Origin of the sequence: Mesorhizobium sp. WSM4307, from assembly GCF_007003945.1 — a bacterium.
Lineage (GTDB): Bacteria > Pseudomonadota > Alphaproteobacteria > Rhizobiales > Rhizobiaceae > Mesorhizobium.
In genome coordinates this window covers 168,168-225,316 of sequence record NZ_VFTB01000006.1, presented here as the reverse complement: position 1 = coordinate 225,316, position 57,149 = coordinate 168,168, and the positions used below count along the sequence as shown (strand labels likewise).

Here is a 57,149-nt window from a genome sequence, read left to right as displayed (position 1 = left end):
CCCGCCACGCAGCAGAAGCTGGCGCAGGGCGCGGTGCTGGCCGTCAGCCTGGAACCGGCCGGCGGCTCGCCGACGGGACAACCGACCGGACCGGTGGTTGCCGCTGGCGACCTGAAGGGCATCTGACCTGCTGCATATCGCAGCGAAGCCGTCTCCGGAATGTTCCCAATATATCTTATGTAACACATGCCTAGAACAGGTGTGCGTGCCGGCAAGAAGGTACGCCAGCAGATCTCTTTGCCCGAGCGAAAAAATCAAAAATCTGAGAATATTCTGAAACTCGTGCGTTTGTGTTCCGTATCTCCTCGCGTTCCCACAAATGGGAAGAGAAACCCGAGGAGTTTGAACATCATGCGTAGATACGCCACCCTTTTGCTTGCCGGTACGATCGCTATTTCCGCTCTTGCCACCGCGGCCTATGCCGAAAACCCGATGGTTGGCGGCGCCGCCATGTATGCCCAGAAGAACATCGTCGAGAACGCCGTGAAGTCGAAGGATCACACGACGTTGGTCGCCGCCGTCAAGGCCGCTGGCCTGGTCGAGACGCTGCAGGGCGCCGGTCCGTTCACCGTCTTCGCGCCGACCAACGAGGCCTTCGCGTCACTGCCGGCCGGCACGGTCGACACGCTGCTCAAGCCCGAGAACAAGGACAAGCTGACCAAGGTCCTGACCTGCCATGTCATCGGCGCCAAGGCGATGGCGGCGGATGTGGCGTCAATGGCCAAGGCTGACGGCGGCACGCACAAGGTCAAGACGGTCGGCGGCTGCGAGCTGTCGCTGAAGGCCGAGGGCGGCAAGGTCACCGTCACCGACGAGAACGGCAATGTCGCCAATGTGACGATCGCCGATGTCGAGCAGTCCAACGGCGTCATCCACGTCATCGACAAGGTTCTTTTGCCGAAGATGTAACAAGGGGCTTGCCGCGGACGAACCTGCGGCAAGAGCTCTCCGCCGATTGCGTCATCCCGCTCCCGTGATCCGCAATCGACGCGCACGCTCCGCGCCGCGCATGGTCAACCATGGAACGGCGCGGAGTGTCGTTTGGGGCAACCGTCACCGGTTTTTGATTTTGGCGTGGCGGTATAGTTTGGCAAAAGGACAACCGGAGGAACTGGTCATGAACCGTCGCGACTTTCTTTTGAGCGGGGCCGCCGCCATTGGCGTCGTCGGAGCCGCCGCGACCATGCTGCGCATGGGCACTCCGCAGCCCGCGCTGGCGGCCGAGAAGTTCGAGATCACCAAGACGGACGACGAGTGGAAAGCCATATTGTCGCCCGCCGCTTTCGACGTGCTGCGCAAGCAAGGCACGGAATATCCGGGCACTAGCCCGCTGCTCAACGAGCACCGCAAGGGCATTTTCGCCTGCGCAGGCTGCGACCTGCCGGTCTACCCCTCTGAGACGAAATTCGATTCCGGCACCGGCTGGCCGAGCTTCTGGCAGGAGATCGCCAACGGCATCGGCAAGACCGAGGACAGGTCGCTCGGCATGACCCGCACCGAGGTGCATTGCCGCCGCTGCGGCGGTCATCTCGGCCATGTCTTCGACGACGGTCCGGCGCCGACCGGCCTGCGCCACTGCATCAACGGCGTGGCACTGACCTTCAAGCCGGCCACGGCCTGACGAGTTAGACCGGAAACGAAAAACTCCGGGTCTTGCGGCCCGGAGTTTTTTTGCGCGGTCAGAGCTTTTCGGGCGTGGACTGGAGGAACTTCCCGAAACCGCTGCCCACGTGTTGGTTATTCTGTTTTGGCGCAATTCCTGACGGAAAACCGCTTCACACTTTTCCTGGAATTGCTTAGTGCCCGCCGCCCCCACCTCCACTGGGCGCGGCCGGCTTGTTGATCAGCATGGTGAACAGGCCGAGCGTCGCGAACAGCACCGTCAGCATGTAGAACACGTCCATGAAGGACAGCAGCGCCGCCTGCTGATGGACCATGCCCGACAGCTTGGAGATCGCCGCACCGGCCGCGTCGAGGCCTGATGTCTGCTCGAAGTTCAGCGTCATGTTCTGCAGCTTGGTCTGCGCGGCGGCACTGCCCCACTGCACATGCTCGGCCAGCCTCGCATAGTGGAAGGCGTTGCGGTCGATCAGCACGGTGTTGATGAGGGCAAGGCCGACGGCACCGCCGAGGTTGCGGGTGAGGTTGAACAGGCCGGACGCGTTCTTCAGCCGGTCGGGCGGCAAGGTGCCGAGCGCGATGTTGTTGATCGGCACCATGCACAGCATCATCGAACAGCCGCGCAGGATCTGCGGGATGAGCAACTCGTAGAAATCCCAGTCGGCGGTCAGATGCGTCATCCACCAGGTGCCGGTGGCGAAGCCGAAGAAGCCGATCATCATCATCAGCCGCAAATCCATCTTGCTCGACAGGATGCCGGAGATCGGCGCGGTGACGAACATCGCCAGGCCGCTGACGAACAGCGCCTCGCCGATCATCATCGAATCATAGCCGCGGATACGGCCGAGGAAGACCGGATAGAGATAGGTCAGGCCGTAGAGGCCGATGCCGATGACGAAGGAAAACAGCGAGCCGAAGGCAAAGTTGACGTTGCTGAAGGCCCTGAGATCGACGATCGGCTCCTCGGCGGTGAAGACACGCCAGAAGAAGATCACCGCGCCGATGCTCATGACGATGGCGCAGATCAACACGCCCTGGTCCTGCAGCCAGTCATTGTTCGGACCCTCTTCCAGCACATATTCCATGCAGCCGAGGAAGGCCGCCATGCCGGCGAGGCCCCACCAGTCGAACTTGTTGAACAGCTTGAGATTGGGCTTGTCGAAATCGATCAGCGACCAGGCGGCGGTCGCCACCAGGATGCCGGGCACGACATTGACCAGGAACAGCCAGTGCCATGAAAAGGCGTGACTGATATAGCCGCCGACGGTCGGGCCGATGGTCGGCGCCAGCGTCGCCACCAGACCGATCATCGGCGAGACGACGGCGCGCTTGGAGGGCGGAAAGATGGTAAAGGCCGCGGCAAAGACGCTCGGGATCATGCCGCCGCCGATGAAGCCTTGCACGGCGCGGTAGACGATCATCTGGTCGATGTTGGTGGCGGTCGCGGCAAGCGCGCTGGCCGCGGTGAAGCCGGCAGCGGCGATGGTGAACAGCACGCGCGTCGACAGCATCCGGCTGAGGAAGCCCGACAGCGGGATCATGACCACCTCGGCGATCAGATAGGCCGTCTGCACCCACGGAATTTCGTCGGAGCTGGCGCTGAGGCCCGCCTGGATTTCGGCCAGCGAAGCCGACACGATCTGGATGTCCAGGATCGCCATGAACATGCCGAACACCATCGCCAGGAAGGCGATGACGCGGCGTGTGGAAATGGTGTCAGGGACCGCCGGCCTTGCCGGCGGCGCTCCTGCGGTGATGGTTGCGGTTGCCATTTCATGGGCCTCCTTGAGGCAGGCCGGGCGGCCCAGCGCTTCATCAGCCGCCGAGCCGCCCTCCGAAAGCGCTTAGTTGGTCGTCGCGGCAGGTGCGGTGCGGCTGTCGACGTTGACGACAACGCTCAAGCCAGCACGCAGCTTGCCGGCCTTCAGGGCATCGGCCGGCACGTCGATGCGGACCGGGACGCGCTGCACAACCTTGGTGAAGTTGCCGGTGGCGTTTTCCGGCGGCAGCAGCGAGAAGACCGCGCCCGAGGCAGGAGCGAGCGACGAGACGGTTCCCTGGATGGGATGGCCGTCTATGGCGTCGACCGAGATGTTGACCTTTTCGCCGGGAACCAGGCGGGCAAGCTGCGTCTCCTTGAAGTTGGCGACGATGTAGAGCTTGTCCAACGGCACGACGACGGCGAGCTTCTGGCCAGGGCTGACGAGGTCGCCCTGCTCGACGGAACGGTTGCCGACGACGCCGTCATAAGGCGCCTTGAGCACGGTGAAGGACAGGTCGCGCGCGGCCTTGTCGCGGCTGAGCTGCAGCGAAGCGAGCGTGCTCGCGGACTCGGCGCGCTGCGCCTCGAACACGCCGATATTGGCCTGCGCGGCGGCGATCTGCGCATCGGCGCCAACCAGCGCTGCATTGGCCTGGTCGAGCGCGGTCTGCGCGTCGTCCAGTTGCGCCTGCGTACCGACATGGGTCTTGACCAGCTGTGCGGCGCGCTGCTGGGCACGGGCGGCGTTGTCGGCAGCGGCCCGGTCGGCGACCTTCTGCGCCTGGGCCTGTTGCAGGGACGCCTGTGCTGCCTTGGTCTGCGCGTCGATGCGGTCGAGCGTCTTGGCCAGCGTGGCGATCTGCGCCTCGGTCTGGGCGACGGCGATCTTGTAGTCGCCATCGTCGATCGTCAGCAGCGGGTCGCCGGCCTTGACCAGCTGGTTCTCGCTGACCTTGACCTGGTCGACATAGCCGGAGATCTTGGGCGAAACGAACGCCATGTCGGCCTGGACATAGGCATCGTCGGTCGAGATCATGAAACGGCCCGTGGTCCAGTAGTCATAGCCGTACCATGCGCCGCCGCTCAGGAGGGCAAGGCCGATGATCGGCAGCAGGAAGGAGCGCACCGAGCGCTTCTTCTTGGCCGGAGCTTCAGCCGCCGGCGGCGGTGCCACCGGCAGGACGGGAATTTCCGGTGCTTCCGTCGCCGGAGCGACCTTGGCGTTGGGGAAAGGGCGGACTTCGGCAGTGCTGGGCGCGTTCGAGGACATGACATCTCTCTAAAGTAATAATACTGAACCGTTCGGTTCGATCCGGCCGTTGACATAGCGTGAAAAGAGGACCATATCAAGAGGCAATCGAACCGGTTGGTTCGAATTATTTTCGAGGTGTGACTTTTATGGCCGAGACAACGCCCGACGTCGAAAACGACAAATGCGGCGATCTGCTGGAGAGCCTGCGCCGTGGCAGGCCGGCGGCCGGACAGGACCCGGTCAAGCGCAGCCAGATCATCGATGGCGCCCGCCGTGTCTTCATAGACAAGGGCTTCGAGGCCGCCTCGATGAACGACATCACGCGCGAAGCGGGCGTGTCGAAGGGCACCATCTATGTCTACTTCGCCAACAAGGAAGAGCTGTTCGAGGCGCTGATCGAAGAAGAGCGCGGTACTATCTTCAAGAACATGTACGACATGCTCGACCGCGCCGACGATCTGCGCCAGACGCTGGTGAAGTTCGGCACGGTGCTGTCGATGAAGATCACCTCGGCCAAGGTCATCCAGGCGCAGCGCACGGTGATCGGCGCCTCCGACAGGATCCCCGACATGGGCGCGCGGTTCTACGAACGCGGCCCCAAACGCGGCCATGACAAGGTGGTGGAGTTTCTCAATGCCGCCATCGAACGCGGCCTGCTCAAGATCGACGATGTCGATCTTGCCGCCTACCAGTTCACCGAACTGTGCCTGGCCGGCCTCTTCCGGCAGTGCATCTTCGCCTACCGCACCAAGGCTCCGAGCGACGAAGAGATCGACCACATCGTCAGGTCGGGCGTCGGCATGTTCCTGAAGAACTACGGCACCGAACGGCTCGCCGAGGAAGAAAGCCACCAGATGATAGCGCTGGAGGCAAAGGCCTAGAGCGTTTCACCGTTTCATGGAAACGGCGAACCGCTCTAACTCACTGTTTTGACGCAATTCCCAAGGGAAAACCGCTCGCACTTTTCCTGGAATTGCCCTAGCCGCCATTGGCGGCAAGCACGATCGCGGCCTGCAATTCCTCCAGCCCCTCGCCCTTTTCCGATGACGTCGCCAGGACGAACGGAAACGCCGCCGGCCGTTTCTTGATCTTTTGCAGCGTCTCCTCGATCAGCCGCGGTACGCCGGCGACCTTGATCTTGTCGGTCTTGGTCAGCACGATCTGGTAGGACACCGCCGCCTTGTCGAGCAGCGACAGCACCTCGTCGTCCTTGGCCTTGATGCCGTGGCGGGCATCGATCAGCACATAGACCCGCTTCAGCGTCACCCGGCCCTTGAGATAGTCGAAGACCAACTTGGTCCACTCGTCGACCTTCTCCTTGGGCGCGGTGGCGTAGCCGTAGCCCGGCATGTCGACCAGTGCCATCGGCGGCAGGTCGGCGCCCTCGCCCGAAAATCCGTCCGGCACGAAATAATTCAATTCCTGCGTGCGCCCCGGCGTGTTGGAGGTGCGCGCCAGCCCTTTCTGGTTGACCAGCGCGTTGATCAGCGACGATTTGCCGACATTGGAGCGGCCGGCAAAGGCGATTTCCGGCGGCCCTTCCGGCGGCAGGAACTTCATGGCCGGCACGCCGCGGATGAATATCCACCCGCGCGTGAACAGGTCGGTGGTGATCACAGTGCTATTCAGAGCGTTCAAGCTGCTGCCTCCAGAAGAGAGATGTTGGCGCCCCTGATGGCATCGAGGTTGCGGCCGATCTTGTCCACCGGCCAATGCCACCATGCCAGTGCCAGCAAACGCCTGATCGTCCTGTCGTCGAAACGCATCTTCACCACCTTGGCGGCATTGCCGGCGACAATGGCATAGGGCGGCACATCGTGCGTCACAACCGATTTGGCGGCGATGATGGCGCCATGGCCGATTTCCACGCCGGGCAGGATCACCGCCTCCATGCCGATCCAGACATCGCTGCCGACCACCGTGTCGCCGCGCACCTCCTTCGACCATGTCGCCGGGTCAAAACCCTGTTCCCAGCCATGGCCGAAAATGTTGAACGGATAGGTGGAAAAGCCGGACATTGCGTGGTTGGCGCCGTTCATGATGAAGCGCGCGCCTTCGGCGATGGCGCAGAACTTGCCGATGATGAGCTTGTCGCCGATGAAGGGATAGTGGTGCAGCACGCATTTCTGCGCGAATTTGTCCGGTCCCTCCGGGTCGTCATAATAGGTGAAGTCGCCGATCTCGATGTTCGGCTCCGTCACCAGCGGCTTCAGGAAGCCGACGCGCGTGTGCATCGGGATCGGGTGCTTGATGTTGGGGTTGGGTCCGTCCATGTCGGTTCGTCCGGGAATTGGCAGACAGGCGCATCCGCTGCCGGAGGCGCCTGGTCAAAATAACGTGATCCGCCCTATAGCACCAATCGGCCGGGGAGCGAGTCTTCCGTGCGTGCCAGGCTCATGTGTTGCCGCTCTTGCTGCGCAAGCCAGGCACGCCGGCCAAGCTCGACCATCGTGCCGTGATGGAATGATGCGCCGGAAACGGTTGATGTTCGATCGCTGAAGCCCAGCGTCTTCACGGTACACAAAAAGAAACCGGGGCCCTGTGAGTGACTACAGGACCCCGGCCTCGCCGATAACGACTTCCCCAAGAAACTTGGCACCTCGTCACGAGGCGGGGATGGCAGGCCAAGAAAGCCCCAACGACCTGCCACTGCCCCTTTCGCCGGAAGACGCTATTTCGGCAACAGCACCTTGCTGACGACATGGATGACGCCGTTCGACTGGTTGACGTCGGCGATGGTCACCTTCGCCTCGCCGCCGGACTCGTCCACGATGTAGAGCTTGCCCTTCTTGACCTCGGCGGTCAGCGTGTCGCCGGAGACGGTCTTCATCTCGTATTTGCCGCCCATCGCCTTGGCCTGCTTCATCATCTCGCCGCCTGAAATCTTGCCGGCCACGACATGCGCGGTCAGTACCTTGGTGAGCTTGTCCTTGTTCTCGGGCTTGAGCAGCGTGTCGACCGTGCCGGCCGGAAGCGCCGCGAAGGCCTCATTGGTCGGGGCGAAGACGGTGAACGGGCCGGCGCCCTGCAGCGTGTCGACCAGGCCGGCGGCCTTGACGGCGGCGACCAGCGTCGTGTGATCCTTCGAATTGACGGCGTTCTCGACGATGTTCTTGGTGGTGTACATCGGCGCCCCGCCGACAACAGGGTTCTTGGCGTAGGCGGGGGCGGCAATCGCCAGGCCGGCGACGAGAGCGGAAACGGCGATGATCCTGAACGACGGCAAGCGCATGTGGTCTTCCTCCGGGTGAGGGCTGATCGGAATTGATAGCCTTTGGAAATGCACACGCAGTCACGCTCCGCGACCGCTTGCAGTTTCGCCGATCACGGGAACGTGAACGAATGTCCGCCCAAAGAAAAAGCCCGGACGAACCGGGCTTTTAGAGAGAGGGGAGCTTTTATTCCGCCGGCGACGGTTTCTTTTTGAACAGTGCCATCAGATTGTCCCATAGCTCGATCTTGGCGCCCTGGCGCTTCATGATCACACCCTGCTGGAGGATCGACAGCGTGTTGTTCCAGGCCCAGTAGATGACGAGGCCGGCCGGGAAGCCCGCCATCATGAAGGTGAAGATAACAGGCATCCAGGTGAAGATCGCGGCCTGCGTCGGATCCGGCGGCGTCGGGTTCATGCGCATCTGCAGGAACATGGTGACGCCCATGATCAGCGGCCAGACACCGATCATCAGCATGTGCGGCAACGTGATCGGAACCAGGCCGAACAGGTTGAAGATCGAGGTCGGATCGGGCGCCGCCAGATCCTGGATCCAGCCGAAGAACGGCGCATGGCGCATCTCGATGGTGATGTAGAGCACCTTGTAGAGCGAGAAGAAGACCGGGATCTGCAGCGCCACCGGCCAGCAGCCGGCAAGCGGATTGATCTTCTCGGTCTTGTACAGCTCCATCATCGCCTGCTGCTGCTTCATCTTGTCGTCCGCGTATTTCTCGCGGATCTCCAGCATCTTGGGCTGCACCTTCTTCATGTTCGCCATCGACGCGTAGGACTTGTTGGCGAGCGGAAAGAAGATGGCCTTGACGATGACGGTGGTGGCGAGGATCGCCAGGCCGAAATTGCCGAGGAATTTGTAGAGCGTGTCGATCAGCCAGAACATCGGCTTGGTGATGAAGTGGAACCAACCCCAGTCGATCAGAAGGTCGAACCGCTTGATGTGGCGCTCTTCGGCATAGGCGTTGATCTTGGCGACTTCCTTGGCGCCGGCGAAGACCTCGGTCTCGACGGTCGCCGACTGGCCGGCCTCGACATTGATCGCGTCGGTCAGGAAGTCGGACTGATAGCGGTGGCGGCCATCCTCGAAATAGGCATAGCGCGGCTGGAACGGCTGCTTCTCTGTCGGCACAAGCGTGACGGCCCAATATTTGTCGGTGATGCCGAGCCAGCCGTCGCTCGACTTGCCCGGCTGGGATTGCTTGTCCTTCTCGATGGACGCGTATTTGTGTTCCTGCAGGCCTTCGGTGCCGGTGAAGCCGATCAGGCCTTCATGCAGCACATAGGTGCTGGCGACGGCCGGTTTGTCGTAGCGGGTAACGCGGCCGTAGTTGAACAGCGAAACCGCGCTGGTGCCGGAATTCTGCACCGTGTCGGTGACCGTGAACATGTAGTTGGCGTCGACGGAGAAGGTGCGCTTGAAGGTCAGGCCCTTGTCATTGGTGTAGGTGAGCGTCACCGGCGTCGACGGGCTCAGCGTCGGATTGCCGTCGACATTCCACACCGTTTCGGCACCCGGCACCGTGCCGGTCTTGTCGTTGCCGACGAAGCCGATCTCGGCGAAATAGCCGGTAGGCAGCGCCTGCGGGTTGAGCAGTTCGATCTCGGGCGAATTCTTGTCGACGGTCTCGGTGTAGTGCTTGAGCTTGAGGTCGTCGAGGCGGGCGCCGGTCAGGTTGATCGAGCCCTCGAGGCTCGGCGTGTCGATCTTGACGCGCTTGGAAGCGGCCAGCGCCTGATCGCGGCCGGCCGCGGTGACGGTGTCACCGCCGGGCGCGTTGGGAATGGTGCCCGGCGCCGGAGCCGGCGTTCCAGCACCCGGATTGGCGGCCTCGGCCGCCTTCTTCTGCTCTTCCACCCGCTGCTGCTCGATCTTGGCGGCCTCGCGCTGCTGCTCGACGCGCGGGTTCATGTAGAAAACCTGCCACAAAGTCAGGATCAGCACCGACAGCGCGATGGTGATGAAGAAGTTCCGGTTGTTTTCCATCGAGAGCCCTTGGCCTATCGTGTTCCGCGAAGTCGGCGGGAGAGTTCGGCCTTCAACTGGCCGAAGGGGGCGCGCAGCGCATCATCGCGCCCGACGATGACATAATCATTGCCGGGCACCATGTCATCTGCGGCATGGACGCGGACGGCCTCTTTAAGCCGCCGCCTGACGCGGTTGCGCACAACAGCGTTGCCGACCTTCTTGGTGACGGTGTAGCCGACGCGCGGCACCCCGCCATCGCCGCGGTCGAGGACCTCGACGAGGAAAAACCGTCCGCGTCGCTTTTCACCACGACGGACGGCCAGGAATTCCGCGCGTTTCAGAAGCCGCTTGGGATTTTGCCCCACTGGCTTGCCGGTTGCGGGCAACGATATCGTCTCGCTTAGGCGCTGAGCCGCTTGCGGCCGCGGTTGCGGCGAGCTGCGACGACGCCACGACCACCCTTGGTGGCCATGCGGGCACGGAAACCGTGCCGGCGTTTGCGGACGAGTTTGGACGGTTGGTAGGTACGCTTCATTTGTTTTAATACCGCGGGGTGCGGCCCTTCTTGATTCTGTCACTCTGTAACAGGAGCTTTGCCGGGCCGGCTTTGGCGCGATCGAAACCGCGCCGGGACGAATGGCCCGAGCGTGAGCGGGCTTATAGAAAGAAGGGTTTTGGAAGTCAATCCGGCGTCGGCGCGGCGTGGACGCAGGCTTCATGACGGTAATTTAATGTTCCGGCCAAAGGATGAAATTGGCAAAAATGCCGTAATCGCCTAATCTTGGCCGATCAAGTGATTGTGAAGACAGGATCGCATGAGCGAAACCAGCCAGGCGGGGGAAGTGAACGGAACGGCGCCCGCCGCCGTCCGCACGGTACCCCTGTCGCGCGGCCTGTCGACGAAACTGCTGCTGCTGACGATCGTTTTCGTGCTTCTGGCCGAAGTGCTCATCTTCCTGCCCTGGATCGCCAGCTACCGGCTGAGCTGGCTCAAGGAACGGCTGAGCACAGCGGCGGCCGTGTCGATCGTGCTGGTGCAGGGCGAGTCGACTTCGCTGTCGCGCACGGCGCAGAATGACGTGCTGATGGCGATCGGCGCCAAGGCGATCGCGGTGCGCGACGGCGGCGTCTCGCGGCTTCTGGTGGTGGCGGACATGCCGCCTCAGGTCGACGAGCATATCGACCTCGCCAGCGTCGGCATGATCAAGGGCATGACCGGCGCGCTCGATACGCTGTTCTTCGGCGGCGACCGGATGCTGCGCGTCTTCGGTCCGGTCGGCGACAGCGACAAGGAATTCGAGCTGATCATGCCGGACTACTCGCTGCGCAAGGCCATGCTCATCTATTCGCGCAACGTCGCCTTCGTCTCGCTGCTGATCTCGCTGTTCACCGCCATGCTGGTCTATGCCGCGATCGACCTGATCATGATCGGGCCGATCCGCACCATGACGCGCTCGATGCTGTCCTTCTCCGAAGCGCCCGACGATCCCGGCCGCATCATCCGTCCCGCCGCCCGCTCCGATGAGATCGGCGTCGCCGAACGCGAGCTGTCGCAGATGCAGGAGCGGCTGCAGAAGATGCTTTCGGAGCAGAAACACCTTGCCGATCTCGGCCTGGCGGTGTCGAAGATCAACCACGACATGCGCAACATCCTGGCCTCGGCGCAGCTGATATCGGACCGCCTGCGCCAGGTCAGGGACCCAACCGTGCAGGCCTTCGCGCCGAAGCTCTTGCGCGCGCTGGACCGGGCCGTCTCCTATTCGGAAGGCGTGCTGCACTATGGCCGCACGCAGGAGCCGCCGCCTTCGCGCCGCCGGGTGCGGCTGCGCCAGCTGGTCGAGGACGTGCACGGCCTGCTCGACATCGAGGAAGGCATCGAGTTCATCAACGCCGTCGAGGCGGCTTTCGAGGTGGACGCCGATTCCGACCAGCTGTTCAGGGTGCTCACCAATCTGTGCCGCAACTCGGTGCAGGCGATGGCGGCCGACACGGAGAGCGCCGTGGTGCGGCGGCTCGCCGTATCGGCCGAGCGCATGGGCAGCGTCAGCCGCATCGCCGTCACCGATACCGGCCCCGGCCTGCCGCCGAAGGCGCGCGAAAACCTGTTCGCGGCGTTCCGCGGCTCGGCGCGCAGCGGCGGCACCGGCCTTGGCCTGGCGATCGCTCACGAACTGATCCGGGCGCATGGCGGTACTGTGGAACTGGTCGAATCGATCGGCGGGCGCACCACTTTCGCCGTCACCATTCCCGACCAGCCGGTGCGGCTCGATCAGGCCCGCGGCAGCCTGCGCCGCCCGGCGTGACGGCCTCGGCGCTGTTTTCCCGAGGCTTCTGCCCTTCGAGCCTGACGCTTTCGATGAGCTTCGCCCGAGACTTTTCCCCTCTCTGCCTGAGCGAGACCGGCTTCGCGGCAGCTTCAAAGCCCTGGGATCGGGGCCGTCGTCACCGGATGACACGCCCACGACAAAACTTTTGCCGGATCGGCTTGCTTTTCCCAAATTCAGTCGTTAGGGAACTGCACACATTCGCGGCCGGTCCTTCGGATCGGATCGCGGGGCCGTTGAAAACATGGCCTGATGCGCGCCCGTAGCTCAGCTGGATAGAGCACCAGACTACGAATCTGGGGGTCAGGAGTTCGAATCTCTTCGGGCGCGCCATTTCATCCACTGCCACCGCGCGACGCCACAATTTCCCGCCGATAGCCGCCGGAACCTCGCCCGAGCCGAGATCGGGAAATGGCGGAAGGCGAAAAGCGCAGCAGCACGCTACTCCGGGAGCCCGGCGGTCCGCAGCGCATCGCCAAGAGTTGCCGCAAGCGCCGGGGCACAATTCACCCCGGCGAACTGGCGGCCATAGCGGAATGCTGGATGCAGTTCGAGCACCCTCGCGGCGGCTGCCTTTGCTTCTTCCAGCCGTCCGAGTTTCACGAGTGCCGCGGCCAATTGCACATAAGTGATGCTGTGCGCGGGATTGGCCTGAACTGACTTGTAGGCCGCACGGCAGGATTCCTCATAGCGGCCGCGCAGCAGATGGCTCATCGCCTGCGCGTCGAACGCGGCGAAGGCCCATGGATCGAACGGGCTGAGCCGCATGCCGCGCTCGCTCCATTCGATGGCCCGTTCGGCGTCGCCGGCCCACCCGAGAATGACGCTGCCAAGGATGTAGGTCAGTGCAGACGATGGACTGATGGCGAGTGCGGCTTCCAGCGCGGTGAAAGCAGCGCCGCGGTCGTGCCCATCCATGCCAATGGAAAACCCCGCCAGCGTCAGCGCCGCCGCATCGTCCTGTCCGTGCAGAATCGCGGAACGGGCGTGGCGGATCGAAGCGGCACGGTTGGCTTCCTGCAAGCCGGCGCGGAGGAAGAGGCAATGGTGGCACATCGCCGCGCTGCCGTGCGCCAACGCGTAAGCGGGATCGAGTTCGATCGCACGTTCGAGCAACACAAGCGCTCGCGTGATCTGCTCAGGCATGCCGGAATCGACATCGAGCTGGGCCCGGAGCACGAGATCGTAGGCATCGAGACTGTCGGGACGCTTGCGCTTCACCCTGTCGATTTCGGCACGCCGTATGCTTGGTGCAATTGCGCCAACGGCCGACAGCGCGATCTCATCCTGAAGCGCGAAGATATCGTCGGAGCTGCGGTCGTAGCGTTCGGCCCACACATGAGCGCCGGTCGATGCATCGATCATCTGGCCGGTCACACGCACGTTGCAGCCCGCCTTTCGCACGCTGCCTTCGAGCACGTAGCGCACGCCAAGTTCGCGACCGACCTGCTTCACGTCCACGGCACGACCCTTGTAGGCGAAGGTTGAGTTTCGCGCGATGACGAACAGCCACTTAATGCGTGCGAGGCCCGTGATGATGTCGTCGACCATCCCTTCGGCGAAGTAGTTCTGCTCTGGATCGCCGCTCAGGTTCGAGAACGGCAGAACCGCGACGGATGGCTTGTCGGGCAATGTCAGTGCCGACCCGGCAGGGGCAGGATCATTGGCCGCAACGGCCGGTCCGACATAGCGATAGCCGCGCCGCGGCAACGTTTCGATCCAGCTCTCCGCATCCGCCGCCTGCGCCAGCACCCGGCGCAAGGCTGCGATCTGAACCGTCAGATTGTTGTCGGCAACCGCCAATCCGCCCCAGCCGGCCTCGACCAGCGCGTCCTTTGACACCGGTACGCCCGCGTTTTCGAGCAGTTGGCGCAGCAGCGCGACGGCGCGCCGCCCAAGCATGGTCGGCTCGGTCCCTCGGTAGAGAATGCCCGCCGCCGGATCGAGGCGGAACGGGCCGAACCGGTAGATGTCGCCTCCGATTGTCATTCAACGCTTTTAGCAGATTTTTAGGAACGGATTCACGACTTCCCGGCACGGAGCACCGATCTTACGCACGTGCCTGCAGAAGTCAGCACATGGTCGATGGAGGATCACATGAGCGCCGATGCCGTCATTCGCATGCCCGATGAGAAGAACGGAGTCATGCTGCGTGGTCATCCTATGGTCTTCCTCGTCACCGGCGAACATACCAAGCACACGAGCATGTTCGACTGGACGATCCCGGCGGGGTTCGCCACCGGGCGGCATGTTCACCGGGTGCAGGAGGAGACCTTCTACCTGCTCGAGGGCGAGTGTGAGTGGCATGTCGGCGACAAAACGATCCGCGCAACGCCCGGAACCTATCTGTTCATCCCGCCATGCGTGCCACACAACATCACGAATGTCAGCGAGAAACCGGCCCGCGTGCTGATGACAGTCTCTCCGCCCGGGCATGAGCACTATTTCGAAGAACTCGCGAAACTCGCTGCGCAGGGTGCGCCGGACCCAAAGGCGCTCGCCGATCTGCGAAACCGCTATGACACGGATCAGCTCTCGACTTTGACGACAAGACCGTGAGATCGATCAGGGCCGCAACGTCGCCAGTCGCCGGTTTTCCGGCTTCATCTGAGCGCCCTCAGCCACATCGAGAAGGCCGCGATGGCCGGCATCCGCGGACTGTGGGCCATGGAGACGAGATAAAATCCGTAGCCGGGCAGGGAGAGCGGATGCGCCTTCACCAGCAGTCCGTTTCTCAATTCATTGCTCACGACCACGTCACTGCAGATCGCAACTCCCTGTCCGCCGACAACGGCATCGATCGCATGGAGCTCCTCGCGGAAACTCAGGTCCCAGACCTTTTCGAGGGGGGTGAAATCGGGATCGATCGACCGTGCAACCGCCAGCCATTGCCGCCAGGTCGGCGCTTCCGGATCGCGGTTCATCCAGTCATAGTGGATCAAAGGAAGACGCAGGAGATCCGCAGCCCGCGTGATCGGGCCATGGCGCTCCAGCAGATGTGGGCTGCAAACGGGAATGTATACGTCCCGAAACACCTCGTGTGCCACAAAATCGAGCGGCGGCTTTCGCGCATAGCGGATTGCGACGTCCGCGGCGCCCGCCCTCAGATCGAGGACAGTGTCCGTGCCGATGATCTCCAAAGGGACGGCGGGGTTTGCTTCACGCCATTTCGGCAGTTGCGGAACCAGCCATTTGCTGGCGAACGCGTTCGGGCTCGTCACGCGCAGCGGCGCTTGTACATCCTCTTCGATCAATAGCGCCACCGCCGAGGCCAACGCGTCGAAGCCATTGCGCAAGGCCGGATAGAGACGAGCGCCCGCGCTCGTTAGGAGCAACGGCCGCGGGCGGCGTTGGAACAGCTTGACACCGCAGGCCTCTTCCAACTGTCGGATCTGGTGGCTGATTGCCGTCGGCGTCACGCCGAGCTCCTTCGCGGCGGTCCCGAAGCTGTGATGCCGGGCTGCGGCCTCGAAGGCATGGAGCGCGCGAAGCGGTGGAAGCTTCCTCATTCCATCAGCGTAGATGAGATTTTCTCATCCAGCACCTGAATTCTTCGATTTTGAAATGGTTTGGCACTCCATGAGATGATGGCATGGGCATTTGCGGCGAGGAGCAGATCGGATGGAGCAGCGACAGCCATATGACGGCCTGATAGGCAAATCGCGCCCCGGACCTCGGCCCACCCCACGGCCACGGCTCAAGGGCAATGTGATCCTCGAGGGGAACGCCGGTTACGACGAGGCGCGTAAGGTCTGGAATGGCGCCATCGATAAAAAGCCGGCCATGATTGCCTACTGCGCCGATGCCCAGGATGTGGTTGAGGCTGTGACGTTCGCGAGATCCAGCGCGCTCCCGGTAGCCGTCCGCAGCGGAGGCCACAATGTCGCTGGCCTCTCGGTCTGTGACGGCGGCATGGTCATCGACCTGTCGCGGATGAAACGCATCGATGTCGATCCGGTCCGTCGAACCGCGCGCGCGGAGGCCGGCCTCGATCTGGGCGAATTCGATCGTGCCACGCAGGCGCACGGACTGGCGACCACCATGGGCGTCAACAGCGATACCGGTATCGCCGGGCTCACGCTTGGCGGCGGCTTCGGCAAGCTCGGGCGAAAATACGGGCTGACCTGCGACAATCTGATTGCCGCCGAAGTGGTGACCGCCGAGGGACAGATCCTGAGGGCCAGTGCGATCGAACACCCGGACCTGTTCTGGGGCTTGAGGGGCGGCGGCGGCAATTTTGGCATCGTGACGGCGTTTGAATACCAGTTGCATGCGATCGGCACTTCACTGCTTGTCGCGTCGGCGCTTCATCCTTACGATCAGGCGCGTGGCGCCATGCAGTTCTATGATGAATTCGCCCGAAACGCTGCCGATGAGGTAAACGTTGATGCGGCTCTCGTAACGCTGCCGTCGGGCGACCGGTTCTTCAGCATCGCCGGCAGCTATGTCGGTTCGCAACATGACGGCGAGCTTGCCCTTTCACCGATCGTCAAGTTCGGCTCGCCCGTCGAGACACGCCTGGCAACTGTCCCTTATCTTGAGATTCAGTCGGGCGGCGATGCCCTGTTTCCGCGCGGCCGCCGCTACTATTGGAAGGCGCAATTCCTGCGCCAGATCAGCATAGGCGCGATCGATGCGCTGCTCGACGCCTATGCGCGAGCTCCCAACACCTCGTCTTTGCTGGTTTTCCAGCACGTCGGCGGGGCAATCGCACGGGTTCCGATAGCGGATTCACCCTACGCCAATCGCGATGCGGCCTTCGACTGCTTTCCGATCGCGATCTGGAACGATCCGGCCGATGACGACGCGAACATGGGTTGGGCGCGCGAGCTGTGGAGCGCCCTCAGGCCCTATTCGACCGGCGGTGTCTATGCCAACAATCTCGGTGACGAGGGCGAGGACCGGGTGCGTGACGCCTATGGTGAAAATTACGCACGCCTTGTCGCGCTCAAGGACAAATACGATCCGACCAATTTCTTCCGTCTCAACCAGAATATCAAGCCGACGGCATAGTCTATGGCATTGGGCGAAATCCAGGTGCGAAGCCGCTGGACGATTCTTGCCGTCCTGTTCGTCGCTCGTGCCGCCATCGCTTTTCAGTTTCAGAGCGTCGCCGCCGTCGCGCCACAGCTCAGCCAGGCTCTCGGCGCGAGTCTGGCCGATATCGGTGTTCTGATCGGACTCTATTTTGCGCCGGGCGCCATGCTGGCCTTGCCTGGCGGCGCGATCGGCCGCCGCTATGGCGACAAGGTGACGGTCCTCGCCGGACTGGTGATGATGCTGGCCGGCGAACTGCTGATGACCGCGTCACCGTCATGGAGCGCGCAGATCGCGGGCCGACTGACGGCGGGCATCGGCGGTGTTCTCCTGAATGTTCTGATGACCAAGATGGTCGCGGACTGGTTTGCCGGTCGGGAAATCGCCACCGCGATGGCCGTTTTCATCAACTCGTGGCCGGCTGGCATCGCAATCTCGCTGATGCTGTTGCCAGCAATCGGAGCGACATTCGGGCTGCATGCCGTCAACCTTGCCGTCGCGGGGTTGATCCTGATCGGTCTCTGCCTCGTGACTTTGGTCTATCGCGCGCCAGATGCGCCCGTCGCGGTCAAAGCAGAGCGCGGCAACCTGACCGCCGGCACGATCTGCGCGGTGATTGCCGCCGGCTTGATCTGGTGCCTCTACAATATCGGCTTTGCGATGATCTTCAGTTTCGGGCCGTCGATGCTTGTCGAGCGAGGCTGGTCCAGTGCGGCCGCCGGACCAACCATCAGTATCGTGCTCTGGCTCGCCGTGCTTTCGGTTCCGTTCGGCGGCTTCCTCGCCGATCGGACCAAACGCGGAGAGACCATCCTCGTGACAGGCTGCATTGCCTTCGCGATTCTGACACTTCTCCTGTCGCGAAGCGGCGCCGTGCTTCCCATCGTCGTCGCTCTTGGAATCTTCTGCGGCTTGCCGGCTGGTGCGATCATGAGCCTGCCCGCGCGCGTGCTCGAGCAGAAAACGCGGCCGATCGGAATGGGATTATTCTACACGGTCTACTACGCCGGCATGCTGGCCGGACCGGCGATCGGAGGAAAGCTCTCCACATCGGTCGGCTCCGCGAGCGCCGCGCTCGACTTCGGCGCCGTCGCGCTCCTGGTTTGCCCGGTCATCCTGTGGCTCTTTCGTCGTATCGTTGCCGGCCGGTATCGGCCGGCCGCTTCACCGACTTGAGCGCGAGGCGGAGGTCACGCAAGGTCTGCGCTCCGGCTATTGTCGGTCGTAAAGTCCACAGGCCGCGATAAGGCGCACCAACTCCGCCTGTCGCCGCGTCTCCGTCTTTTCGGATAGGTGCTGCAGCTGGGTGCGGGCCGTGCCCGGGCCGATTTCAAGCTCATCCGCGACCACCTGAAGCCCTTCGCCGCGTGCGATCACCATGGCCGCGGCGGCTGCGGCCGCGGTCAGCCGACAGAGATTGCTCAACTGGTCCTGCGCGGTCTGCGGCGCGCTGTCCGGATCGGCCACGAACACGATCGCGGCGGGGATCGCAGGCCGGACCATTCACTGTTTGAGGGACCAGAGCGCTTGGAATGCGCTTCCGCAGGGCGTGAACCGCAAGGTCGCGTCATAGCTGGTCCTAACCGTACACGAAAGGCCGCCTAGCTCCCGCGCCTAAGGCACTGCGCCGGACAACATTAGAACGATGCCGACCGCTATCATTAGCAGCCCTGGCCAGTTGCGCGAGAAGCCGAGAAACCCGAGCCCACGCCGGCGCGGCTCAAGAGTTGGGCCAGGCGTTGCCAGCCTTGAGGTCGACCGATCGGCTGGAGTGCCGTGCGGTGCCAAATTGCTGAGCCGACCGTATGAGAGTGCCGCGCCTGCCATGTAGACAATGCCAGCGATGATGAGTAACGCACCGATGAGGATGACAGTCAATTTTCGTCCTCCTCTCTTTAGCTTTCCAAGCCTGGCCCCGCAAATGAATGAAACGATCGTGACGGCTGACAGTTCCGGCAGGAGTGCCCAATCGGCTTGGACGTGTCGGGCCCGATGAAGGTGAGCGACCGTACGAGGCCGGCGCTTTCGCCACCTACGCAGGACCGGAGGTCAGTGCCGCGGGGAAACTCAGCGTTCTGGCTCCAATCGGCCAAACAACTGCTCGGCGACCAGCATAAGGGCCTTGCCCACCATCGCGATGCCGGAAATTTGGCTGACGATTTGGGCGGCTCGCGGTCGCGTTCGCAGCAAAGATTGTGACGAACTGAGACGGTTCAGAGCGGCCTCTTGGGACCCATAGACCTGCCAGTGACCATTGATTGACCATGGCCTCCGCGACAGTCCTGAAGCGAAGTCCTTTTGGAATATCTTAGCCAATCGAGCCTAAACCGACGTCTGATTACGGCCCCTCAATAACCGCTGAGGACGAGGCGGCAACCGGGTGGTGAGCAGATTCTGTCGCGCGGCACGGTGTCTGCGCGGCTACGGTCGAGACCCGTAATGGCCGATTCTCGCGACATGTGCTCTCCGTCGCTAGTGGGAGACTACAGCGCCCTTGTCGGTCCAGGTGGGCGGCAAGCCAAATCGGGCGGCGACGAGCCCCGAAATGCCGGGAGCCTTCCCGAACGCCTTGCAGGCGTCGTATTTCGGATTGCCGCCCAGCGAGGCGCGCAGTCTTTGCATGGATGGTATCGCCGGCATTCCCTTGAATGGGTCCTTGCCCGTGACCACCATGCGGGCGAAGTTCGCGGCGAAGGCCGAAGAGAGGGCGTACGCATCCCCGACAGCGGACACCCGAGGCTTTGTCGTGATCATGTTGGCACCGCGCGACCAGAGCATGGCTGCCCTTTGCGAGCCTTCCTTGTCGATCGCCTCGGCCTCGATCGCCAGGCCGCCGAGGCCGATCGGAAGGCGCGGGATTGGAACCCCGAGCCCCGCCGCCGCGCCGCCGAGCGACGCAACGACGGAACCCGCCGCTGCCGTACGGTTCGTCGCAACGATGTTGGTGACCGTCGCTTGGACGGTGAGGTCCGCCGGCTGGCTCGCGGCCACGACCCTGAAGCGGTCGGCAAGGTCGGTGCAGAGTGCCCGGTCGATCGCGTTGGTCACCAGCGCCAGGTCGTCGGTATCAAAGCCACGGCTGCCGACCTGCGTAGAGGTCGGTACAATGCGCACGGTCTGCGCCGCGAGCAACGGTGCCGAATCCACGCGCAATTTTGCATGCGTGAGGGTGCCGCCCGATGGGCGCATTCCGGCGGAGGAATCGAGGGACGTGCCCTCCGGCAAGGGCACATTTGTGCAGGCGGACAACCATGAGAACAGGGCCACGCTGAGCGCTGCCCGCGGCCGCATTTCAAGTCGCCGAAGCTTCACGATCATTGTCAAAATCGCCTGAACCGGGGATCAAGGGTTCAGGCTTTACCGGCCCCAGCGTTAATGGCGGTAAAGGCAGTGTAAAGTTCGGTAAAACTTGCCATCAGCCTCGATCTTTAGCCGGCGCATACGTCGCCGGCTGCCCGGCAAGCGCCAGCGTGATCGCGCGGCCCTGCAACCGCACGCACGCTCGAAACCGTCTCAACGGGCTGGCAGCAGCTATCAAAAGAGGGGCAACATAGGCTTGAGGAGCCCTGCAAATCGCAACGTCTCGATGAGTTCGGACGCGGGGATTGCCAGGAGAAAGCAAGAACTGTCGATTGCAGTACGCTTCAGCGCAGCTGGGTTGAACGACATGGGCAACTGATCTGCGGCGCCGCCGGCGCTTCGTCCGAGGCGGGGGAAGAAGGCGGGAACCTCGCGGCAATATTCCCGGTAAGCATCGCCGAAAAGCCCGTCCAGAGCGATCGATTCGCGGGCGCAGACATAAGCGAAGACCAGATACCCGAACAAAAAATAGAAGGCCGCAATAGCGATCGACCCAAAAGTCAGGCCGATGCCGGCAAGCCCCAGGGAAGAAAAGAAGTACAGCGGGTTGCGGGTGTATCGATAAGGGCCGTTCGGTAATGAGGTCTCGATTCTTGTGTCCGCCTATATACAGCGATGCCCAGCACCGCCCGGCGATACATAGGAGGATAAAGGCGCAACCCATGAATTCCATGCCTTGGCGGGGAAGAGTCTCCGGCGGCCAAGCGCTCTGCGACAACAGGATTGGCATCAAAAGCAATGGGACGGCCAGCCAGAGGAACCGCATCCTCTTGCCCTGCTGGAACACCGCATCGGTCGCCGACATCAGTCCGTTCTCTCGCATTTGAAGAACCGGGATCACGGTCCAGCTTTAGCGATGCCGGCGTTAATGGCCGTAAAGGCAGTGTAAAGTTGAGTAAAACTTGCGATTAGCCTCGATCTTTCGCCGGGCTGCTCATCGCCGGCCGCCGGGGAATCTCCAGCGTGATGGCCAGGCCGCCGACATCCGGTAGCGACGCGTACACCCGCCCGCCATGGCCCTCGATCGCCTGCCTGGCGATCGCAAGGCCAAGACCGTACCCGCCTCCCGGTGCCGCGTCGTTCCCGCGGGAGAATGGCTGGAAGATCCGTTCGAGTTCGCCTCGCCCGACGCCCAGCCCCCGATCGGCGACGCGCACCTTGAGGAGGTCGCCTGTCGTCTGGCATTGCACGGTGACTTGCGAATGTTCGGCGGTGTATTTGACGGCGTTGCGAATGACGTTTTCCAGCGCCCGGTAGATCAGCTCGCCTTCGACCTCGGCAAGGAAGCTGCCGTCAACATTGGCGGTGATCGAAACCTCGCGGGCCTGGGCTTCGAACGCTGCGTCGCCCAGGATTTCGTTCAGGAGATCGATCACGTCCAGCGTCTGTGTCTTCAGCGGGAGCCGGGAACCGGCTGTCAGCCTGGCGAGAGTGAGCACTTCGCCAACCAGCGCATCGAGCCGTTCGACCTCCCGGTCCATGCGGTCCAGCATGGCATCGAGTTTGCCCGGACTCTGCCGAAGGACACCCCCAACGGCCTGCAAACGTGACAGCGGGGAGCGCAGTTCGTGGGATACGTCGTGGAAAAGTCTCTGCTGTGCATCCTGCAGCTCCTGCAGCCGCGCGGCGCTGGAATCGAAGTCATGCGCGAGTGCGGAGACCTCATCCTTGCGACCTGCCATCTTGTGCCCGATGCGGACGTCGAAACGGCCATGGGCAAGCGCGCTCAGGCCGTCGCGAAGGTGGACGACAGGACGAATGAGATATCGGACGAGCGCGGCCGCCGATATCGCGCTCGAAATCAGAATACCGAACCCCGGTACGAACGGACCAAGCTTGTCGAGAATGACATTGCCTTGCCGAGGCACGGAGATCCGGTAGCAACTCCCGTCCTTCAGGACGGTTCTTGTCTCCGCCGTGCTCCTGTCGGCACATGCGCCGGTCTCCGCGATCCGCGAGATCGTGAGGCCGACCGGTACCGTGTCCTCGCTCGCATGGGCAAGGCGCCGGGCGGCTTCTTCACCGTCCTTGACGAGCAGGTTCTCGGTCAGGTCGAGGACGACTTCGCGCTTCTGGCGTTCCAGTTTCGAAGCGGAAGGAAGCGTCTCGAAGAAGTTGAGCGTCGCGATTATGATCGCGACGGACCCGGCAAGCGTCAGCCAGGTTATCACGAAGAACTTCTTGAACAGTCGGGGCATGTCAGTCCAAAAGAAGTTGATAGCCTTGGCCGCGGACAGACTTTATCCGCGACTGTCCATCTTCCCCGAGGCCGAGCTTCTGACGCACGCTGCTGATATGGACGTCGATGCGGCGATCGAACGGGGTCAGCGGCTTTCCAAAAGCCCGTTTCGACATGTCTTGCTTCGATATCAACTGGCCGGCATTGCGGGCGAGAACTTCGAGCAGGCTGAACTCCGTGCCGGTAAGCTCCAGCGGCCGTCCGTTCCATTCGGCGGTTCTGTTGCCTGGATGAACCACCAGTCGTCCGGCCCTCAGCGTTTCGGCGGCCGCGCCGGCGGCAGGCTGGTTCGCACGACGAAGGATGGCGCGCACCCTGGCCGCGAGTTCTCCAGGCGAACAGGGTTTCGTCACATAATCGTCGGCACCGAGGTTCAGGCCGGATATCCGGTCGATGTCATCGCCTCTCGCCGTCAGCATCAGCACGGGAACCTGGCTCAGCTTCCTGATCCTTTGCAGGACCTCGATCCCGGTCATTCGGGGCATCATGATATCGAGCACGATCAGGTCCGCCGCGTTGCGCGCGGCGGCGGCAATCGCCGTGCCGCCGTCCGTGCCTGTCGCGACGTCATACCCTTCTTCGACCAGGTATTCCTGCAGCAGCGTCGTCAACTCGACATCGTCGTCGATGAGGAGGACCTTGTTCATTGCACTCCGTCCGTCATTCACGCCGGTCACCCATAAGGCACAATCGCGCGCGGGCGGCGGGATTTTACCCAGCTTAACACAACTTGACCGCGCTCAAGGTTCACCCGGCTACGCATGCACCGGCGACACCGGTCGCGTCCGACCACCGCTGAGATCCGTCGGCCTTCAATTTGGCTTCGCCGGTCCGCCCCGCTTTCATAGCGGCGATGAGATCGGCGCGCATCGCCGATTACCGGCTCATGCCGGCGAAACTCAGACCCGCTGGCACCTGACTATATCCGCCTGAACATGTAGGTCGTCGCGTGCAGCGCCTTGCCGTCCGGGTCCCAGGCGAAGTCAGGGATCACACCAGCCACCTCGAAGCCAACGGAAGCGTATAGCGGCTCCGCGGCGTCCCCGGTTCGCGTGTCGAGGGTTACGAGGGTTTTGCCCAGTTCACGCGCGCGATTCAGCGCTTCATTCATCAGGGCTCGCCCGATGCCGAGCCTGCGTGCTTGCGGATGGACGATCATCTTTGCGATCTCGCAGCGATGCGGCTGGTTGGGCGGCATGGCGGTGAGAAGCTGGACGGTTCCGACGATCTCGCCGCCCCGCTCAGCGCCGAAAAGCACTCTGCGTCCCGCAGCGACCCCACGGTGAACATCGCCCGACCAGAACCGAGCCGCGTCCTCGTAGGGCATGGGCGCCATGAAGCTGATCGCAGCTCCATCGGCTACGCTGTCTGCGAGAACCCTGGAAAGCTCCCCCAGCCTTTTCTCGATGGCGAGACCGTCGAGTTCAATGATCTGCGTTTCCATGTATGGCGGTTCCTTAAGCCATGGCGATAATGTAGCGGGCCGATTGTTCGCCGGTCTCAAAGGAAGAGGCGCCGCGCAGCCGATAGCGCAGGCAGTCACCGGGACGCAGGTCGTGCCGAACGCCATCGGCGATCAAAACAAGCGCACCCGCCAAAAGCACCAAGTGGTGTTCGTGCCCCGGAAGAGCGGGCCGCTCGTAGACGATGCGCTGGTTGGGCGCGATCTCGCACTCGATCATTTCCAGCTTCAGTCGCCCGCTGGGCGGCGAAAGAGCACGGCGGGTGAAGCCCTTCTCCTGGTCCGACCATATGCTTTGGTCAGCGCGGCGGACAAGCGGGGGAAAGTCCGGCTCGAGCGGCGCCAGAAGCTGGGAAAGCGGCAACGCGAAAGCCGATGCCAGACGACCAAGCGTTTCCGCTGTTGGGCTGACTTCGCCATTCTCGATCCGGGACAGCGTCGCCCGACTGACCCCGCTGTTTGCCGCGAGCTCCTGAAGGGTAAGTCCACGATCTGCCCGGAGCAGGCGAAGATGGTCGGCCAAGGCTTGGGATGAGGCTGTGTCCATATGTGGGAAAATATCCCAAATCAGAGAAATTGCAAGCGGAGCCCGACCAAAATCGGGGGGCGTTTCCAGGCTAGCCGATCTCTTCAGGGAGAAAGCCACCTGTCTGGCGCTTCCACAGCCGTGCAAACAGGCCGTCCCGCTTGACCAGTTCGTCCGGCTTTCCTTCTTCGACGATCCGGCCCTGCTCGAGCACGACTATCCGGTCCATCATGGCAATCGTCGAGAGGCGATGTGCGATTGCGATCACCGTCTTTCCCTCCATCACGAGGTTAAGCCTCTCCTGGATGGCAGCCTCGGACTCGCTGTCGAGGGCGGAGGTTGCCTCGTCGAGCACCAGGATCGGCGCGTTCTTCAACAACACGCGGGCGATGGCGACCCGCTGGCGCTGGCCGCCTGACAGCTTGATGCCGCGGTCGCCGACGAAGGCTTCATAGCCCTTGCGGCCTTCGGCGTCCGAAAGATCGGCGATGAAGGCATCGGCGGCGGCCATCTTGGCCACCTCTTGGATCTCCTGTTCGCTCGCCTGCGGCCGGCCATAGCGGATATTGTCGCCGACCGAACGATGCAGCAGCGCGACATCCTGCGCGATGACACCGATGGCGCGCCGAAGGCTTGCCTGGCTGACGGCGCGGATATCCTGTCCGTCGATCAGGATGGCGCCCTCCCCGACATCGTAGAAGCGCATCAGCAGGTTCGCGAGCGTGGTCTTGCCGGCGCCCGAGAGGCCGACGAGGCCGATCTTCTCGCCGGGACGGATCCTCAGCGACAGATCCTCGATGACCGACTTTCCGGCCTTGTAGGCGAAGCGCACGTTTTCGAACGGATCTCGCCGGTCTCGACCTTGAGATCGGCCGCATCCGGCCAGTCGGTGATGGTGGGCGGGGTCGTCATGACCGGCATGGCGTCCTTGATGGTGCCGATCGCCTGGAAGATCTGCTGGCCCATCTGCAGGAATGTAAAGATCTGTGTCGACAGGCGCTGGAGGATGTAGACGGCGCCGACAAACTGGCCAATGGAGAGAAAGCCGTTGACGAGACCGGAAAATCCGATCGAAAGCATGGTCAGCCACAGCGTCATGTTGAGGACGACGACAGTCAGTTCCGAGGTACGGTAGATGCGTTGTTCGCTGTGTTGGGTGTGCACGGCCTGCTGGATGATGCGACGGATAGCGCCTGCCTCGCTGTCCTCGGCGGCGAACTGCTTGATCATCTGCATGTTGGTGTAGAGATCGGTGATGGCGCCCGCCACCATGCTGCGCTGCCTGGCGGTACGGCGCGAGCGCTCGGCAAAGGTGGGAACGACCCTGACGGTGAATGCCACGTTCAGCGCGATCCAGACGACCACCGGCAAGGCAAGCTGCCAGGACAGCGCGCTGAGCAGGACCACCGAACCAACCAACTGCAGCAGGAAGCGTGGAATGGACTGGAAGGCGGCAATGATCTGCTGCTGGACGGCAGATGCCACCTGCTGCAGGCGCGAGGCGACCTGACCGGCATAGAGGTCATGGAAGAAGGCAAGATCCTGTCGTTCCACCGCCTTGTGGCCCTGCCACTGGATGGCGGCCGGCATGCCGACGCCGAGCGTGTGCGAAGTCAGCGTGTTGAGCAGGAAAGAGACCACCGGCATGGCCGGAAAGATCAGCAGGCCGAGGAACGTCAGAAGCGGCCATTCGTTATGCAGGAAGGCTGAAGCGCCCTGTTGCGTGACGCCATCGACGATGACCGAAAGCCCCCAGACGATCGTCAGATTGATGGCTTCCATCGCCATGGAGCAAAGCGCCAGGGCAATCAGCACGCCGCGAAACATCGAAATGAAGTGCAGGAGGACGGCCACAGGCCCCTTGGCGGGCAGCGGCCGGTAGGGAATATCCAGCGGCCGGATCAAGTTTTCGAACGGACGGTAGATCGTATCGGAAATCGACATGGTGCGCTTGAGCTCTGGATGGAACCGAGGGCGAGGACTCAACTGCCGCAATAGGATCACCTGCCGGCCGCAACCACAATTAGAACATCTCCGGCAAATGTCATGAAGGGGTAGCTGCTTTTCCAACAGCGGCGCCGCCATGCGCGATGTCGTCCGGGCTCGCCGCCAAAGCGAACCCGTCCCCCGTCGCTTTGGCCCAGCCCAGAACCTGACTCCAGCGGCGAATTTCCATCCGGCGGGCCGCGAGATTATGCGGGAACGTAGGTCAACCTGATCACATCCTCGCCGATCCGATCATGGGTCATTAGGCGCAGCGGTGGCCGGGGCCCGGCGAAATAGGGCTTGCCGTGCCCAAGCACGACGGGGTGCAGGTAGATCCGATACTCATCGATCAGGCCAAGTTCGGTGAGGCTTTGCGCCAGGTTCGGGCCGGCAACTTCAATCTCCCCGTCGCGCTCGCCCTTCAACTCCCGGATCGCGCCCTCCAGATCATCCCCGACAAGCCTGGCGTTGGGGCCAACCGACTTCAACGAGCGCGAGACGACCCATTTCGGCTGTCTCCGCCACGCCGCCGCGAAGGCGCGTTCGTCCGCATTCCATTCAGGATGATCGTCGTCCCAGTAGCGCATGATTTCATACATCTGGCGGCCATAGACACTGCCCGCCTGCGCCTGAGCTTCCTCGATGAAGTGGCGGAAGAGCGTGGGGCCTGGCGCAAATGCCATATGGTCGACATAGCCGTCCAGGGACTGGTTCATTCCGAACACGAGCTTGGCCATACCCCTTCCTTCCTCACCCGGCACGTCCGTGCGGTTCCGATTGTGTTATGCAATCGGTTGTAGGCTAGATCGACCGATTTTGGATCGCAATTGGTTTTTGGGGTCCCCGCTTGCAAAACAGGATCAGTTCGCTGATAAATGACCGCTTGCCATTTGCAATCAGTTGAAGACGTACTCATGATCACGGTGTTCGGGGAAGGCAGAGGCTTTCGGGTTGTCTGGCTGCTGGAGGAGATGGGGCTCGCTTACCGGTTGCGGCCCGTGGACCTGGCGGCCGGCGTCCAAGACGACACGGAGTTCATGGCCATCAACCCTGGCGGGTTCATCCCGGCTATTCGGGACGGCGACGTCGTCATGGTCGAGTCGATTGCGATCATGGAATACTTGATGGCGCGTTATGGGCCGACGCCGCTGGCGCCAGGCGCGCAAGATCCTGTATTCCCCGCGTACCAGCAGTTCCTCCACCTCGGCGAAGCCGGCCTCGCGGCCCCCATTTATTTCGTCGGCGGCGCCCGCAATTTTGCACCCGAGGTGGAGCGAAGGAACTGGAGCGCCCGCCAGGCTCTCCGCGTGTTCCAGACCCGGCTGGGACTGGTGAGCCGGCAGCTGGCGCTTTCGCCATATCTGGCCGGCGACAGGTTCACCGCCGCCGACATCTCGGTTTACTACGCATTACAGCTGGCCCGCGGATTTGGCGGAGTCGCCCTCGGTGCCGCCGAGCTAACCTATATGGCCCGGCTCAGCGAACGCGATGCCTTCGGGCGGGCGATGGAAAGCTCTCAGGCCACGCGGGCGTGGGTCGAGGCGTCCGCCAAAGCGTGCCGCGCCTGAACGGATTCATGCCTCGCGCTTTGGTCTCCTCAGGACGCCTTGGCGAGAAAACTCTGGTAGTCCGACTTCGCCTGCAGCAGGCGCAGCACGTTTTCGCGTGAGCCGCGCACATGGGCACGGGCCAGGGCGCCGGCCCGGGCGGCATCGCCGGCGCAGATCGCTTCGACGATCTCGGCATGCTCGTCGCGGGCGATCTTCCATTCGTCGAGCCACAAGAGTTCGGTCCAGACATAGTGCTGGCACTTGTCGAGGATGCCGCACAGCATGCCGTGCAGCATGGCATTGCCGCTGATCTCGGCGATGACGCGGTGCAGGCCGATGCCGACCTCCAGCTCCTGGAATTTTTCCTTTGTGGTGCGGTCGGGAATGGCGGCTAACCGCTCGCATTCGGCCAGCATGGCGCGCAGCCGCGCTTTGTCCTTGTCGGTCGCGGCGGCCGCGGCCAGTTCGGTCGCATGGCCGTCCAGCAGTTCGCGGATGGCGAAGGCCTCACGGAACATGTTGATGTCGAACTCGGTGACGACATAGCCCTGGCGCGGGCGGCCTGTGACGAGGCCGTCGCGCTCGAGGCGGTTGAAGGCCTCGCGCACCGGCGTGCGGCTGACATTGAGCTTTGCGGCTATGTCGTTCTCGGTGACGCGCGAGCCGGGTGGAATCTGACCGGTCACGATCATCGCCTTCAGCGAAGTGTAGACCGAGTCGCGCAGCGTGTTTTTGGTTTGCTTGGCCCCAGATTGGTTTCCAATTTCGCGCTTTAGCCTGTTGTCGTCCCATTTGGAGTCGTAGCCGGTCTGATTTGCCACGCCCAGGGCGGCACCATCCCAAAGACTCGCCCGGCCGGAAATAGATCGTGCCGGTGGTGCACTGCACCGGTATCGGTTTCTGAACGTCGTCACCGGGGGTATTGACGATGAAATAAAATTTGGATTTGATAATACGTGGATACAAAAATATTTTTTAGGTGCGCCGTGCCAGCAGCCTTTCCGGCAGAACCACAGATGTCCTCCACTGCGGAGGAAGAGGCGTACAGGCACGTTCAGAGAGCCCTTCGCCTCGGCCGCTACAAACCGGGCGACAGGCTTATTCCGGAGGAGATTGCCGCCGAGATCGGCATGAGTCGCATGCCGGTGCGGGAAGCCTTTCGGCGCCTGGCCTCCGACGGGCTGGTGGTTCTGAGGCCCAATCGTGGATGCGTGGTCGCAGGCCTGACGGTCGATGAGCTTTACGAGATTTTCGAAATTCGCTCGGTTCTGGAGGGACTGGCCGTAAGGCTGGCGATGCCCCGGATCGATGAGGAGGAGTTCGAGGAACTCGATCGCCTGCTCGAGCGCATGGAACGCGCGGGCCAGAGCGGCAGCAGCGACTGGGTGGTCCGCCACCAGGAATTCCATGGCCGTATCTGTGCGCTAAGCCGGAGGCCCAAGCTTATCCATCAGATATCGGCGCTGCATGTGGTGATAGAGCCCTACATGCGCATCTGGTTCGACGACTGTGACAAGCCGCATTCTGCGCGCGAGGAGCATGCCGCCGTGATCGCGGCCTTGCGTTCAGGCGACGAACTTCACGCGGAAAAGGTGATGCAGGATCATATTCTCAGCACAGCACCGATGCTGGCCGAGTTCGTGAGTCGGAGTCGGTGACCAACGCCGGCCGGACAAGAATGGCCTCGAACCGGCAATGCGGCCGGACGTAGGAACAGATCGATCACCTATCAAAAAAGGGGAACCACATGAAAGTTTGTCGTTTGGCCGCAGTTGCCGCAGCACTCAGCATGCTCGGCTTCATGCACACCGCATTGGCCGAGGATGCGCCCAAGGCCATAACCATCGCCACGGAGGGCGCCTACGCACCGTGGAACTTCACCAACGCAGAGGGCAAGCTCGACGGACTGGAGATCGAACTCGCCAACAATCTTTGCGAGCGGATGAAGGTCAAATGCACCATCATCGCTCAGGACTGGGACGGACTTATTCCTTCGCTGAAGGTCGGCAAGTTCGATGTGATCATGGCCAGCATGTTCATCACGCCGAAACGCCTCGAGACCATTGACTTCACCCAGCCTTATGCGATCGACCCGGGCGGGTTCGCAGCCGCCAAGGATAGCGATCTGGGGAAGCTCGGCGCTTCGACCGAGAAATTCAAACTGGACGATGAGGCTGCTTCCAAGGCCGCGGTCGACAAGTTGAAGCCCCTGCTGAAGGGCAAGGTGGTCGGTGTCCAGGCGGCCACGGCCATGCTCGAATTCCTCAAGAAATACTTCGGCGACACGGTGGAGATTCGCGAATACAAGACGACCGAGCAGCACGATCTCGATCTGGCCGCGGGCCGCATCGATGCAATATTCGCTCAGAAGACAGCGCTCGCCGCGACGCTCGCAAAACCCGAATTCTCGGGCTTCACGATTGCAGGTCCGGGCTTTGTCGGCGGCTTGTTCGGCGCCGGAACGGGTGCGGGACTCAGGAAGGAAGACGCCAAGCTCAAGGAAATGCTGAACGACGCGATCAGCGCCGCCATTACCGACGGGACCATTAAACGTATCTCGGAAAAATGGGTGAAAACGGACGTGACGCCGGTCAAGTAGCCACGTGTGTATTCTGTCCGGCCGATTGGTATCAACCGATCGGCCGGGTGCCGCGCTGAACGATCAGGTTTCACATGACGGACGCACTCCATATCCTTTCCGTGGGTAAGGGCGGCTGGGGCGGAGCCCTGCTGCTGGCAGCTGGCGTGACATTTGCGCTGTCAGTCCTCGGCTTCCTGCTCGGCGCTCTCTTCGGCGCGGTTGCAGCAGGAGGCCGGCTCTCCACGAGAGCCTTACCGTCATGGGTCGCCAAGGGGTATGGCACGGTGTTCAGGGGCGTGCCCGATCTGTTGACGATCTACCTGCTTTACTATGGCGGCAGCATAGCATTGACTGAGATCGGTAAATTCTTCGGCAGCGCAGGCTTCGTCGGGCTGCCGACATTTGCGACTGGCGTCCTGGCGATCGGCATCATTTCGGGCGCCTATCAAGCCGAGGTCTATCGCGGAGCATATCTCGCGGTCGATCTCGGCCAGCTTGAGGCTAGCAAGGCGCTCGGCCTGTCCCGGTTCCAATCGCTGCGTCTCGTCATCGTGCCTCAACTGATGCGGCACGCCCTGCCGGGCCTCGGAAATGTCTGGCAGCTTGTGCTCAAGGATTCGGCCTTGATCTCCGTGATCGGCTTGGTGGAATTGATGCGGCAATCTCAGATCGGCGCGGGATCGATGCGGGAGCCCTTCGTCTTCTATATAGCAGCCGCGACGCTGTATTTCCTCATCGCTACCGTGACCGGATCGGTCTTCCGCTACGGCGAGGCACGGGCGTGGCGAGGCACGGTCCACGCATGATCGACTTCGCCTTCTTTGTCGAGATCATTCCCACCCTTCTCTCCGGCTTGCCGTTAACCTTGCAACTTGCGGGGTTGTCGATCGGAATAGGCTTCGCCTTGGCCCTGTTGCTCGCGCTGGCGCAGCAGGGAAATCATCGGATGCTGGTCTGGCCCATACGCTCCTTCGTTGCCGTCTTCCGCGGCACGCCATTGCTCGTCCAGATATTCCTCATCTATTACGGCCTCGGCCAGTTCCGCCCCACACTTCAGGCAGTTGGGCTCTGGTGGCTGTTTCGCGAGCCCTATTGGTGCGCCATCATTGCGCTCAGTCTCAATACCGCGGCCTATGGCAGCGAAATCCTGCGGGGTGCGATACAGGGTGTGCCGCGCGGCCTTGTCGAGGCCGCCTCTGCCTTCGGCATGACACGGCTCCAGACCCTGCGTCTCGTCGTTCTGCCTTTGGCGCTGCGCCAAGCCATACCGAGCTACGGCAACGAGATCATCCTCATGGTAAAGGGTACGTCGCTTGCATCGATCGTCACCCTGATGGAAGTGACGGGCATCGCCCAGGGGCTTATTTCGCAGACCTATCGCGCCGTAGAGGTTTTCGTGGCTGCGGGCACGATCTATCTCACCATCAATTTCACGATCATCTCGGCACTGAACGCGCTGGAAATCTGGCTAACGCCTTATCGAGGCCGAGCCTGATAGGCGTCTGGCGTAACGAGGAGAATTGGCAAAATGAGCAGTGTCGAGAAGCCGAAGCGATCCGTTGCCGTGTCGTGTTACGCCATGGCGGCAACGTCGCATCCATCAGACCAAGGGATACAAAGACAGAATGCGTGATTTCCAGTTTCCCGGCCGCTCGCCGGTTCGTGCCACGCAAGCGGTTGCCGCGACCTCGCACCCGCTTGCGACCCTTGCCGCGATCGACATGCTGCGCGCCGGCGGCAATGCCATGGACGCAGCCGTCTGCGCCGCCGCCGTGCAGGGCGTCGTCGAGCCGCAATCGACCGGCATCGGCGGCGATTGCTTTGTCCTCTACTGCCCGAAGGGACAAGGCGACTTGCTGGCCTTCAACGGTTCGGGCCGCGCGCCCGCCAAGGCGACTGTCGACTGGTACCTGGACAAGGGTTTCAACGAACTTCCGAAACAGGGTCCGCACGCGGTGACCGTGCCGGGCGCCGTCGATGCCTGGAGCCGTCTGTTGGAAGACCATGGCCGCAAGAGCCTGGCCGAAGTGCTGGCGCCGGCCATCCACTATGCCGAGAACGGCTATGTCGTGCATGACCGCGTCGCCTTCGACTGGGCCGATCCGGAAACCGACCTGTCGGCCGACGAACATGCCGCGCGCATCTTCCTGCCGGGCGGCCAGGCGCCGAAGGCCGGCGATGTCCACCGCCAACCGGAACTCGCCGCCACCTTGCGGGTGATCGCAAAGCAGGGCCGCGCCGGCTTCTACGAGGGCGCCGTTGCCGACGACATGGTGCGCCGGCTCAATGAACTGGGCGGGCTGCACAGCCACGAGGATTTCGCGGCGACCAAAGGCGACTATGTGACGCCGGTCGGGACCACCTACGGCGGCTATGAGATCCACCAGATGCCGCCGAACAATCAGGGGCTGACGGCGCTGCTCATGCTGAACGTGCTGTCGGGCTTCAAGCTCGGCGGGCTCGACCCCAACGGCGCCGAGCGCCTGCATCTGGAGATCGAAGCCGGACGCCTGGCCTATCAGGACCGCGATCGCTTCGTCGCCGACCAGGACCAGGTTGATGTGCCGGTGCGGCAACTTCTGTCCGGCGCCTATGCCGACCGGCTGCGCGCCGAAATCCACCGCGACCGCGCCATGACGCGTCTGCCGCGCCTGGAGCTGCCCGGCAGCGACACGGTCTATATCTCGATCGTCGACCGCGACCGCAACGCGGTCTCCTTCATCAACTCGACCTACTATTCCTTCGGCAGCGGCGTCGTCGGCCCGAAGACCGGTGTCGTGCTGCAGAATCGCGGATCGAGCTTCCGCCTCGACCCGGCGCACCCGAACGCGATCGCGCCCGGCAAGCGGCCGATGCACACGATCATGCCTGGCATGGCGACGAAAGACGGCCGCGTGGTGATGCCGTTCGGCGTCATGGGCGGCGGCTACCAGCCTTTCGGCCATGTCCATCTTTTGACCAACATGATCGACTTCGGCATGGATCCGCAGCAAGCGCTGGATGCGCCGCGTGTGTTCTACAATGATGATACCGTGGAGGCTGAGCGCAACGTTCCCACCGAGGCGATCGAAGGCTTGCGCAAGCGCGGCCATCGCGTCGTCGAACCGCAGCATCCGCTTGGCGGCGGGCAGGCGGTGCTGATCGACTGGGAGAAAGGCACGCTCACCGGCGCTTCCGATCCGCGCAAGGATGGGATGGCGCTGGGATATTGAGGGGCGATCGGGGAGCCGGTTCGTGGACGTTGGCGATGCCCCTAATCCACCCTCCGGGCGTTCGTCGTTCGAGGAGCCAAGCAGTTGGCTTTTCGTCCTGCGCGGACCACTCCTCAACGCCCCGTGAACAGTAGAAGGAAGCGGCGCTTGTCCCCAGGGCTTTCTAGAAGCAGTCGTTTGACACATAGTCGGTGACCATGAGCACGAATTCAAAAAACCTCTCCAATCGTCTCGCCGCCGGCGCCGACGACGCGCCGGCGATCCTGGCGCCCGACAGGGCGACGCTCAGCCATGGCGGGCTGCGCCGCCTGATCGCAACCACGGCCGGGCGGCTGCATGCGCTCGGCATCGGCCGGGGCGACCGGGTGGCGATCGTGCTGCCGAACGGACCGGAGATGGCCACCGCCTTCGTCGCGGTGGCGGCCGCCGCGTCGACGGCGCCGCTCAATCCCGCCTATCGCGCCGACGAGCTCGATTTTTACCTCACCGACATCGGCGCCAAGGCGATCCTCGTCGCGGAGAACGAGAGCGGTCCGGCGGTGGCGGTTGCCGAACGTCTCGGCATCGGCGTGCTGCGGCTTATCGTTTCGCCGGGCATGCCTGCCGGCTCCTTCACCATCGAGGGCGCGGCGATCGGCCCGCAGGCTGCGCCCGACATGGCAGGGGATAGCGACATCGCGCTGCTGCTGCACACGTCGGGCACGACATCGCGCCCCAAGCTGGTACCGCTCAGCCATGCCAACATCGCCGCCTCGGCGCGCCATATCGGCGCCACGCTCGGCCTGGGCGCCGATGACCGCTGCCTCAACATCATGCCGCTGTTCCACATCCACGGCCTGATCGCGGCGGTGCTGTCGTCGCTGGCAGCGGGCGGCAGCATCTACTGCACGCCGGGTTTCAACGCGCTGCGCTTCTTCCAGTGGCTGGGCGATGCCAAGCCAAGCTGGTACACGGCGGTGCCAACCATGCACCAGGCGATCCTGCCGCGGGCCGCGCGCAATGAAGAGGTGCTGGCCGCGGCACGCCTGCGCTTCATCCGCTCGTCCTCGGCGTCGCTGCCGGCGCAAGTGATGGCGGAACTGGAAGCGACCTTCGGCTGCCCGGTGATCGAATCCTACGGGATGACCGAGGCCGCCCACCAGATGGCGTCGAACCGGCTGCCGCCGGGCCTGCGCAAGCCGGGCAGCGTCGGCGCCGGCGCCGGACCGGAGGTCGCGGTGATGGCGCCGGACGGGCGGCTGATGGAAGCCGGCGAGACCGGCGAGATCGTCATTCGCGGACCCAATGTCACCGCAGGCTATGAGAAGAACCCGGATGCCAATGCCACGGCCTTCGCGCATGGCTGGTTCCACACCGGCGACCAGGGCGTGCTCGACGAGGACTTCTATCTCCGCGTCACCGGCCGGCTGAAGGAGATCATCAACCGCGGCGGCGAAAAGATCTCGCCGCTCGAGGTCGACGACGTGCTGATGGACCATCCTGCGGTCGCGCAGGTCGTCACGTTCGCCATGCCGCATGACAAGCTTGGCGAGGAGGTGGCGGCAGCCGTGGTGCTGCGCGAAGGCATGAGCGCCACGGAGAGCGACATCCGCAGCCATGCCGCGACGCGGCTCGCCGACTTCAAGGTGCCGCGCAAGGTCCTGATCCTGGACGAGATCCCCAAGGGCGCGACCGGCAAGCTGCAGCGCATCGGGCTCGCCGCCAAACTCGGGCTTTGACGATGAAGATCACCATTTTCGGCGCCGGTGCGATCGGCGGCTATCTCGCCGCCAAGCTGGCGATCGCCGGCCGCACCGACCTGTCGATCGTCGCGCGCGGCGCGCATCTGGAAGCGATCCAGGCAAACGGCCTGCGCCTGATCGAGGACGGCGAGGAATCGGTGGCGCCGGTAAGAGCCGCCGCCAAGGCCGAGGAGCTCGGCGTGCAGGACACTGTCGTGCTGGCGCTGAAAGCCCATTCGCTGACCCCGGCGCTGGACCAGATCGCGCCGCTGCTCGGGGACCATACATCCGTCGTCACCATGCAGAACGGCGTGCCGTGGTGGTATTTCCATCAACTGGGCGGGCCACTCGAAGGCACAAGGCTGAACGCGGTCGATCCCGGAGGGGCGATCTGGCAGCGGATCGGGCCGCAGCGCGTCATCGGCTCGGTCGTCTATCCCGCCGCCGAGGTCGACGCACCCGGCGTCGTCCGCCATGTCGAGGGCAAGCGCTTCTCGCTCGGCGAACCCTCGGGCGAACGCAGCGAACGGGTGACGCGACTGGCGGAGGAAATGGTCAAGGCCGGCCTGCAGGCGCCGGTGCGCGACGACATACGCAGCGAAATCTGGGTGAAGCTGTGGGGCAATCTCTCCTTCAACCCGATCTCGGCGCTGACCGGCTCCACGCTGGCGGGAATCGTCGCCGACGAAGGCACCCGCGCGCTTGCCCGCACCATGATGCTGGAAGCCCAGGCGATCGGCGAAAGCCTCGGCGTGCGCTTTCCGATCGGGGTCGACCGCCGCATCAAGGGTGCCGGCGATGTCGGCGAGCACAAGACCTCGATGCTGCAGGATCTGGAACGCGGCCGACCGATGGAAATCGACGCGCTGGTGAGCGCGGTGCAGGAGCTTGGCCGGCTGACGGACAAGCCGACGCCGACCATAGATGCGGTGTCGGCGCTGGTGCGCCGGCTGGCGGTGGAGCGCGGGTGTTACGGGTGATGGGGGCACGGCGGGCCAAACCTTGACGCGTTCGCGGCCTGCCCAACATATCGTGGGCGCCCTTGTTGCCGATCCAGAGGACGTGCCGAAACAGAGAGACCCTGACCCGCATCCAGCCTTTGGTTTCAAGGAACCGCCTCCATGCTCCGACATGCCTGCTTCCTCGGAATTTTGGCCATGACAACGGCTCATCCCGCGATGGCACAGAGCGATGATGAAATGAAAGCATGCGTCGGCCAGTCCGGCGGCTACACGGGGAAAATGCTGGATTGCGGGAAAGTCGAGATCGACAAGTACGATGCCAGGTTGAACGCCGCTTACAACACCTTGATGCGTCGTGAGCATGGCCCTCAACGTGCCCGGTTGCAGCGCGAGCAGCGCGCCTGGCTGAAACATCATCTGCGGGAAACGCATCGTCTTGCCGCCGATCCCGACAACGGGGAAGCCGCCTTCTTCACATCTCAAGGGTTTGAACTGGACGATCTGAGCGCGCGCACCGCCGAACTCGAAAAGCGTGTGCAGCAAAGCCCGTAGCCACTCAAACGGGGTCATCGTTGGCCGGCGCCCTGGCGCGGCCCGGTCAACCGCGCCCGGTCGATCTGGAACTGATCAGTGCTTGCCCTGTCGCTTGAGAAGCCGTGCATAAACCTCCCCGACAATGCCGCGCCGGAAGACCAGCACGCACACCATGAAGATCATCCCGGTGGCGATGGTCACCGGGAAACCGGAGGTGGCAAGCGTGTTCTCCAGCCCGACGACGAGGCTGGCGCCGACGATCGGCCCGACCATGGTGCCGATGCCGCCCAGAAGCGTCATCAGGATCACCTCGCCCGACATCTGCCAGGTGACGTCGGTGAGCGTGGCGAACTGGAAGACGATCGCCTTGAGGGAGCCTGCCAGCCCGGCCAGGGCCGCCGACATGACGAAGGCGCCGAGCTTGTAGTTGGCGACGGAATAGCCCAGCGAAATGGCGCGGCTCTCGTTCTCCCGGATCGAGCGCAGGATCATGCCGAAGGGTGAATTGACGATGCGCCAGATGGCGAAAACGCCGATGAGGAATACCGCGAGCACGAAGTAGTACATGTTCAGCGAGACGTTCAGGTCGAGGACGCCGAACAGCATGCCGCGCGGCACGCCCTGAATGCCGTCCTCGCCCTCGGTGAAAGGCGCCTGCACGCAGAAGAAGAAGAACATCTGCGACAGCGCCAGGGTGATCATGGCGAAATAGATGCCTTGCCGGCGAATGGCGAAGAAGCCCATGACCAGGCCGAGCAGCGCGCCGCCCGCCATGCCGAGCAGGATGCCGGCTTCCGGCGGCCAGCCCCACACCTTGACGGCATGCGCGGTGAAATAGGCGGCGCCGCCAAAGAAGGTGGCGTGGCCGAACGACAGCAGGCCGGTGTAGCCGAGCAGGAGATTGAACGCGCAGGCCAGCAGCGCGAAACACAGCATCTTCATCAGGAAGATCGGATAAACCAGGAAGGGCGCAACCAGCAGCGCCGCTATGGCGAGCCCGACCAGCGTCCATTCGGGCCATGCCGGGGTTCCGGCTGCTGTCTCGCGAGGCGACGGCCCGGCCATGTCAGATGTCCCTTCCGACATGTCAGGCATCCCTCCCGAACAGACCGGCCGGCCGGACCAGAAGCACGATCGCCATGATGACGAAGACCACGAGGTTGGAGGCCTCGGGATAGAAGACCTTGGTCAGGCCCTCGGCGAGGCCGAGCATGTAGCCGGTGACGATCGCGCCAAGAATCGACCCCATGCCGCCGATCACGACGACCGCGAAGACGACGATGATGAGATCCGATCCCATCAGCGGGCTCACCTGATAGACGGGGGCGGCCAGAATGCCGGCAAGCCCGGCAAGGGCGGAACCGAGACCGTAGGTCAGCGTCAGCAGCAACGGCACGTTGACGCCGAAGGCCTGGACGAGACGGGGATTCTCGGTTGCCGCGCGCAGATAGGAGCCGAGCCTGGTCTTCTCGATCAGCGCCCAGGTTCCGAAGCAGACGATCAGCGAGGCGACCACGACCCAGCCGCGATAGTTGGGCAGGAACATGAAGCCGAGATTGGTGCCGCCCGCAAGCAGCGGCGGCACGGCGTAAGGGTTTCCCGACACGCCGTAGTAATAGCGGAATATGCCTTCGAGCACGAGCGCGAGACCGAAGGTGAAAAGCAGGCCGTAGAGCGGATCGGTGTCGTAAAGCCGCGACAGCGCCAGGCGCTCGACCGCGATGCCGAAGAGGCCGACGATCAGCGGCGCGAGGATCAGCGCGGGCCAGTAGCCGATGCCGAGATAGGTGAGCAGCAGGTAGCCGACGAAGGCGCCGAGCATATACTGGGCGCCGTGGGCGAAATTGATGACGCGCAGCAAGCCGAAAATGACGGCCAGCCCCAGGCTCAGCATGGCGTAGAAGGAGCCGTTGATCAGCCCCACCAGCAATTGGCCAAGCAGTGCCTGGACGGGGATTCCGAAGATCATCGTCATGGCGTCCTCATACACCCAGAACGTCGTGGAGCTGCCCCATGCGGTTCGTCAGTTCGCCGACCGGGAACCCGGCGACGACCTTGCCGTGCTCCATCAGGTAGAAGCGATCGGCGACACGGCTGGCGAAGCGGAAATTCTGCTCGACCAGCAGGATCGTCATGCCGCGCTTCTTCAACGTCACCAGCAACTCGCCGATGCGCTGCACGATGACGGGAGCCAGGCCCTCGGTCGGCTCGTCGAGAAGCAGCATCTTGACGCCGGTTCGCAGCATGCGGGCGATCGCCAGCATCTGCTGTTCGCCGCCCGACAGCCTCGTGCCGGGACTGTTGCGGCGCTCCTTCAGATTGGGGAAGAGGTCGAATATCTCCGCGACGCTCATGCCGCCCTCGGCGACGACCGGCGGCAGCACCAGATTCTCGTCGACCGTCAGCGTCGCGAAAATGCCGCGCTCCTCCGGCACGAAGCCGATGCCTTGATGCGCGGTGCGGTGCAGCGGCAGGCGCATCAGATCCGCGCCGTCGAAAACGACCTCGCCGGTCCGCGTGCGGATCAGCCCCATGATGGCGCGCAGCGTCGTCGTCTTGCCGACGCCGTTGCGGCCGAGCAGCGTGACCGTCTCGCCGGCAAACACCTCCAGATCGACGCCGTGCAGCGCATGGCCCTCGCCATACCAGGCGTTGAGGCCGCGGACCGCAAGCAGGGGAGCGGCACTAGTCATCTGCGGTGCCCATGTAAGCGACCTTCACCCGCTCGTCGCGGCTGACCGTCGCGTAGTCGCCGGCCGCCAGCACCTCGCCGCGCTGCATGACGGTTATCCAGTCGCAGAGATCGGCGACAACAGTCAGGTTGTGCTCGACCATCAGCACCGCGCGCGCGCTCGCCACCGAACGGATGAGGTCGGAAACCATGGCCACGTCCTCATGCCCCATGCCGGCCATCGGCTCGTCCAACAGCAGCACCTTCGGGTCGAGGGCCAGGGTCGTGGCGATCTCCAGCGCGCGCTTCCTTCCATAGGACAGATCGCCGGCCAGCCTGTTCCTGGCGTCGTCGAGACCAACGGAGCGCAACAGTTCGACGGCTCGCGGCGTCAACCGATCGAGCGCCGCCAGGGAACGCCAGAACTGGACGCCGAGCCCACCCGGCCGCTGCAATGCGACGCGCACATTGTCGAGCACGCTGAGATGCGGAAAGATCGCCGATATCTGGAACGAGCGTACCAGCCCCATGCGCGCCACCCTTGCCGGTGGCGTGCGGGTGATGTCGTGGCCGAGCAGTTCGATCCTGCCGCTGGTCGGCGCCAGGAACTTGGTGAGCAGGTTGAAGACAGTCGTCTTGCCGGCGCCGTTAGGCCCGATCAGCGCATGGATGTTGCGATGGCGGACATCGAGATCGACATTCCTGACGGCGACGAAGCCGGCAAAATCGCGCCGCAGCCCGCGGGCGGAGAGCACCACCGGCGGCTCGTTGGCGTTGAGATCAGACGGCGCCACGGGCCGCACCGATCACTGGGCCGCGGTTGGACAGCCGCTTTCCCTCTCGCTCAGGAAGGCCTGGTTGCCGGGGATGGTTGCGAGATATTTGTAATAATCCCAGTCCTTGGTGCTCTCGCCGGGCGCCTTGACCTGGTAGAGATACATGTCGTGGACCATGTTGCCGTCCGCCTGCACCTTGCCGTTGGTCGTCACGGCGTCGTCAACCGGCATCGAATGCAATTGCTTGGCGACGGCCTCGGTCGCGTCGGTGCCGGCCTTGTCGATCGCCTTCAGATACTGCGTCACCGCCGAATAGGTCGCGGCCTGGACCATGTTCGGCATGCGGTTGGTGCGTTTGAAAAAGCGCTGTCCGAATTTGCGGCTCTTGTCGTCGCGATCCCAGTAATAGCCCTCGGTCAGCACGACTCCTTGCGCGGCCTGAAGGCCCAGCCCATGCACCTCGGCCAGCGTGAACAGAAGCGCGGCAAGGCGCTGGCCGCCCTGGACGATGCCGAATTCGGCCGCCTGCTTGATGGAGTTGGAGGTGTCGAGGCCAGCATTGGCCAGCCCGACGACCTTGGCGCCCGACGACTGCGCCTGCAGCAGGAAGGATGAATAATCGGTCGACCCCAGGGGATAACGCACTTCGCCAAGCACCTTGCCGCCGTGGCTCTCGACGAATTTGGCGGTCTGCTCCTTGAGCGAATAGCCGAACGCATAGTCGACGGTGACGAAGAACCAGCTGTCGCCGCCCTGCTGCACGAGGGAGCCCCCGGTTCCCACCGCCTGCGAATGGGTGTCATAGGCCCAGTGGAAGCCGTAGGGCGAGCATTGCTTGCCGGTGAGATCGGTGGTTGCCGCGCCGGTAACGATGTCGATCTTCTTCTTTTCCTTGGAGATCCCCTGGACGGCGAGCGCGACCGATGAGGTCGTCAGCTCCATGATGGCATCGACCTGTTCGGTGTCGTACCATTGCCGCGCGATGTTGGAGGCGATGTCAGGCTTGTTCTGGTGGTCGGCGCTGATGATCTCGATCGGCACGCCCTGTACCTTGCCGCCGAAGTCCTCGACCGCCATCTTGGCCGCCTCGACCGACCATTTGCCGCCGAAATCGGCATAGACGCCGGATTGATCATTGAGGATGCCGATCTTGACTTTTCCATCGGAAATTTCGGCGGCCGAGGCGGGGATAGCGGCCGCGGCAAGAAGCGCGGCGGAAACGAAATAGCATACCTTCATTATCGACTTCCTCCCATGATGAATCCGACCGTTCCCCCGGACGATCACCAGCAAGCGGTATTGAACATGAGCAAGATGGGGAATAACGGCAAGGGGCCGTTGCGGATTTCTGGTTCGAAGCAGCCCTTCCTCGCCGGGAGTTTACCGCCACGAGGGCAGCCAAGGCGACTGGCCATCACGCCAGCCGGAAACCTCGGAAGCAGCAAGACCATGTGAACCGTGACCGGCGGCTTGGCGGGACAGCGCGTCCATGCCCACGAACTTAGTCGGGAGTATGGACTCGACCACCGGAGTCACAGCGCTTAGATTGCGTACGGATCACTAGTCTTTCCACGGGGGAAGCCAACTGAGATATCAGGATGGCTTTGGCAATGAACAGGTCGATAACTGCCATTACTGTGACGCATAACAGCGCGCATACCGTGCGGGGGGCGCTCGCTCGCCTGCCTCCAGGGGTGGAGATCGTATGCGTCGACAATGCAAGTACCGACGATCTTTCCACCGCGCTGTCCGGCCTTGCCGTTCATCGTATCGACAATCCTGTAAACCTCGGCTTCGGGCGCGCCTGCAACATCGGGGCGGCTGCGGCGACGGGTGAGTATCTGCTGTTCGTAAACCCTGACGTGCGTCTTGGGACGGACGCCGTCGATGCGCTCATGCAGGCGGCTGAACGCTATCCAAATTGCAGCGTCTTCGTGCCGCGCACCAATACGGTGGATGGCCGGCTCTGGTTTCGCGAGGAGAGCGAGATCGATCGTCTTTCAGGCATGTCTCTGCCCACACGCATCCGGCAGGTCTGGGGAGATTGTTGCGTCCGCTTCGTCAATGGCGGCGTGTTCATGATCAAACGAACGCTCTTCCTCGATACGGGCGGGTTTGACGAGGATATTTTCCTGTATTTCGAGGATGACGACCTTTCATATCGTCTGCTGCAGCGTGACGAGCCCATGATCCTTGTCAGTGGCGCGCATGCTGTCCACGACATTGGCACGTCGGTTGCGCAATCAACCCGGTCGCGCATTTTCCGGTATCGCTCGAAGATGCGATCGGAGATCCACTTGCGCAAGAAATACGGCATCGCCTATAGCCCATTTGTGGACATACTCCGTTACTTGACGAAAATAGGCTTCTATTGCCTGACGCTTAATCGAAACAGATTGATCAATTCCCTGGGCCGGCTGATTGGCATATTCGACAGCATCCTTGACCGATCGCGCGCGAATCGGAACGGCGGCTATGTCGCCTGACGCTGCCGACACGAGCGTTGCCTTGCCTGATGTCCTGTCCCGCGAGCCCCGAAAAGGCGATGGCGTCGACCCCAGCAGTGCCGTGGGCGAAATCCGCATCCACGCGGCGGGACGCTATATCGTCGAGCTTTGGCCGACAGAGAGGTCGATGCCGTTTCTCCGGCTCGATGTTCGCCGCCCAGGACATGCGGACAGGGTCGTCTATGTGCCGGTCACGACGCGCACGTCCTATCTGCTCACAAGCAGCGAAGGCGGCCTGGTGCTGCAATTTGATCGAGGCGACGTCGTCGCGGCGAGTGTTCGGCCGTTAGCCATCGGGGATATTGGCGCGCTGCTGCGCCGGCGTCGTCGCCACAAGCGGTTTCAGCTGCCGCTCGGCGAGGGCCTGGTCTTGCAGCCTCTCTTGCACATCTCGGGACCGCAAGGGCGTGAATTGGCCCGCGCCCTCGGCAGTCTTGCCGGTTGGGGCTTTGGCCCTGCGAGCGAAAATCTGCAGAAGACCCTGTCGCGGCACTTTGATGGTCCGCCAGCCGAGGCCCTCGAACGCCGGCCCACCGCCGAGCCGAAGATTGCCGTGGCGCTTCACCTGCATTACCCCGATCTCTGGCCAGAGTTCGAGGCGTTGCTGGAAGCGACCGGTCGTCAATTCCAGCTCTTTCTGACGCTGACCCGGCCTGACGCGGCACTCGCGCAACGCGTTCAGGCGAGATTTCCGGGTGCCGAGATCACGGTCTACGACAATCGTGGCCGCGACGTCGGCCCCTTCATCCAATTGCTTCGCGAAGGAAAGTTCGATCCCTTCGATCTTATCTGCAAGCTGCATGGCAAGAAGTCGGGGCAGAGCGGGCCGCGCATGGTTCTCGGCGAGATCTGGCGCCAGGCGAGTGCGTTCGACCTGATCGGATCCCGCGGCGTGGTCGACCGCATCATCGCCAAGTTCGAACGTTCTCCCGACATCCAGATGATTGGATCCGGACGCTTTCGGATGCCCAATGAATGGAAGGGGGAGAAGGCTGCGTGGGGCGAGAACAGGGCGATGGCCCTCAATCTGCTGGAGGCAATGGGGATGCCCTCCAGTTCTCCCCTCGATTTCTTTGCCGGGACGATGTTCTGGGTTCGTCGCGACGCGCTGGAACCGCTGCGACGGCTCGATCTGCCCTTGGCAGCCTTTCCCGAGGAGACAGGCCAACAAGACGGCACATTGCAGCATGCCCTCGAGCGTGTTCTTGGAATGATCTGCACAAAGATCGGCGTTGCCTCGGATGGTGACATGACGACGGATTCCCGCGAGGCAGACCCGATTGGATAGATCCGAATTCTTGGTCTTGGTAAGATCGCTCACCAGCAGAAGCCGATGGAAGAGATTTCGCCTGCGGCAACGAATTCGAGCCAGCGGTCTGTTCGATGTGTCGTGGTATCTGGTTCAAAATCCGGATGTAGCCCGGAGCGGGAAAGATCCGATCCTGCATTACATCAGGCATGGTGTCTCGGAGTCCCGAAACCCGAGTCCGAACTTCGACAACGAATACTATCTGACGAAAAATCCCGACGTGGCTGCCGCGTCGATGAATCCGTTGGATCACTACATTCGTTTCGGCAAGATCGAAGGGCGCAGCCCCCGACGTGCTCCGGGCACAAATGCCGGCGCCATCCAGAGACCCGCCACCTACGTGCCGCGATCCAGCGAGAGGCGACCCGCCGCATTGAAGGCGCGCCTCATTGCCTTCTACCTACCACAGTTTCATCCGATTCCTGAAAATGACGCCTTTTGGGGAAAGGGTTTCACGGAATGGACGAATGTGACGCGCGCGGCGCCGCAGTTCGATGATCATTATCAGCCCAGGCGGCCGGCGGACCTCGGCTTCTACGACCTGAGAGTGAAGGACATCCAGAAGGAGCAGATCGAGATTGCCCTTCAGTACGGTGTCTCGGGGTTCTGTTTTCACTTCTACTGGTTCAACGGCAAGCGCGTCCTTGAGATGCCGATCAAGCAATTCGTCGAAAACGATGCGCACGAACTGGGCTTCTGCATCAATTGGGCAAATGAACCCTGGAGCCGCCGTTGGCATGGGCTCGAACAGGAGGTGCTGATTGCGCAATCGCATTCACCCGAGGACGACCTGGCCTTCATCGAATATGTATCCCGCTATTTTCGCGACCGGCGATACATCCGCATCGGCGGCAAGCCTCTCCTGATGATTTACCGGCCCGGATTGTTTCCGTCGGCCGCTGAAACAGCACAACGCTGGAGAGCCTATTGCCGGGAAGCCGGCATCGGCGAGATTTTTCTTGCCTACCCGCAGTCGTTCGACAAGGACGATCCCGCCGAATTCGGATTCGACGCCGCCGTCGAATTCCCACCGAATCTTGGGAAATTTCGCGAGATCAGCGGCAGAATTCCAACGCTCAAGAGCGGCTTCAGGGGAAAGGTCTTCGACTGGACGGAGCTCCTCAAACGCAGCCGCGCCTACCCACAGGTTCCCTACACGCTGTTTCGCGGACTTTGCCCTTCCTGGGACAACACCGCACGGAGGATGGAGGCAGCCCACATTCTGGTGAACGCATCGCCGCCCCGCTACGCAGAATGGCTCGCCAACGCGGTCGCCGATACATGCGATCGTTTCGCCGATTTCGACAGCCGCCTGATCTTCGTCAATGCCTGGAACGAGTGGGCGGAGGGAGCCTATCTCGAGCCTGACGCCCGCTATGGCTATGCCTATCTGCAACAGACGCGGAACGTCCTGTCGGCTCCGTCAGCGGCCGGCAAATTCCCCGGGGGCGCGTCCTGGCGCGTTCTGTTCGTTTCGCACGATGCGGCTCTCGGTGGGGCGCAGGCTTCGTTGATCGACATCGTCCAATGGCTGCAATCGCACACCGAGCTGGAGATCAAGGTGCTGTGCCTGGCAGGCGGTGAACGGCTCGAACAGTTTCGACGCATTGTCGATACCGCCCTTCTGGACGATCTGGTTTCGCCAACCGAGATGACCGCCACGAAGCTGGCCCGCATCGCCGATTGGTACGGTGGCAGACCGGACCTCATCTATTGCAACAGCCTGGCCACCGGCCGTGTGCATGCGCTGCTTGGGGAACTGGGCATTCCTATCCTGACGCATGCCAGGGAATTGGCAACGAGCGTCGCCCGATACGCCAAGGACGACATGGAGGATGTGGTTTCCCACACGCGGAGATTCGTTGCGTGTTCGCCAAGCGTCCGGGACTATTTGGTGGCCGAGCACAAGGTCGAAACGAACGCCATCGACGTCATTCCAAGCGCGGTTCCGCAGCCCGGCGCCGATCCCGGTCAGGAAACCCAGCGTCTTGAACGTCGCCGACTGGCCGGCTGGCCCGTGGACAAGACCATCGTCCTGGGATCCGGCCTCGCAATGCCATTCCGCAAGGGTGCCGACCTGTTTATCGAGGTGGCCCGAGTTCTTCGGGCCCGTGGGGTCGAGGACTATCATTTCTACTGGCTCGGCTCGTTTCCGGAGCGGGAACGGGATGAGGCTCTCGGCACCTGGTCGCAGCACCTCGACAGGATGCGGGCGGACGGGTTGGACGAGAAAGTTACATTTCTGGGCGATGTCGACGATGTGCGCGGCTATCTTCGGGCTGCCGATCTGTTTCTTCTGACATCCCGCGAAGAGCCGTTCGGCCGCGTCATGCTGGAGGCGGCATTCGCCGAGTTGCCGGTAATCTGCTTCGCAGGCAGCGGCGGGGCGCCGGATTTCGTCGAGGACGATGCCGGCATCATCGTCGAACGGGCCGATCCGGCTGCCATGGCAGATGCCACGCTGAAACTGATCCGGAACCAGCCGCTGCGGATGCAGCTAGGCAGGCAGGCGGGCGCCAAGGCGCGGCGGCATTTTTCCACCGACCAGGTCTTTCCGCGCCTGCTGTCGACCATGCGGAAGGTTGCAGGCCAGCCGCCCGCGGGCCCGATCATCATGCCGAACTAAAATTACCGCCCGCTACCTGTCCGCAGCGACGAGGTGGCCGTTGCCGACATCCTGCAAGGCCAGTTTCAGCGGCGCCTCGCCGATCCTGCGGGTGGCGCTCGGGATTTCCTGGTCGAGGCGGGCGAAGCGGCTTCTGCGCCGCGCTGGATCGGGCACCGGCACGGCTTCGATCAGCCGCCTGGTGTAGGGATGGCGCGGGTTGGAAAAGACCTGGTCGCGCGTGCCCATTTCGACGATCTGGCCGAGATACATGACGGCAACGCGATCGGAGATGTTCTCGACCACCGCCATGTCATGCGAGATGAAGAGATAGGCGACGCCGAATTCGCGCTGCAATTCCTTCAACAAATCGAGCACGCGCGCCTGCACCGAGACGTCGAGCGCCGAAACGCTTTCGTCGGCGATGATCAGCTTCGGCCGCAAGGCGAGAGCGCGGGCAATGCAGACGCGCTGGCGCTGACCGCCGGAGAATTCGTGCGGATAAAGCTCCATCTGATCGGCCGACAGGCCGACGCGCTCGAACAGGGCCGCGACACGCTGGCTGCGCTCTTCCCTGGAGGCGATGCCGTGGATCACCAGCGGCTCGGCGACGAGGTCGCCGACGCGCATGCGCGGATCGAGCGAGGCGAAAGGGTCCTGGAAAATTATCTGCACGTCGCGGCGCACCGCCTTGCGTTCGTCGCGGCCGAGGCCCGACAAATTGCGCCCGCCAACGATGATGTCGCCGCTGTAAGGTACCAGCCCGGCCAGCGCCTTGGCGGTGGTCGACTTGCCGCAGCCGGATTCACCGACCAGCGCCAGCGTCTGGTTGGGCGCGACCGAGAAGCTGACGCCCTCGACCGCATGAACCCGGCGGGTGACCCGGCCGAAGACGCCTCCGCGCAGGTCGAAGCGGACATGCAGGTCTTTGACCAAGGCGACGCTGGCTGGCGTTGCCGTCTCCACATGCCTTGATTTCTGCCGCCCGACGCCGCTGCCGATGCGCGGCACGGCGGCCAGCAGTTCACGCGTATAATCCGCCTGCGGCCGGGCGAAAATGTCCGGTGTCTTGCCCTCCTCGACCATGCGGCCATGCCGCATGATGATGACGCGATCGGCCATTTCGGCGACCACGCCCATGTCGTGGGTGATGAGGATGACGCTGGTGCCGTGCTGGCGCTGCAGGTCGCGCAGCAGTTCCAGCACCTCGCCCTGCACGGTGACGTCGAGGGCGGTCGTCGGCTCGTCGGCGATCAGTACGTCGGGCTCGAGCGCCAAGGCCATGGCGATCATCACCCGCTGGCGCATGCCGCCGGACAGCTCGTGCGGGAACTGAATTAGCCGGCTTTCGGCTTCCGAAATGCGCACCGCCTTCAGCGCCTCGATGGCGCGCTGGCGGGCTTCGGCCGGCGAGAGGCTGGTATGCGCCTCGATGGATTCGGTGAGCTGCCGGCCGATCGACAGCACCGGATTGAGCGAGGTCATCGGCTCCTGGAAGATCATGGCGATGCGGTCGCCGCGAATGCGGCGCATCCGGCGCTCGTCGAGGTCAGCCAGGTCGGTATCGCCAAGTCGGATCTTTCCAGATGAAATGCGGGCGGCAGGCTGCGGCAGGAGCTGCATGATCGCCAGCGCGGTCATCGACTTTCCGGAGCCGGATTCGCCGGCGATGCAAAGCGTTTCGCCACGCGCCAGCGTCAGCGACAGGTTGGACACGACCTCGCGCTCGCCATCCTCGCCGCGCACGCTGACGGAGAGGTTGGCGATGTCGAGGACGGTCTGGGGGGCTGAGGTCATTGGAAGAGCAGGGTTCTGAGAGGTTTATTCGGGCACGCCCCCCACCCGGACCTTCGGTCCGACCTCCCCACAAGGGGGAGGTAGGGCGCCAGCGCTTCACCCTCCCCCTTGTGGGGAGGGTCGCTGCGAAGCAGCGGCGTGGGGGTGCGGCGCCAACCTCGCGTCATTCAAACACGCAGCGCGGGAAGTAGAACGACACCACCCAGTTCGGCATGTCGACGATCTCGCTGATCCTGAGATCGCCGCACACCGAGGCGAGCATATAGGCCTCGACCGGGTCGATCTGGTGGCGCCCGGCAATCAGGTCGACCATCTGGGCAACCGCTTCCCTGGCTCCGGCCATCAGGTCGGGGCCGATACCCGTCGTCACTTCATAACCCTTGGCGTCGAGGTGACGCGTCACCGGGCCAGGGGTGGTGAAGCGCGGCGTCTTCAGCCTGGCATCCTTGAGCAGGTCGAGCTTGAGCACGACGTCCATCGGGCTTTCGATCGCCGTGCCGCAGACCTCGCCGTCGCCTTGCGCGGCGTGCGTATCGCCTACCGAGAACAGCGCGCCGGTCACCTCCACCGGCAGGTACAGTATGGTGCCGGCGGCGAGATCGCGGATATCGAGATTGCCGCCGACGCGCCGCGGCGGCACCACCGAGTGGAGGCCCATCTCGGCCGGCGCATTGCCGATGGTGCCGGCGAACGGCTTCAGCGGTACGCGGGCATTCTTGCCGAACAGCGCCGGCTCGAGCGAGGCGGCGTCGTATTTCCAGATGTTGAGCGCCGGCTCCTTGAAGTCGTCGGCGAGCAGGCCGAAGCCCGGAATGTTCCCCGTCCAGCCGAAGCCGGACGGTTTGAACAGCTCGATCGTCACCTTCAGCGCGTCACCGGGCTCGGCACCTTCGACGAAGATCGGCCCGGTCACCGGGTTGATGCCTGCGAAGTCCAGCTTGGCGATGTCGGCGACCGTGCTGTCGGGCTTCAGCTGGCCGCCGGCGGAATCCAGGCACTGGAACTCGATGGTCGATCCGGGCGCCACCCGCTCGGCCGGGGCAAAGGAATTGTCCCAGCCGAAATGGTGATGGCGCCCATGGATGGTGTAGTCGCAACTATTGCACATCTTTTACGTACACATTGTCATAGTTGATCGGGATATGGACCGGGTCGACATAAAGGTTGTCGGCACCGCCCATGCGGGCCGATTTCATGGTGAAGCGCTGCTCGTTGAACACCGGCGCCCAGGGTGCGTCCTCCATGATCTTGTCGTAGATGGCGCTCCACATCTTGCCGCGCTCCACGGCCTTGGCCGGGTCAACCACGGAGTCGGCCTCGGCCGCCTTGGCGTCGAGGTCCTTGTTGCAATACCACGACCAGTTCCAGCCGCCCGGTACCGCACCGGCGCAGCCGAGGATCGGGCCGTAGAAGTTGGACGGATCGGGGAAGTCGGCGATCCAGGCCATGCCGCCCGACCAGATCATCGGCGCGCCGGCCTTGTCGCCGCCGGCGGCGATGACGTTGGCCTGGGCGAGCGACTGGATGCTGGCCTTGATGCCGATCGCCGCCAGATCCTGCTGGATCGCCTGGGCGATGCGCGGGTTCGGGTCGGTGTTCATGGCGAACAATTGCGTGTCGAAGCCATCGGGATGGCCGGCCTCGGCCAGCAGTGCCTTGGCCTTGGCGACGTCATACGGGTAACCCTTGTACTCCTTGTCGTAGCCCGGCATCGATGGCGGCAGCGGCTGGTTGGCCGGCACGGCGCGGCCGTTGATGATCTGGATGACGCGCGCCTTGTTGATCGCCATGTTGACGGCCTGGCGCACCTTCACATTGTCGAACGGCGCCATGGTGGTGTTCATGGTGACATAGCCGGTGTGCAGCTGGCCGCCTTCGACGACGCGCGCCTTCTGCTCGGGATCGGCCATCACCTCCTGGAATTTTGCCGGCGGAATGCCGTCGCCGGGCACGTCGATCTCGCCCTTCTGCAAGCGCAGCAGCGCCACGATCGGCTCCTGGCCGATCTCGAAGGTGATCTTGTCGAGATGCGGCAGACCCTTGTGCCAGTAGTCCGCATTGCGCTCGAAGACGATGCGCTGGCCGAGCGTCCACTCGGCGAGCTTGAAGGCACCGGTGCCGACCGGATGCTTGCCGAAATCCGCGCCATATTTCTCGACCTCCTCCTTCGGCACGACATGCGAGAAGTTGATGGCCATCACATGCAGGAAGGTGGCGTCGGGGCGGGTCAGCTCGAACTTGACCGTATAGGGATCGACGACGGTGACGCCGGACAGGCTTTCGGCCTTGCCGGCGGCGACATCGTCATAGCCCTTGATCGAGCCGAAGAAGCCGGCGCCCGGGCTCTGCGTCTTCGGATTGGTGACGCGATCGAGCGAATATTTCACGTCGTCGGCGGTCATCTCGCGGCCATTGTGGAATTTCACGCCGTGCCGCAGCTTGAAGGTGAAGGTCTTGCCGTCTGGCGAGATCTCGTAACTTTCGGCAAGGTCGGGCTTGAGGTTGGTGGTGCCCGGTTCGTAGTCCATCAGGCCGTCGAACAGGCTCTTGATCATCGACCAGTTCTGCCAGTCATAGCCGATCGCCGGATCGAGGGTGGCGACATCGTCCTTGTAGGTGATGGTGATGGCGCCGCCCTGCTTGGCGTTGGGGTCGATCGTGTCCTCGGCGCGGACGCTTGCCATGCCGAGCATCAGCGCCAGCGCCGATGCCGCCACGGTGGTGGCCAGAAATCTTTTCATTTGGTGTTCCCTTTCTCTGATTGTTTTCTTGGTTTCATCTGAGCTTGATGCGCGGGTCGATGAAGGGCGCGATGATGTCGGCCAAGAGGTTGCCGAGCACGATGGCGAAGGCCGAGACCAGCGTGACGCCCATGATGATGGGGATGTCGACGCGCTGGATGGCCTGCCAGGCGAGCTGACCGATGCCGGGCCAGCCGAACACGCTTTCGACGACGACGATGCCGCCCATGAAGATGCCGATATCGATGCCGATCATGGCGATGACCGGCAGGATGGCGTTGGGCAGCGCATGGCGGAAAATGATGGCGCCGCGCGCCAGGCCTTTCGCGCGCGCGGTGCGCACATAATCCTGGCGCAGCACGTCGATCATCGACGAGCGCATCATGCGCGCGTACCAGCCTGCGCCGAGGATGCCCATGGTCAGCGACGGCAGCACCAGATGACGCCAGGTGCCGTAGCCGCCGATCGGAAACCAGCTGAGCCGCACGGCAAAGACGTAAAGCAGCAAAAGCCCGACGACGAATTGCGGCGCCGAGACGCCGACGAAGGAGGCGACCATCAAGGTCTGGTCGGTCGCGGTGCCGCGCTTGACGGCGGCGATGAGGCCCATGCTCAGCCCGATCAGTAGCTCGCACAGGATGGCGCCGACCATCAAAAGCAGGCTGGCCGGCAGCCGCGAGACGATGAGTTCGGTGACTTCGGAGCGCTGGATGTAGGAGCGGCCGAGATCGCCGCTGACGAGCCTGGTCAGATAGTGCCAGTACTGGACGACAAAGGGCTGGTCGAGGCCGAGCTGCTGGCGGATGTTCTCGACCGTCTGCGGCGTGGCGCTGCGGCCGGCGATCTGGCGCACCGGGTCGGCCGGCAAGAGATAAAGCAACGCGAAGGTGATCAGCGAGACCCCGAGCAGGATGAGCAGCGACTGGATCAGGCGGCGGCCGAGATAGGCGATCATGCCCGGCCCCTTTGCGTCGGATCGAGGATGTCGCGGAGCGCGTCGCCGATCAGGTTGAAGGCGAGCGCCAGCGCCAGGATCGCGGCGCCGGGGAAGAACACCAGCCAGGGTGCGGCCTGGAAATAGGTCTGGTTCTCGAAGATGATGTTGCCCCAGGACGCCGTCGGCGGCTGCACGCCGATGCCAAGAAAGGAGAGCGTCGCTTCGAGCAGCACCGTCGTCGAAATGCCGAGCGTGCCCCAGACGATGATGGTCGGCAGGAGATGCGGCAGGATGTGGCGGAACAGGATGCGCGGCGCGCCGGCGCCGATGGTGCGCTCGGCGTCGATGAATTCGCGCTCTGCAAGCGAGGAGGTTTCGGTGTAGATGACGCGCGCGGTCTGCACCCAATTGACCAATGCGATGACCATGGCGACGATCCACAGGCTCGGTTGGAAAACCGCCGCCAGGCAGATGGCGAGCAGCAGCGCCGGAAACGCCATCATCAGATCGGTGAAACGCATCAGCGCACTGCCGATCCAGCCGCGGAAATAGCCGGCGGTGACGCCGACCAGTGTGCCGATGAACAGCGCCACCCCATTGGCGACGATACCGATGATCAGCGAGGTGCGGGCGCCATAGAGGATGCGGGTCAGAAGGTCTCGACCGAGCAGGTCGGTGCCGAGCCAGAATTTGGCATCCGGCGGCAGCGGCGAGCCCTCTATGGTCAGGCCGTCGAACATCTGCCCGTTGGGATCATAGCCGGTCAGCCACGGTGCCAGCACGGCGCCGGAGACGACAATGGCGACGATGACCAGGCCGAGCAGCGCCAGGCGACGTTTGACCAGCCGGCGCCAGACACCGGCGCGCGGCTTGGCCGGCATGCGCGCCGTGGCCGGGAGGTCAGGCGCGATGGGACTGGTCATCGCCGCCTTCCTCACCCGTTGCTTCCTCATCGGTCATCGCCACGATCCGGCGCGCGGCATCCTCGACGCTGATCTGCCAGCTCATCGCCAGTGAGCGCAGCTGCGCATAGGCGCGCTCGTCGTCCGAGCCTTTCGACAACGCCGCCACCGCGCGCACGATGGTCTGCCGCTCCGCGACACGCTGGCGCAGCGATGCAATTTCGCCGGCTAAGTGTTTACGCGCCTCGAAACTCTGCCTTGCGATCAATAGCGCGCTGTAGACGCCGGCAGTGCCGACCGGCTTAAGCAGTTGCGCGTCGGCCTTGTGCGAGAGCGCCCATTCGATGCGGCCGGGCGCCTCGGAACCGATCAGCGCCACCAGCGGCATCGGCGCTTCACCGGCTTTCCAGGGGAATTGCTCGTCGAAACCGAGATCTGCATCGAAGAAGACGAAATCGGCGGCCAGCGCCTCCGGCGGCAGTTCCGGCCAGCAGTCGAGCGCGATCAGGCCGATCGCCGACAATTGCCTGGTGATGGCCTGTACCGTCGGATGCGGGCGATGCAGGATGAAGGCCCTGGCGCCGCCGAGGTTGGGAATGCGCGGCGTCCTGGTCACGACACCACCCGCAGGCGCGGACGCCCGAACGTCCTGGCAGGATCATAGCGCGACAGATAGGGATCCGGCGCGACCTCATCCTCACGGCTGACGACCTCGAAGAACCCATCGGCGATCCGGCCGATGATGACAGGCAGCGTCGCGTGCTGGGTGTTGGCGTCGATGACGATCGGTCCAAGCCGGGTGGAGAAGCGCCGTTCGGCGAAAGCCTTGGAGAATTCCGCGGGTCCAGCTTCGGGATTGCGCGCGAGCACGTCGGCCATCACCTGCACCGAGGCATAGGCCGAGGCCTCGAAGGACGACGCGAAGGCCGCCGGCCGCGGCGCGAAATACGGGCCGACGGACAGATGGCCTCTCCCCGTCTCGCCGATCGCCGGCAGTTCGCCCTCGGTGAGGTTGCAGGAGATGACAGGACAATTTTCCGGACGGAAGGCGGCATCCTCGTCGCCCAAATCGCGATAGGCGGCGAGGAAGGCGTAGGACGAGGTGCCTATCAGATTGTTGAGGATGAAGCTCGGCCGCGTCGCCCGGATTTCCCCGATGAGGCGCGACACGTCGGTCTCGCCGATGCGCAGATAGCGTTCGCCCAGCACCTTGCCGCCGGCGTCGGCGATCAGGTCGCGCGCCACGCGGTTCATCTCCCAGCCCCAGATATAGTTCGAGCCGAGCAGGAAGCCGTCGGCGCCGAAGCGCGGCACGACATGGGCCATCAGCGGCACCAGATGCTGGTTGGGACAAGCGTGCATGTAGACGACATGCTCGTTGGCCTCGAAGCCTTCATAGGGGCATGCATACCAGAGCATGCCGCCGGCCTTCTCCAGCACCGGAATGGTCTCCTTGCGGCTCCAGGAGGTGACGCAGCCGACGACGTGGCGCGCGCTGCTGGTCTTGAAGATGTCTTCGCAAAGCGTCGCGTAGCGGTCGGCATTGCTTTGCGGATCGCGCTCGACCGGCACCAGCTCGATGCCTGAGCCGCGGTCGGCATTGATGTCGGCGATCGCCCGCATGGCACCCATGCGGCATGCATCGGAGACGAGCTGATAGCTCCCCGAACGGGAATAGAGGATGCCGATCTCGATACGCCGTTTCAAACAGGACCCCAGAAAATGAAAATGCCCCGCAGCCAGCGCCGCAAGGGCGAGGCATACGAGGCATTCTTGCCGCCCGGCGATCAGGGCCGGTATTTGGCCTTAGGGTATTCGGTCCGGCTGGTCAGTCAAGCGGGAAAGTGCGAGGGATCGGCACGTAGAGGATGTCTATCGTTTCCGGACGATGTCTTCGAAGCTGAGGTCGAAGCGCATGAGATATTTGCGCAGCCGGTCAGCATCGTTGCCGCTGGTCTTTTGCAGCCGCGAGACGGCGAACAGTTTTCGTCCGGCGGCGCTGATCGAATTGCTGTCGCGGCAAACCGTCAGCACGGTGGCCAGTTGTGCCCGGTCGAACATGTCGATCCGGCTTTGGCGCTCGGGGCCGAGGACCTCCTGCAGAATGGCGTCGCGATCGCCGGTGGCACCGGCATGCCATAGGGCCGTCAGACGATCGGTCTCGTCACGCACGGTCTCCTCGTTGATGCGGCCGAGCGGCGCCAGCGTCGCCATGCGGGTGACGGAGGCCGAGAGATCGCGGAAATTGGCCCGCCACATCGCCTCCGGAGCCACGGCGAATTTCAGATAGAGGTCGCGGGCCTCCTTGTTGAAGGTGACGTTTTGTCCTTCCCGCTCGCCGAAGCGGCGCAATTCGAAGTCGAGGTTCGGTTCAATGTCCTCCTTGCGGTCTCGAAGCGCCGGCAGCTGGAAGGTCCACAGGTTCAGGCGCGCAAAAAGATCCTCGCGGAACTTGCCCTCCTTCACACCGATCGACAGATCGCGGTTGGTGCCGGCGAGAAGCTGGAAATCCGACATGACGTCCTGGTCGGCACCAACCGGCAGGAAACGTTTTTCCTCGATGGCGCGCAGACACATGGCCTGTTCGTCGGGGCCGAGTTCGCCGATCTCGTCGAGGAACAGCACGCCCTTGTTGGCCGATTTCATCAGTCCGGCGCGCTCGTTCTGGGCGCCGGTGAAGGCACCCTTGACGTGACCGAACAGGGTCGACATCGCCTGGTCGCCACGCAAGGTAGCGCAATTGACCTCGATGAAGGCGCCTGAAACCTGCCGCTGTGCCTTCTTGAGCTCATAAATGCGCCTGGCCAGCTGCGACTTGCCGGCACCCGTCGGGCCGGTGAGCAAAACCGGCGCACGCGAGCGGATCGTCACCTTCTCGATCTGGTCGATCATCTGGTTGAAGGCCGCATTGCGGGTGGCAATGCCCGATTTCAGGAACGACGTCGCCTCGTCGCGTTCGGCGGCAAAGCGCGTGGCGATCGCGTCGTAGCGGGACAGGTCGAGATCGATGATCGAATGGCTGCCCGACGCGTCGTCGCGTCCCTCCTTGCGCGGCGAAAGCTGCAGCAGCCGCGCCGGGATGAAGTGCGCCTCGGTGAGCAGGAACCAGCAGATCTGGGCGACATGCGTGCCGGTGGTGATGTTGACGAGATAGTCTTCCCTCTCGGGATCGAAGGCATAGGCGCGGGCGAAATCGCGCAGCCCGGTATAGACCTCGCTGAAATCCCAGGGGTCACGCATGCTGATCAGATGTTGCCTGACCTCCGTGGCAGGCGAGACCTGCTCGATGTCGGCAATGATCTGCGTGGCCAGTTGCCGCGACTGAGTCCCGTGGATGAGCTCCAGCCGATCTATGAACAATCCCGGCTGCTGACACAGCGCAACCGTTGGCCGCCACTTCCTCCAACGGTCATCCGTACGCCCCGCATCAAGCGTTGTACCGAGAATGCCAATCGCGACGCGTCTTTTCATCTTATCCCATGATATAAGTACCGAGATTTTTGGATCACTATACAGGCTCTCCCCCGGACAGAGCCAGAGGCACCAAACAACCGGCTTGTTTTTTATTTTCTCATTAGATCAAA

Annotated in this window: 53 protein-coding genes, 1 tRNA gene and 1 pseudogene (1 of these 55 only partly in view); 21 read left to right on the top strand and 34 right to left on the bottom strand. The window is 63.2% G+C overall.

The genetic code is table 11. From position 1 onward, the window contains the following. The 3 genes from FJV83_RS16345 to msrB all read left to right on the top strand — a co-directional run. Positions 1-126: the 3' portion of an anti-sigma factor gene (locus tag FJV83_RS16345; protein WP_142885806.1), read on the top strand. Its footprint begins 597 nt before the window's first position; 126 of the gene's 723 nt are visible here — the last part of the coding sequence; its start codon lies beyond the left edge, outside the window; the stop codon is at positions 124-126. 225 nt (positions 127-351) lie between these two features. Then, complete coding sequence (locus FJV83_RS16340) at positions 352-909, top strand: fasciclin domain-containing protein (protein WP_142885807.1); 558 nt, start codon at positions 352-354, stop codon at positions 907-909. Positions 910-1,117: 208 nt separating this feature from the next. Further along, the gene (gene msrB / locus FJV83_RS16335) at positions 1,118-1,621 is read left to right on the top strand and encodes a peptide-methionine (R)-S-oxide reductase MsrB (RefSeq protein WP_095773270.1); all 504 of its coding nucleotides are present in this window, start codon (positions 1,118-1,120) and stop codon (positions 1,619-1,621) included. 175 nt (positions 1,622-1,796) lie between these two features. Here the strand turns inward: msrB and FJV83_RS16330 are convergent, their stop codons facing one another. Continuing rightward, positions 1,797-3,392, bottom strand: coding sequence for a DHA2 family efflux MFS transporter permease subunit (locus tag FJV83_RS16330; protein WP_142885808.1), 1,596 nt, complete (start codon positions 3,390-3,392; stop codon positions 1,797-1,799). Positions 3,393-3,464: 72 nt separating this feature from the next. After that, the gene (locus FJV83_RS16325; RefSeq protein ID WP_095773272.1) at positions 3,465-4,652 is read right to left on the bottom strand and encodes an HlyD family secretion protein; all 1,188 of its coding nucleotides are present in this window, start codon (positions 4,650-4,652) and stop codon (positions 3,465-3,467) included. Between the two features lie 128 nt (positions 4,653-4,780). On the opposite strand from FJV83_RS16325, the gene FJV83_RS16320 reads away from it, so the two are divergent. Continuing rightward, on the top strand, positions 4,781-5,515 hold the full coding sequence (locus FJV83_RS16320) for a TetR/AcrR family transcriptional regulator (RefSeq protein ID WP_142876723.1): 735 nt from the start codon (positions 4,781-4,783) through the stop codon (positions 5,513-5,515). A 97-nt stretch (positions 5,516-5,612) separates the two neighbouring features. Here FJV83_RS16320 and yihA read toward each other — a convergent pair whose 3' ends face one another. The 6 genes from yihA to rpmH all read right to left on the bottom strand — a co-directional run bounded on the left by yihA (position 5,613) and on the right by rpmH (position 10,361). Continuing rightward, positions 5,613-6,272 (bottom strand): ribosome biogenesis GTP-binding protein YihA/YsxC, encoded by a 660-nt coding sequence (gene yihA / locus FJV83_RS16315; RefSeq protein WP_019862432.1) that lies wholly within the window; start codon positions 6,270-6,272, stop codon positions 5,613-5,615. After that, on the bottom strand, positions 6,269-6,907 hold the full coding sequence (locus FJV83_RS16310; protein WP_142876722.1) for a CatB-related O-acetyltransferase: 639 nt from the start codon (positions 6,905-6,907) through the stop codon (positions 6,269-6,271). Before FJV83_RS16310 ends, yihA begins: the two co-directional genes overlap by 4 nt. A gap of 398 nt (positions 6,908-7,305) precedes the next feature. Further along, entirely contained in the window at positions 7,306-7,866 is a 561-nt protein-coding gene (locus FJV83_RS16305) for a fasciclin domain-containing protein (RefSeq protein WP_142885809.1), read from the bottom strand. A 166-nt stretch (positions 7,867-8,032) separates the two neighbouring features. Continuing rightward, the gene (yidC, locus tag FJV83_RS16300) at positions 8,033-9,844 is read right to left on the bottom strand and encodes a membrane protein insertase YidC (protein WP_142885810.1); all 1,812 of its coding nucleotides are present in this window, start codon (positions 9,842-9,844) and stop codon (positions 8,033-8,035) included. Positions 9,845-9,858: 14 nt separating this feature from the next. Next, positions 9,859-10,212 carry a ribonuclease P protein component gene (rnpA, locus tag FJV83_RS16295; RefSeq protein ID WP_027040889.1) on the bottom strand — a complete coding sequence of 118 codons (354 nt, stop codon included), beginning with the start codon at positions 10,210-10,212 and terminating at the stop codon, positions 9,859-9,861. A 14-nt stretch (positions 10,213-10,226) separates the two neighbouring features. After that, a complete protein-coding gene (rpmH, locus tag FJV83_RS16290; protein WP_008833937.1) occupies positions 10,227-10,361 on the bottom strand; it encodes a 50S ribosomal protein L34 in 135 nt (44 codons plus the stop codon). A gap of 280 nt (positions 10,362-10,641) precedes the next feature. Between rpmH and FJV83_RS16285 the strand changes: the two genes are divergently transcribed. Together FJV83_RS16285 and FJV83_RS16280 are read left to right on the top strand one after the other, a co-directional pair. Then, positions 10,642-12,129, top strand: coding sequence for a HAMP domain-containing sensor histidine kinase (locus FJV83_RS16285; protein WP_095773277.1), 1,488 nt, complete (start codon positions 10,642-10,644; stop codon positions 12,127-12,129). Positions 12,130-12,406: 277 nt separating this feature from the next. Further along, a tRNA-Arg gene (locus FJV83_RS16280) sits at positions 12,407-12,483 on the top strand. A 108-nt stretch (positions 12,484-12,591) separates the two neighbouring features. Here FJV83_RS16280 and FJV83_RS16275 read toward each other — a convergent pair. After that, positions 12,592-14,139 carry a winged helix-turn-helix domain-containing tetratricopeptide repeat protein gene (locus tag FJV83_RS16275; RefSeq protein WP_142885811.1) on the bottom strand — a complete coding sequence of 516 codons (1,548 nt, stop codon included), beginning with the start codon at positions 14,137-14,139 and terminating at the stop codon, positions 12,592-12,594. Between the two features lie 108 nt (positions 14,140-14,247). Between FJV83_RS16275 and FJV83_RS16270 the strand changes: the two genes are divergently transcribed. Further along, positions 14,248-14,709: a cupin domain-containing protein gene (locus FJV83_RS16270; protein ID WP_095788677.1), complete on the top strand. Its 462-nt coding sequence runs from the start codon at positions 14,248-14,250 to the stop codon at positions 14,707-14,709. Between the two features lie 44 nt (positions 14,710-14,753). Here FJV83_RS16270 and FJV83_RS16265 read toward each other — a convergent pair whose 3' ends face one another. Then, on the bottom strand, positions 14,754-15,659 hold the full coding sequence (locus FJV83_RS16265; RefSeq protein WP_142885812.1) for a LysR substrate-binding domain-containing protein: 906 nt from the start codon (positions 15,657-15,659) through the stop codon (positions 14,754-14,756). Between the two features lie 112 nt (positions 15,660-15,771). Here FJV83_RS16265 and FJV83_RS16260 point away from each other — a divergent pair, with 112 nt between their 5' ends. Continuing rightward, positions 15,772-17,163 (top strand): FAD-binding oxidoreductase, encoded by a 1,392-nt coding sequence (locus FJV83_RS16260; protein ID WP_142885813.1) that lies wholly within the window; start codon positions 15,772-15,774, stop codon positions 17,161-17,163. Positions 17,164-17,166: 3 nt separating this feature from the next. Next, positions 17,167-18,363, top strand: a complete 1,197-nt coding sequence (locus FJV83_RS16255; protein WP_246691873.1) for an MFS transporter — start codon at positions 17,167-17,169, stop codon at positions 18,361-18,363. Positions 18,364-18,399: 36 nt separating this feature from the next. Here the strand turns inward: FJV83_RS16255 and FJV83_RS16250 are convergent, their stop codons facing one another. From FJV83_RS16250 to FJV83_RS16200, 10 genes and pseudogenes are all read right to left on the bottom strand, one after another. Then, positions 18,400-18,690: a helix-turn-helix transcriptional regulator gene (locus tag FJV83_RS16250; protein WP_142885814.1), complete on the bottom strand. Its 291-nt coding sequence runs from the start codon at positions 18,688-18,690 to the stop codon at positions 18,400-18,402. A gap of 111 nt (positions 18,691-18,801) precedes the next feature. Then, complete coding sequence (locus FJV83_RS36985) at positions 18,802-19,065, bottom strand: hypothetical protein (RefSeq protein ID WP_142885815.1); 264 nt, start codon at positions 19,063-19,065, stop codon at positions 18,802-18,804. Positions 19,066-19,659: 594 nt separating this feature from the next. Further along, a complete protein-coding gene (locus FJV83_RS16235) occupies positions 19,660-20,505 on the bottom strand; it encodes a DUF3313 domain-containing protein (RefSeq protein WP_142885816.1) in 846 nt (281 codons plus the stop codon). A gap of 216 nt (positions 20,506-20,721) precedes the next feature. Then, a complete protein-coding gene (locus FJV83_RS16230) occupies positions 20,722-21,138 on the bottom strand; it encodes an isoprenylcysteine carboxylmethyltransferase family protein (RefSeq protein WP_142887458.1) in 417 nt (138 codons plus the stop codon). 317 nt (positions 21,139-21,455) lie between these two features. After that, complete coding sequence (locus tag FJV83_RS16225; RefSeq protein ID WP_142885818.1) at positions 21,456-22,745, bottom strand: HAMP domain-containing sensor histidine kinase; 1,290 nt, start codon at positions 22,743-22,745, stop codon at positions 21,456-21,458. Position 22,746: 1 nt separating this feature from the next. After that, on the bottom strand, positions 22,747-23,433 hold the full coding sequence (locus FJV83_RS16220; protein ID WP_142885819.1) for a response regulator transcription factor: 687 nt from the start codon (positions 23,431-23,433) through the stop codon (positions 22,747-22,749). A gap of 272 nt (positions 23,434-23,705) precedes the next feature. Next, on the bottom strand, positions 23,706-24,230 hold the full coding sequence (locus FJV83_RS16215; protein ID WP_142885820.1) for a GNAT family N-acetyltransferase: 525 nt from the start codon (positions 24,228-24,230) through the stop codon (positions 23,706-23,708). A 13-nt stretch (positions 24,231-24,243) separates the two neighbouring features. Next, entirely contained in the window at positions 24,244-24,795 is a 552-nt protein-coding gene (locus tag FJV83_RS16210; RefSeq protein ID WP_142876711.1) for an XRE family transcriptional regulator, read from the bottom strand. Between the two features lie 70 nt (positions 24,796-24,865). Further along, positions 24,866-26,718, bottom strand: a pseudogene (locus tag FJV83_RS16205) (ABC transporter ATP-binding protein). Positions 26,719-26,966: 248 nt separating this feature from the next. Next, positions 26,967-27,497, bottom strand: a complete 531-nt coding sequence (locus tag FJV83_RS16200; RefSeq protein ID WP_095788534.1) for a dihydrofolate reductase family protein — start codon at positions 27,495-27,497, stop codon at positions 26,967-26,969. 177 nt (positions 27,498-27,674) lie between these two features. Here FJV83_RS16200 and FJV83_RS16195 point away from each other — a divergent pair, with 177 nt between their 5' ends. Further along, positions 27,675-28,328, top strand: coding sequence for a glutathione S-transferase family protein (locus FJV83_RS16195; protein WP_142885821.1), 654 nt, complete (start codon positions 27,675-27,677; stop codon positions 28,326-28,328). A 29-nt stretch (positions 28,329-28,357) separates the two neighbouring features. Here the strand turns inward: FJV83_RS16195 and FJV83_RS16190 are convergent, their stop codons facing one another. Beyond that, positions 28,358-29,035, bottom strand: coding sequence for a GntR family transcriptional regulator (locus FJV83_RS16190; RefSeq protein WP_281409085.1), 678 nt, complete (start codon positions 29,033-29,035; stop codon positions 28,358-28,360). A 291-nt stretch (positions 29,036-29,326) separates the two neighbouring features. Here FJV83_RS16190 and FJV83_RS16185 point away from each other — a divergent pair, with 291 nt between their 5' ends. From FJV83_RS16185 to FJV83_RS16150, 8 genes are all read left to right on the top strand, one after another. After that, positions 29,327-29,968, top strand: a complete 642-nt coding sequence (locus FJV83_RS16185; protein ID WP_142885822.1) for a GntR family transcriptional regulator — start codon at positions 29,327-29,329, stop codon at positions 29,966-29,968. Positions 29,969-30,057: 89 nt separating this feature from the next. Next, entirely contained in the window at positions 30,058-30,909 is an 852-nt protein-coding gene (locus FJV83_RS16180) for a transporter substrate-binding domain-containing protein (protein WP_095792468.1), read from the top strand. Positions 30,910-30,983: 74 nt separating this feature from the next. Further along, on the top strand, positions 30,984-31,697 hold the full coding sequence (locus FJV83_RS16175; RefSeq protein WP_095773295.1) for an ABC transporter permease subunit: 714 nt from the start codon (positions 30,984-30,986) through the stop codon (positions 31,695-31,697). Then, the gene (locus FJV83_RS16170; protein ID WP_142885823.1) at positions 31,694-32,386 is read left to right on the top strand and encodes an ABC transporter permease; all 693 of its coding nucleotides are present in this window, start codon (positions 31,694-31,696) and stop codon (positions 32,384-32,386) included. Before FJV83_RS16175 ends, FJV83_RS16170 begins: the two co-directional genes overlap by 4 nt. A 130-nt stretch (positions 32,387-32,516) precedes the next feature. Further along, entirely contained in the window at positions 32,517-34,103 is a 1,587-nt protein-coding gene (gene ggt, locus FJV83_RS16165; protein ID WP_095773296.1) for a gamma-glutamyltransferase, read from the top strand. A gap of 197 nt (positions 34,104-34,300) precedes the next feature. Then, complete coding sequence (locus FJV83_RS16160) at positions 34,301-35,821, top strand: acyl--CoA ligase (protein ID WP_142885824.1); 1,521 nt, start codon at positions 34,301-34,303, stop codon at positions 35,819-35,821. Between the two features lie 2 nt (positions 35,822-35,823). Further along, positions 35,824-36,804: a 2-dehydropantoate 2-reductase gene (locus FJV83_RS16155; RefSeq protein WP_142885825.1), complete on the top strand. Its 981-nt coding sequence runs from the start codon at positions 35,824-35,826 to the stop codon at positions 36,802-36,804. 141 nt (positions 36,805-36,945) lie between these two features. Beyond that, entirely contained in the window at positions 36,946-37,338 is a 393-nt protein-coding gene (locus FJV83_RS16150; RefSeq protein WP_095773299.1) for a lysozyme inhibitor LprI family protein, read from the top strand. 75 nt (positions 37,339-37,413) lie between these two features. Here FJV83_RS16150 and FJV83_RS16145 read toward each other — a convergent pair whose 3' ends face one another. The 5 genes from FJV83_RS16145 to FJV83_RS16125 are packed head-to-tail and all read right to left on the bottom strand — an operon-like array spanning position 37,414 to position 42,006. Further along, a complete protein-coding gene (locus FJV83_RS16145) occupies positions 37,414-38,385 on the bottom strand; it encodes a branched-chain amino acid ABC transporter permease (protein ID WP_095792462.1) in 972 nt (323 codons plus the stop codon). Positions 38,386-38,407: 22 nt separating this feature from the next. Next, a complete protein-coding gene (locus FJV83_RS16140) occupies positions 38,408-39,295 on the bottom strand; it encodes a branched-chain amino acid ABC transporter permease (protein ID WP_095773444.1) in 888 nt (295 codons plus the stop codon). Between the two features lie 7 nt (positions 39,296-39,302). Next, complete coding sequence (locus FJV83_RS16135; protein WP_064985307.1) at positions 39,303-40,013, bottom strand: ABC transporter ATP-binding protein; 711 nt, start codon at positions 40,011-40,013, stop codon at positions 39,303-39,305. Further along, positions 40,006-40,785, bottom strand: a complete 780-nt coding sequence (locus FJV83_RS16130) for an ABC transporter ATP-binding protein (protein ID WP_142885826.1) — start codon at positions 40,783-40,785, stop codon at positions 40,006-40,008. Before FJV83_RS16130 ends, FJV83_RS16135 begins: the two co-directional genes overlap by 8 nt. A gap of 12 nt (positions 40,786-40,797) precedes the next feature. Next, entirely contained in the window at positions 40,798-42,006 is a 1,209-nt protein-coding gene (locus tag FJV83_RS16125; RefSeq protein ID WP_142885827.1) for an ABC transporter substrate-binding protein, read from the bottom strand. A 371-nt stretch (positions 42,007-42,377) separates the two neighbouring features. Between FJV83_RS16125 and FJV83_RS16120 the strand changes: the two genes are divergently transcribed. The 3 genes from FJV83_RS16120 to FJV83_RS16110 are packed head-to-tail and all read left to right on the top strand — an operon-like array spanning position 42,378 to position 47,209. Beyond that, positions 42,378-43,253 (top strand): glycosyltransferase family 2 protein, encoded by an 876-nt coding sequence (locus FJV83_RS16120; RefSeq protein ID WP_246691872.1) that lies wholly within the window; start codon positions 42,378-42,380, stop codon positions 43,251-43,253. 22 nt (positions 43,254-43,275) lie between these two features. Continuing rightward, complete coding sequence (locus tag FJV83_RS16115; RefSeq protein ID WP_185973368.1) at positions 43,276-44,562, top strand: rhamnan synthesis F family protein; 1,287 nt, start codon at positions 43,276-43,278, stop codon at positions 44,560-44,562. 10 nt (positions 44,563-44,572) lie between these two features. Continuing rightward, a complete protein-coding gene (locus FJV83_RS16110; protein ID WP_142885830.1) occupies positions 44,573-47,209 on the top strand; it encodes a glycoside hydrolase family 99-like domain-containing protein in 2,637 nt (878 codons plus the stop codon). Positions 47,210-47,221: 12 nt separating this feature from the next. On the opposite strand, the gene FJV83_RS16105 is transcribed toward FJV83_RS16110, so the two are convergent. The 8 genes from FJV83_RS16105 to rtcR all read right to left on the bottom strand — a co-directional run bounded on the left by FJV83_RS16105 (position 47,222) and on the right by rtcR (position 57,036). After that, complete coding sequence (locus FJV83_RS16105; protein ID WP_142885831.1) at positions 47,222-48,985, bottom strand: ABC transporter ATP-binding protein; 1,764 nt, start codon at positions 48,983-48,985, stop codon at positions 47,222-47,224. 163 nt (positions 48,986-49,148) lie between these two features. Next, on the bottom strand, positions 49,149-50,093 hold the full coding sequence (locus FJV83_RS16100) for an acetamidase/formamidase family protein (protein ID WP_142885832.1): 945 nt from the start codon (positions 50,091-50,093) through the stop codon (positions 49,149-49,151). Further along, positions 50,083-51,726, bottom strand: coding sequence for an ABC transporter substrate-binding protein (locus FJV83_RS16095; RefSeq protein WP_142885833.1), 1,644 nt, complete (start codon positions 51,724-51,726; stop codon positions 50,083-50,085). The genes FJV83_RS16100 and FJV83_RS16095 overlap by 11 nt, the downstream gene beginning before the upstream one ends. 34 nt (positions 51,727-51,760) lie before the next feature. Then, positions 51,761-52,681 (bottom strand): ABC transporter permease, encoded by a 921-nt coding sequence (locus FJV83_RS16090; RefSeq protein WP_095773310.1) that lies wholly within the window; start codon positions 52,679-52,681, stop codon positions 51,761-51,763. Beyond that, the gene (locus tag FJV83_RS16085; RefSeq protein ID WP_185973374.1) at positions 52,678-53,544 is read right to left on the bottom strand and encodes an ABC transporter permease; all 867 of its coding nucleotides are present in this window, start codon (positions 53,542-53,544) and stop codon (positions 52,678-52,680) included. The genes FJV83_RS16090 and FJV83_RS16085 overlap by 4 nt, the downstream gene beginning before the upstream one ends. Positions 53,545-53,563: 19 nt before the next feature. After that, on the bottom strand, positions 53,564-54,181 hold the full coding sequence (locus FJV83_RS16080; protein ID WP_095792456.1) for an ANTAR domain-containing protein: 618 nt from the start codon (positions 54,179-54,181) through the stop codon (positions 53,564-53,566). Then, positions 54,178-55,272 (bottom strand): transporter substrate-binding protein, encoded by a 1,095-nt coding sequence (locus FJV83_RS16075; RefSeq protein ID WP_142885835.1) that lies wholly within the window; start codon positions 55,270-55,272, stop codon positions 54,178-54,180. The genes FJV83_RS16080 and FJV83_RS16075 overlap by 4 nt, the downstream gene beginning before the upstream one ends. A gap of 165 nt (positions 55,273-55,437) precedes the next feature. Then, the gene (gene rtcR / locus FJV83_RS16070) at positions 55,438-57,036 is read right to left on the bottom strand and encodes an RNA repair transcriptional activator RtcR (protein WP_142885836.1); all 1,599 of its coding nucleotides are present in this window, start codon (positions 57,034-57,036) and stop codon (positions 55,438-55,440) included. Positions 57,037-57,149 lie beyond the last annotated feature (113 nt).

Excerpts from the sequence above, each read along its gene's own strand:
- FJV83_RS16340 (WP_142885807.1), top strand. The coding sequence starts at position 352 with ATGCGTAGATACGCCACCCTTTTGCTTGCCGGTACGATCGCTATTTCC.
- msrB (WP_095773270.1), top strand. The coding sequence starts at position 1,118 with ATGAACCGTCGCGACTTTCTTTTGAGCGGGGCCGCCGCCATTGGCGTC.
- FJV83_RS16330 (WP_142885808.1), bottom strand. The coding sequence starts at position 3,392 with ATGGCAACCGCAACCATCACCGCAGGAGCGCCGCCGGCAAGGCCGGCG.
- FJV83_RS16325 (WP_095773272.1), bottom strand. The coding sequence starts at position 4,652 with ATGTCCTCGAACGCGCCCAGCACTGCCGAAGTCCGCCCTTTCCCCAAC.
- FJV83_RS16320 (WP_142876723.1), top strand. The coding sequence starts at position 4,781 with ATGGCCGAGACAACGCCCGACGTCGAAAACGACAAATGCGGCGATCTG.
- FJV83_RS16310 (WP_142876722.1), bottom strand. The coding sequence starts at position 6,907 with ATGGACGGACCCAACCCCAACATCAAGCACCCGATCCCGATGCACACG.
- FJV83_RS16305 (WP_142885809.1), bottom strand. The coding sequence starts at position 7,866 with ATGCGCTTGCCGTCGTTCAGGATCATCGCCGTTTCCGCTCTCGTCGCC.
- yidC (WP_142885810.1), bottom strand. The coding sequence starts at position 9,844 with ATGGAAAACAACCGGAACTTCTTCATCACCATCGCGCTGTCGGTGCTG.
- rpmH (WP_008833937.1), bottom strand. The coding sequence starts at position 10,361 with ATGAAGCGTACCTACCAACCGTCCAAACTCGTCCGCAAACGCCGGCAC.
- FJV83_RS16285 (WP_095773277.1), top strand. The coding sequence starts at position 10,642 with ATGAGCGAAACCAGCCAGGCGGGGGAAGTGAACGGAACGGCGCCCGCC.
- FJV83_RS16275 (WP_142885811.1), bottom strand. The coding sequence starts at position 14,139 with ATGACAATCGGAGGCGACATCTACCGGTTCGGCCCGTTCCGCCTCGAT.
- FJV83_RS16270 (WP_095788677.1), top strand. The coding sequence starts at position 14,248 with ATGAGCGCCGATGCCGTCATTCGCATGCCCGATGAGAAGAACGGAGTC.
- FJV83_RS16265 (WP_142885812.1), bottom strand. The coding sequence starts at position 15,659 with ATGAGGAAGCTTCCACCGCTTCGCGCGCTCCATGCCTTCGAGGCCGCA.
- FJV83_RS16260 (WP_142885813.1), top strand. The coding sequence starts at position 15,772 with ATGGAGCAGCGACAGCCATATGACGGCCTGATAGGCAAATCGCGCCCC.
- FJV83_RS16255 (WP_246691873.1), top strand. The coding sequence starts at position 17,167 with ATGGCATTGGGCGAAATCCAGGTGCGAAGCCGCTGGACGATTCTTGCC.
- FJV83_RS16250 (WP_142885814.1), bottom strand. The coding sequence starts at position 18,690 with ATGGTCCGGCCTGCGATCCCCGCCGCGATCGTGTTCGTGGCCGATCCG.
- FJV83_RS16235 (WP_142885816.1), bottom strand. The coding sequence starts at position 20,505 with ATGATCGTGAAGCTTCGGCGACTTGAAATGCGGCCGCGGGCAGCGCTC.
- FJV83_RS16225 (WP_142885818.1), bottom strand. The coding sequence starts at position 22,745 with ATGCCCCGACTGTTCAAGAAGTTCTTCGTGATAACCTGGCTGACGCTT.
- FJV83_RS16220 (WP_142885819.1), bottom strand. The coding sequence starts at position 23,433 with ATGAACAAGGTCCTCCTCATCGACGACGATGTCGAGTTGACGACGCTG.
- FJV83_RS16215 (WP_142885820.1), bottom strand. The coding sequence starts at position 24,230 with ATGGAAACGCAGATCATTGAACTCGACGGTCTCGCCATCGAGAAAAGG.
- FJV83_RS16210 (WP_142876711.1), bottom strand. The coding sequence starts at position 24,795 with ATGGACACAGCCTCATCCCAAGCCTTGGCCGACCATCTTCGCCTGCTC.
- FJV83_RS16200 (WP_095788534.1), bottom strand. The coding sequence starts at position 27,497 with ATGGCCAAGCTCGTGTTCGGAATGAACCAGTCCCTGGACGGCTATGTC.
- FJV83_RS16195 (WP_142885821.1), top strand. The coding sequence starts at position 27,675 with ATGATCACGGTGTTCGGGGAAGGCAGAGGCTTTCGGGTTGTCTGGCTG.
- FJV83_RS16185 (WP_142885822.1), top strand. The coding sequence starts at position 29,327 with ATGTCCTCCACTGCGGAGGAAGAGGCGTACAGGCACGTTCAGAGAGCC.
- FJV83_RS16180 (WP_095792468.1), top strand. The coding sequence starts at position 30,058 with ATGAAAGTTTGTCGTTTGGCCGCAGTTGCCGCAGCACTCAGCATGCTC.
- FJV83_RS16175 (WP_095773295.1), top strand. The coding sequence starts at position 30,984 with ATGACGGACGCACTCCATATCCTTTCCGTGGGTAAGGGCGGCTGGGGC.
- FJV83_RS16170 (WP_142885823.1), top strand. The coding sequence starts at position 31,694 with ATGATCGACTTCGCCTTCTTTGTCGAGATCATTCCCACCCTTCTCTCC.
- ggt (WP_095773296.1), top strand. The coding sequence starts at position 32,517 with ATGCGTGATTTCCAGTTTCCCGGCCGCTCGCCGGTTCGTGCCACGCAA.
- FJV83_RS16160 (WP_142885824.1), top strand. The coding sequence starts at position 34,301 with ATGAGCACGAATTCAAAAAACCTCTCCAATCGTCTCGCCGCCGGCGCC.
- FJV83_RS16155 (WP_142885825.1), top strand. The coding sequence starts at position 35,824 with ATGAAGATCACCATTTTCGGCGCCGGTGCGATCGGCGGCTATCTCGCC.
- FJV83_RS16150 (WP_095773299.1), top strand. The coding sequence starts at position 36,946 with ATGCTCCGACATGCCTGCTTCCTCGGAATTTTGGCCATGACAACGGCT.
- FJV83_RS16145 (WP_095792462.1), bottom strand. The coding sequence starts at position 38,385 with ATGGCCGGGCCGTCGCCTCGCGAGACAGCAGCCGGAACCCCGGCATGG.
- FJV83_RS16140 (WP_095773444.1), bottom strand. The coding sequence starts at position 39,295 with ATGACGATGATCTTCGGAATCCCCGTCCAGGCACTGCTTGGCCAATTG.
- FJV83_RS16135 (WP_064985307.1), bottom strand. The coding sequence starts at position 40,013 with ATGACTAGTGCCGCTCCCCTGCTTGCGGTCCGCGGCCTCAACGCCTGG.
- FJV83_RS16125 (WP_142885827.1), bottom strand. The coding sequence starts at position 42,006 with ATGAAGGTATGCTATTTCGTTTCCGCCGCGCTTCTTGCCGCGGCCGCT.
- FJV83_RS16120 (WP_246691872.1), top strand. The coding sequence starts at position 42,378 with ATGAACAGGTCGATAACTGCCATTACTGTGACGCATAACAGCGCGCAT.
- FJV83_RS16105 (WP_142885831.1), bottom strand. The coding sequence starts at position 48,985 with ATGACCTCAGCCCCCCAGACCGTCCTCGACATCGCCAACCTCTCCGTC.
- FJV83_RS16100 (WP_142885832.1), bottom strand. The coding sequence starts at position 50,093 with ATGTGCAATAGTTGCGACTACACCATCCATGGGCGCCATCACCATTTC.
- FJV83_RS16095 (WP_142885833.1), bottom strand. The coding sequence starts at position 51,726 with ATGAAAAGATTTCTGGCCACCACCGTGGCGGCATCGGCGCTGGCGCTG.
- FJV83_RS16090 (WP_095773310.1), bottom strand. The coding sequence starts at position 52,681 with ATGATCGCCTATCTCGGCCGCCGCCTGATCCAGTCGCTGCTCATCCTG.
- FJV83_RS16085 (WP_185973374.1), bottom strand. The coding sequence starts at position 53,544 with ATGCCGGCCAAGCCGCGCGCCGGTGTCTGGCGCCGGCTGGTCAAACGT.
- rtcR (WP_142885836.1), bottom strand. The coding sequence starts at position 57,036 with ATGAAAAGACGCGTCGCGATTGGCATTCTCGGTACAACGCTTGATGCG.